Raw genomic sequence first — 57,671 nt, 5'->3', positions numbered from 1 at the left:
TTACTTTATTTATTTACGCTACTTCCTTTGCACAGAAAGGCGAAGTTAATGTAATTAAAGATCCCTTAATTGATAGTTTAATTGCAAAAAGGCTAGAGGTTTACAGAACCGGGGGCGATGTTGTAACGAAAACAAATAAGCCAATTGTTTCTGGATATGGTTACCGGGTTCAGGTTTTTTACGGTTCAGACAGGCGGGAAATGTTTAACCAACAATCTCGCTTTAAAAGCAGTTACCCAAAAATTAATACTTATATCATTTATAAAGAGCCAAACTATTATTTAAGGGTTGGTGATTTTAGAACAAAATTAGAAGCGCAGAGATTAATGAGCGAGCTTCGTCCAACTTTCCCAACACTATTTATTTTTAGGGAAAAAATTAATGCGCCTACTTTAGATACCATAACTGATGATCAAAGATAAAATCAAAAATTTAGCCGAAACCATTTTTAATGACGTTGTAGGTTATCGCCGCCATATTCACGCCAATCCCGAATTATCTTTTAAAGAATTTGAAACATCATTATATGTAAAGGATAAGCTTACAAAATGGGGCATTGAGTTTACAAGTTGTGCAAATACCGGTGTTGTTGGATTAATAAAAGGGAATCTACCGTCTGATAAAATTATTGCGCTCCGTGGAGATATGGATGCTTTGCCTATACATGAAGACAGCGATAAGCCTTACCGCTCAAAAAATCAGGGTATAATGCATGCTTGCGGTCATGATGTACACACTTCATCTCTTTTAGGTACGGCATACATTCTTAATCAGTTAAAAGATGAGTTTGGTGGTACTATAAAATTAATTTTTCAGCCTGCTGAAGAATTACTACCAGGCGGTGCGAGCATAATGATTAAAGAAGGCGTTTTGGAAAATCCGAAACCTCAATACATTGTCGGTCAACATGTAATGCCGCTTATTGAGTCTGGTAAAGTTGGTTTTCGTTCGGGAATTTACATGGCTTCAACGGATGAATTGTACGTTACCGTTACGGGAAAAGGTGGTCATGGTGCGCAACCGCATCAAAATATCGATCCGGTTTTAATTGCCTCACACATTATTATTGCCTTACAGCAAATTGTAAGTAGAAATGCCGACCCTCGTTTACCATCTGTTCTATCTTTCGGAAAGGTAACGGCGAACGGTGCAACCAATATCATTCCTAACGAAGTTAAAATTGAAGGCACCTTTAGAACTTTAGACGAAGATTGGCGTGCAGAGGCACATAAAAGAATGAAAAAAATGGCCGAGGGTATTGCCGAAAGTATGGGCGGAAGCTGTGACTTTGACATTCATAAAGGTTATCCTTTTTTAATTAACGAAGAAAAATTAACGGCCAATGCAAGAAGTTTCGCCGAAGATTTTCTTGGCAAAGAAAACGTTATTGATTTGGATATTTGGATGGCTGCCGAAGATTTTTCTTTTTACTCACAGGTAACTGATGCTTGTTTCTACCGCTTAGGTACTGGAAATGCAGCAAAGGACACTACGCATTCAGTGCATACACCAAAGTTTGATATCGATGAAGATGCCTTAAAAATATCAACGGGTTTAATGGCTTACATTGCGCTTAAGCAACTTGGAAACTAGCTTTTGATGTAAAATGTGATGATGTAAAATGGGTGAGAGGAAAACAATCTTCCATTATCCATCTAACATCTTCCATCCATAAAGAGGCATCATTTTTGACCACTCATCACCACATGAAAAAAATAATCTTATTAATATCCTTTACGCTCTTAATATCACAGGTTTATAGTCAAGTTATCGATAGGTTTAATCCTGATACTGTTAAAACGATAACATTGGATTCTGGTGCTGTAAATGTTAAGGCAGAGCGATTAAATATCGAAACTTTTATCAATGCCATTATCAACGATACCAGCTTTTACCAATCATTTCGTGATATGAAACGCTATAGTTTTATTGCCGAAAATCGCATATATAGCTATGACAAAAAGAACAAGGTTGATGGAAAAATTTATCGTAAGATAAAACATAACAACAGCGGACCTTATCGCATGGAATATTTGGTAAAGGAAGACGAAGGTAAAATGTATAAAAAGAATGGGAAGTATCAGCTTTATACTGTAGAGATGTTTGATTATATATTTATGAATGCTTACAATACCGATTTTGTGCCTAATGCACCTGCTGGTGATGGTAAAGGCGGTACAAACGAAAGTTATAAAAGCAAGCTGAAAACTTTAATTTTTAATCCAGGACGACCAGTAAAAGTACCATTCATTGGTAGCAAAACTGAAATTTTTACCGCCAACATGCGCCAGTATTATGATTATGGCTTTACCAGCGGAACTTATCTCGATTCTATCCCCGTTTACCGTTTTAAAGTTTCTGTAAAACCAGATTTAAGCAGTTGGACCAAGGATGGAATAATGATTAAAGAACTGGTAACCATTTTTGATAAAAGGAATTTCAATATTTTGGGCCGATATGTTGATATGAAATACAGCAATATGCTTTTCGATTTTGATGTGCAGATGAATATCGAAATGGGCTATTTTGGAGAAGATAAACTGCCTACAAAAATTACTTACCAGGGAAATTGGGATTATCCTTTTAAAAAGGAAGAAAGAGCTAGTTTCTTAATTCTGCATAAAGATTATAAGTTGGAAAAAGGTAAATAGCTTTTTCGAGTGTTGTCATTCTTAAGAATGTGGGAATCTCAATGCGTAATACGTTTTTTAAATTAGGTAAAAATATTAGGATGCCAGTTAAGCTGAGCGCTAGGGTGTGAGTTAGATCAATTTTCGATTATTATATCTATTTGAATTGGGCTTTGAAAACTTATATCAACGTCAAACCTCTGTTATACTTTGGTATATCGATTTTCAATTTATAAATTTACTTTCCAGTCTAATAATCAAACTAAATATTAAAAATAAAACGATGAGAGCCACATTAAAAGTCGCCCTATTTTTTTCTGTATGTATAATTACTTTAACATCTATGACAGTCAAGCCTAAAAGAATTGTTTTTTTTGGCGACTCTATTACACAACAAGGTGTATCTGCCAATGGTTACGTAACCTTAATCAAAAAGGCCTTGGATTCTACTAAATATACTGTAATGGGTGCCGGAATCGGGGGGAATAAGGTTTATGATTTGTATTTACGCCTTGAAGATGATGTTTTAAGTAAAAAACCAGATTTAGTTGTTATTTACGTAGGTATTAATGATGTTTGGCACAAACAATCGTCACATACAGGAACCGATTATGATAAATTTCTTAAATTTTATCAGGCTTTAATTAATAAAATTCAAGCTACAGGAAGTAAAGTTGTATTAGTAACACCATCCGTTGTTGGTGAGAAAAAAGATGGTACTAATGAACTTGATGCCGATTTGAACAAATATGCTGAAGGCATTAGACAATTAGCAGCTAAAAACAATCTTCCGCTTTGTGATTTAAGAAAAATCTTTACAGAATACGAAGCAAAAAATAATCCGGAGGATAAAGAAAAAGGAATTTTAACTGGTGATAGAGTGCATTTAAATGAAACAGGCAATAAGCTAGTTGCCGACCAGTTATTGCCTTTGGTTCGTTAAAGTTAAAGGTTATACGTTTTAAGTTGGTAGGTGTCATAGGTACTGCAAATTAAATCGGTAAACCCACAACGTATCACTTAAACCTAAAACCTAAGTATGCTTCAAGTCGGTACACGTACAACGTATCACTTAAAACCTAAAGCCTAAATGATAAACCGCGAAACGATAGATAAGATAATGGATACCGCCCGTATTGAGGAGGTTGTTGGGGATTTCGTACATTTAAAAAAACGCGGAACAAGCTTAATTGGTAATTGCCCTTTTCACGGAGAGAAAACACCTTCCTTCCATGTTTCGGTTACCAAAGGAATTTATAAGTGCTTTGGCTGTGGTAAAGGTGGCGATTCTGTTCGCTTTATCATGGACCATGAGAAATATTCTTATCCGGAAGCCCTTAAATTTTTAGCCAATAAATATAATATTGAGGTTGAGGAAACTGAACTTTCTGCCCAGGACACTGAGGCGCAAAATGCAAAGGAAAGTTTATATGTGGTTTCTCAATTTGCCTCTGCTTTCTTTGTAAACCAGCTGTGGAACACACAAGAAGGTAAAACCATAGGGCTTAGCTATTTTAAAGAGCGTGGTTTTAGAGAAGATATTTTAAAGAAGTTTGAAGTTGGTTACTCGCCCGATGTATGGGATGCAATGACACAGGCAGCAGTTGGCGCCGGGCATAAACTAGAGTTTCTGGAACAAACCGGTTTATCTATCAAAAATGATAATGGAAAAATCTACGACAGGTTTCGCGGCCGTGTAATGTTTCCCATTCATAATTTTACAGGCAGAGTTATTGGTTTTGGTGGTCGGACACTCAAAACTGATAAAAATGTTCCAAAATATGTAAACTCTCCAGAAAGTGAAATTTACCATAAATCGAATGTGCTTTATGGTTTGTTTCATGCTAAAAAAGCCATCCGCGATTTAGACAACTGTTACCTTGCCGAAGGTTATGCCGATGTGCTTTCCGTTCATCAGGCTGGTGTAGAAAACGTGGTGGCTTCATCGGGTACATCACTAACGGTAGAGCAGATTAAATTAATTGGTCGTTTTACGCAAAACGTAACTATTCTTTTTGATGGTGATGCCGCTGGTATTAAAGCCTCTTTGCGTGGCTTGGATATGATTTTGGAAGAAGGATTAAACGTAAAAATTGTTTCCTTCCCTGACGGACATGATCCTGATTCTTATATGCATCATGTAGGTGCAGGCGCATTTAAAATCTACATTGAAGAAAATCGAAAGGATTTCATTTTATATAAAGCAAATGTTTTATTAAAAGAAGCCGGAAACGATCCGATTAAAAGAGCAGGTATTATTCGGGATATTGTAGAAAGTATTGCTAAAATTCCCGACCCGATAAAGGCTTCTGTTTTTATTAGAGAAAGTAGCAGTTTATTACAGATTGAGGAAAGTATTCTAATGTCTGAGCTTAATAAAATGCGTGCCAGCAAGAGCAAAAAGGCATTCGAAAGTAATCAAAGAGCTAGTCATAACAATTACAATTCCGGACCTCCGGAGCCACTCGGACCACCAGATGATTTTTGGGATGATAATGCAGGGCCGGTTACAACTCAGGTAGCTGAAACAGATGAAAATCAGGAAAAGGAAATTATCCGTTTGTTGCTTGCTTACGGACACGAATTTGTTAATTGGGATAACATTGATGATATGTACATTGGTTCATTCATTGTACAGAATTTAGCTGATGTGGAGTTTGAAAATTCAGTGTGTAAACAGATTGCAGAGTTTTACAAAATTGAACTTGATAATGGCAGACTACCAACTGCTAATTATTTTATAAAACACGAGGACAGGGTAATTGCAGATTTGGCGATAACTTTATCTACCTCGCCTTACGCTTTAAGTGAAAATTGGTTAAACAAACATTTAATATATGTTAAAGATGAATCAATGAATTTAAAAGCGACTATATTAGGAGGGATATTTCATTTAAAAAAGAGAAAGGTTGATAGGATTTTAACTTCTTTACTGCAAGAAATTAAGGATGAAACAGATGGAGATAACCAGATGATATTAATGCAACGCTACGGCGTAATTAAAAATGTTGAGCGGGAGATATCAAAATTCTTGGGTTCTGTAATTGTAAAATAGGAATAGAATTTACTAGATTAAAGGATTTTTAAGGTTTTAACTGCTACATTCTATCATTCAAAATTCAATAATCCACTAATTCAAAATATGGCTGCGCATAACGATTTAGGAAGAAAGGGTGAAGAAATTGCCAAGGCTTATCTCGAGGAAAACCATTACGAAATTTTAGACGAAAATTGGGTTCATGGCAAAGCCGAAATAGATTTAATTGCTTATAAAGATGGAATTATGGTGTTTGTTGAAGTAAAAAGTCGAACATCGGTTTCCTTTGGGCAACCAGAAGATTTTGTAGAGAAAAGAAAACAAAAGCAAATGGAATTAGGCTCATTGGCTTATATAGAAATTATGAACCATCAAAATGAAATCCGTTTTGACATAATTGCCATCACTTTTAAAAAAGATAATACATTTACATTAAACCATATTGAAGATGCTTTTTGGCCAGAAGATTAACAGAATCAAAACCTTATTTTTTATTGCGGTTGCAATTAGCTTCGCAAGCTCGTGTAAAGAAGAAACATCGACTTACCGAAGCTTTACATCGCCATTAATTGGCTTAAACGTAAAATCTGGTAATGAAATAGAGGTAAAAGTGCTTTTTGGTAAAGAGAAAGCTGTAGATTCTGTTGTTTACTTAATCGATACCACTAAGGCTATTTCCAAAACTGATACTGCTGCGGTAAAGCTTAAAACCGAAGGTTTAAACTTAGGAAACCACATCATTACTGCTAAGATTTACAACGGCAGCGAATCGGATGATTTAACAACAAATGTTAATATTCTTTCGGATAAAGCACCAGATTTATATACTTACAAAATTGTTTCAAAATTTCCGCATGACACAACCGCTTATGTAGAAGGACTAGAGTATCACGATGGTTTTTTCTATGAAGGCACTGGCGAAAAGGGAAATTCCTTTTTAAAAAAAATAGACGTTAAAAGTGGCAAAACGCTTCAACAAGTGAAATTGGATACTGCTTATTTTGGAGAAGGTATAACAGTTGTTGATAACAAAATATTGCAAATTACCTGGCAAGAAAAAACGGCATTTGAATACGATAAAAACACTTTTAAACTCATTAAACAACTTCCGTTTTCAGTGGGTCAGGCAGGTTGGGGTTTAGCCTTTGACGGCGAAAAAATCCTTAATTCTGACGGAACCAATACCATCTACTATCTTGATAAGAATACCTACAAGCAAATTGGCTCAATAGATGTTTATGATGATAAAGGTGCTATTTCGCAATTAAATGAGCTTGAGGTTATCGATGGTAAAATCTACGCAAACGTTTATCTAACAAACGATATTGTAATCATTAACCCTAAAACGGGTGCAGTTGAAGGCAAAATTGACTTGAATGGTTTGTTTCCCGTTAAGGAATATTTTAAAACGGATGATGCAAGAGGCAATAATGTTTTAAATGGTATCGCTTATGATAAAGCATCTAAACGACTTTTTGTTGCAGGTAAAAAATGGCCTTACATTTTTGAAATTAAGATTAGCAAGAAGTAATATTCTTTGAAAAGCACCTGATAGAATTCCGTCATTTCAAAATGGCAATTCTTCCGTAGGTTTAAAAGACCTCTCCACTACGGTCGAGGTGACGGTTTGGTGATAACAACTATTACAGTATCGTCATCTCGAGCGCAGCCGAGAAATCTTTGTACCAAATTCTAAAACTTATATTCAAGAGCTTTCCTGTAAATTTAGAGACCTCTTCACTAAGAACGAAATCACGATTATGTACAATTTGTGTAGTCCATTAATCCTTTTTAGGCTCGGCTAATGTACCCTGAAAATTTATAGACTGCTTATTATTACTAAAAACAAAAAGATTGCCATAACCATTTTGCGAAACCATCAATGTAAGCTGGAAATTCTCCTGTTTTAAATCCTTCGTTCTAATGTTTACAGTATAAGAACCTTTTTTGTTTTTAGAAAGCTTGTAGCTAAAATCCTTAGATTTAAATTTAATACCGCCTTCTGTTGGATTATATGGTGCATTAAATGCCCTTCCATAATATGGTAAGTAGGCCACAACGCTGTCTTTTGTAACCTTTAAATCGTACTGTGAGCCAGTTAGGTTTATTGTTCCGCCGCCCATCGCTCCAGGCATACTCCTTAATATTTGATTGATATCGTTGTTCGCCATTGGCAAAGCCGTATTCGCATTAAAAGTATAATATTGTTCAGTTATTATCCTTGCGGTAGTTTCTTTGTCGGTTTGAGCCATTGCCTGCGTTAAAGTTGCAGCAAAAATTACACTCAAAAATATTTTTAGCTTTTTCATTTGTTTTTGTGTTTAATACAAAATATAGATGTATCAATTCAGTTAATTCCATAACGAAGAAATCATTTTATTGAACTCTTATATAAATATAACCAAATTCGAGCCAAAAAATTAGGATAAAAAAAGCCGCTCTTGAAAGGAGCGGCTTAAAAAAATATGTTTTAAATTTTAATTAAAATCAGCAGCTTGTAAAGCAGGATTAACTTTAACCTCTTTTATGGAGATGTTAAATTCTTGTCCGCCTCTTGCAGTTTGTACACTTTGCATCATTGCATGAGGAAATAAAACATCGCCTACTTTTTTGTAGTCTGAATATTCAGTGCTTTGCGTAATTTCGTTACCATCTTTAGTGGTTGTGCTTTCTTCTTTTAAAAGTAATCCAGAAGTAACATCGTAATATTCTGTTTTCTTTTTACCAGATGCAGAAGTTACAGTAAGTTTGTAAGCATCGGCTTTGCCAACTTTGGCAGTACCAGCAACTTCAACTTTGCTGCCATCCGTTCCGTAATAAAGTTGATTGAAAATGCCTTTATCAGCTTTAGCTTCTGCAATTTCTTCAGCCGTTAAATCTGCTTTTTTACCCATTTGCATTTGGTAACCAGATGTACCATTAAAGGTTTGTTTCATTGCAGTTTGGCCCATCATCGATATTTCCATGCTGCTCATATTAGGATTCATTTTTTTGAATGAAACCGCTAATTTATTGCCTTGCATATCCATTTCTCCAGTTTGTTGTAATGATGTTACTTTTTTCAAGGCAGCTTCGCCACCAATAGCTTTGATGTAATTCCCAATAACTTCCTGAGCAGATTTTGCTGGTGCTGCTGTTGCATTTGAAGTTGCCGTAACTGGTGCAGCATAGTTATCGAAAGTTTTAACAGTAAAGCCTGCTTTGGTTAAACCAGGTACAAAAGCATCGGTTTTACCAACAATAATTACACGCGTATTATCATGGTTAAAATATTTTTTAGCAACACGTAAAACATCATCAGTAGCTACAGCATTAATTTTTTGAAGATAAGTACGGTAAAAATCTTTCGGTAAACCATTAATTAAAATGCTACTTGCAAAACCAGCCGTACGTGCAGGGTTTTCTAAACCTAATGCAAATGAACCATTGTAAAGGTTTTTAGCATTCTGTAATTCTTCTGCAGTTACTTTTGTTGTGCGAATATTGTTAATCTCTCTTAAAAACTCTACAACAGCACTATCTACTTTTTCGTTTCTAACGGCTGCATTTGCAGAGAATTTAGATTGAAATCTACCAGAACCAGTTCCTGAATATGCGCCATAAGTAAAACCATGTTTCTCACGTAAGTTCATAAATAATCTTGATTCTGAACCACCACCTAAAATCTGGTTTGCTAATAAAACGGCGAAATAATCAGGACTGCTTAAAGGTAAATCGATAAGGTTGGCAACCGTAATTTCAGATTGAACTGCATTACTTACATTTACAACATCAACCTCTGTTTTAGCCGGATTGTTAACTTTTGCAACTGTTGGTAAAGTTAAAGCCGAACCTTTCCAATCACCAAATGCTTTTTCTGCAAGTGCTTTTGCAGCTTCTGGTTTAATATCGCCAACAAAGGTTAAATAACCTCTGGATGGTGTAATGTATTTTGAATACATCGCTTTAATATCATCCAGTGTAATGCCATTTATAGATTTTTCTGTGGTAAATTCTCCACTTGGGTGATTTATACCATAAGAAAGCGCATTTACAACTCTGGCTGAGATTGCTTTTGCACTTTTCTCGTTTGATTTTAATCCTGTTAAGGTTTGAGATTTTAATTTCTCAAATGATGCAGCCGGGAACGACGGCTTACGTAAACTTTCTGCCATAAGCATAAACGCCTGGTCGAAATAACGGGTTAAAGCAGAAACTGAACCTCCGGATGCACTTGTGTTAACATCTGCACCCAATTGGTCAACTGCTTCATCAAATTGTACCTTTGTTTTTGTAGTTGTGCCCTCATTTAGCATGCTGCCCATTAAACTTATAACGCCCGCTTTAGCGCCTTCAGTAATTGGACCAGCATCTATGCTATAACTTGCCGTAACTTTTGGAAGCTTATGGTTTTCCACAACCAAAACAGTAATGCCGTTTGCTAATTTATAAATAACCGGGTCGCCAATGGTAATAACCGGAGCTGGACCAGGTTTAGGTTTTTGGCTACGATCTATTGTTTGTGCTGAAATACCTTGAGCCAATAAGGAAACTGCAGCTATGATGAATAATTTTTTCATGTCTTAAATAATGTAATATGAAACTTAGCTTTAGTTATTTTTTTGGTAAATAGTATAATACAATACGTTGATCTTTATTCAGGTATTTTTTAGCAACATCTCTAATTTCTTCTCTGGTAATCGATTTAATTACATCAAGTTCTTTATTAATGTCGTTGGTATCTTTATTATGAAAAGTATAACCATTTGCTAAGTTTTCAGCAACACCAAGCATTCTGCTGTTTGCACTCACATAACTATTTTCGAATTGATTTTGAAGTTTTTTGTAATCGCTTTCGCTGATTAAATCCGTTTGTAAACGCAAAACTTCTTCATCAATATCCTTTAATAAATCGTTAAGTGAGGTATTTTTATTTGGTAAAGCTAAAGTAATGTATGCGCCATAATCTTCTAGTGTATAGTTAAAAGCGGCAACTTGTAGCGCCGTCTTTTTCTCGTCAACCATTTTAGTGCTTAATCTGGAGCTTCCGCCGCCCGATAAAATTGAGCTAATCATACCTAAAACCTTATTCTCTCTGCTTTTCATTCCCGGTACACGGTAAGCTGCAAAGATTGCCGGTATCTGAATGTTAGCATCATAAGCCGTATCAATAATCTGCTTTTTTATCTCAGGTAAAACCACTTCTTTCCTAACGATTGGAGCGCCTTTCGGAACTTCATTAAAATATTGTTTTACAAGCGTTTTAGTTTTTTCTACATCTAAATCGCCAGCAATGGTTAAAACTGCATTATTTGGCACATAGTACTTTTTAAAGAAAGCGATAAACTCGCTAAGCTTTGCAGCATCTAAATGCTCCATAGAGCCAATTGGTTGCCATCTGTAAGGGTGACCTTCAAATAAGTGAGTGAAGATTTTCTCCGTGAATTTACCGTATGGCGAATTATCAATACGCATACGCTTTTCTTCCTTTACAACCTCATTTTGTGTTTTAACGCCACCTTCATTAATAACCGGGTGCAACATGCGTTCGCTCTCTAACCACAAGCCTAATTCTAACTGGTTTGATGGGAAAACTTCGTAATAGAAAGTACGATCTTGTGAGGTATTGGCATTATTTTGTCCGCCGTTACTGCTAACGAGTTTCATAAAATCGCCCTTTTTAATGTTTTTTGAGCCTTCAAAAAGCAAGTGTTCAAAGAAGTGTGCAAAACCAGTACGTTCTGTTTCTTCATCTTTAGAACCAACATGGTACATTACCGATACGGCAACAACTGGGGCAGTTTTGTCTTGATGCAAGATAACATGCAATCCGTTGTCTAAATCAAATTCCGAAAATTGTACCTTTTGTGCCGAAGCGCTAAAGCACAAACCGGAAATGGCAAGAGCAAAAAGAAATCTTTTTTTCATTAGATAATTAGTTTGTTTTTGAAATCAGTTTAGTTTGATTTCTTGGATTTAAAAATATTAATAATCGTTTGGTTGTTGTAACTAAACAAATAGGAGATTTAGCTAAAGTATGTAATTATCACAAAAAAAGCGAGTGTTTAACTCGCTTTTTTATGTTATCCTGATATTATCTCCAGTTTTTATATTGATTTATCAATCCGTTTGTAGAACTATCATGGCTCGAAACTTTTTCATTTCCATCTAGTTCAGGAAGAATTTTCTTAGCGAGCTGTTTACCTAATTCTACACCCCATTGGTCGAAACTGAAAATGTTCCATATAATGCCTTGAACAAAAATTTTGTGCTCATACATGGCCACTAAACTGCCTAAAGTATATGGGGTAACTTTTTTCAATAAAATTGAGTTGGTTGGTCTGTTGCCCTCAAATACTTTAAATGGTGCTAGTTTTGCAATCTCTTCTGCATTTTTACCATCTTTTTTTAATTCTGATGAAACTTCTTCTTCCGTTTTACCATTCATTAAAGCCTCTGTTTGCGCAAAGAAATTTGATAGTAAAATCGGATGATGATCGCCAAGTGGATTTAAACTTTGAGCAGGCGCAATAAAATCTGCAGGGATAATTCTCGTTCCCTGGTGTATTAACTGGTAAAATGCATGCTGACCGTTGGTGCCAGGTTCTCCCCAAATAATTGGCCCGGTTTCATAATCAACTTCGTTGCCATTTCTATCAACATGCTTTCCATTACTTTCCATATCGCCTTGTTGGAAATATGCCGCAAAGCGATGCATGTATTGGTCGTAGGGTAAAATTACCTGCGTTTCTGCATTGTAAAAATTGATGTACCAAATGCCTAATAATCCCAAAATAACCGGAACGTTACTTTCAAATTCTGCAGTTTTAAAATGGTTATCAGCAGCATGTGCACCGGCAAGTAATTGCTTAAAATTATCGAAGCCTATACTTAGTGAGATGGATAAACCAATAGCGCTCCATAAAGAATAGCGACCACCAACCCAATCCCAGAATTCGAACATGTTTTCTGTATCTATTCCAAAAGCCGAAACATCTTTAGCATTGGTTGACAATGCAGCGAAATGTTTAGCAATATCATCTTCTTTACCGCCTTTTTCTAAAAACCACGAACGGGCCGAATGTGCATTGGTCATGGTTTCTTGTGTAGTAAAAGTTTTAGAAGCAACAAGGAATAAAGTTGTTTCTGCGTTTAAACCAGACAATGTTTCTGCGATATGTGTACCATCAATATTTGAAACAAAATGGATATTTAAATGATTTTTGTAATGTTTCAAAGCCTCAGTTACCATCACTGGCCCCAAATCAGAACCACCAATACCAATATTAACTACATCAGTTATCGCTTTGCCAGTGTAACCTTTCCACTCACCACTTATAATGCTGTTGCTGAATTTCTCCATTTTAGTAAGCACAACATTAACATCAGGCATTACATCTTTCCCATCAACTAAAATTGGTGTATTACTTAAATTTCGCAAAGCGATGTGAAGTACCGAGCGATCTTCTGTTTCATTAATTTTATCGCCATCAAACATTGATTTTATGGCTTCATCTAATTTACATTCTCGTGCTAGCTGAATAAGTAAGGCTAAAGTTTCTTCGGTTATTCTGTTTTTACTGTAGTCAAGTAAAATGTCTTCAAAAAATAAAGAGAACTTCGAAAAGCGGTCTGCATCTTCAGCAAATAAATCTTTAATGCTTTTCTCGTTGATGTCTATAAAGTGATCAGCCAAATATTTGTAGGCTTCCGTTTCGGTAAAATTTATTTTTGGTAACATAGTATTTTGTTTTTTGTAAAAGTAATAAAGCAAACTTTTAAAAGTGTCCTTTTTTTGTTCAAAAAATACATTTCATTATTTCTTTCAAAGGAGGTAACTTGCAGTTAACATCTCCTACAATAGCAGCATCCTATTTTATCAACATTAATTTAAAAATATATGTTAGAAAATTTGAGTGAATTGGTTCGAGAGAACGTACAGGAAAGTGTTGTAAACAATAGCGCAGTTCCAAACGAACAAAATGAGGCTGTTATTCAGGCGGCTTCAGGTTCTATTTTTGATGCTTTGAAAAACCAAATGTCAGCTGGCAATATTGGTGGTTTAGCAGAAATTTTTAATACAGGCAATGCAGAAGGTTCTCCGATTACTGCGCAAGCTGCCGGAAATTTTACTGATAAATTGGCTGGACTGGGCATCAATGCAGAAACGGCTAAAACTTTAGCGGCGACAGTGATACCTGTAATCTTAAGTAAACTCACTAAAAAAACCGCTGACCCAAATGATAGTTCTTTCAACATTCAGGATGTATTGGGCAATCTAGCTGGTGGTGCTGATGGTAAGTTTGATGTGAGTGATGTAATCGGTATGTTCAACGGCGGTGGACAGGCGCAAAACGGTTCTGCACAATCTGGTGGCATTATGGACAAATTAAAAGGTTTATTTAATTAAAATTTGTCATTAATTATATCAAAATGCTGAAAATAATTCAGCATTTTGATATAATTAATGACAAATTTTAAGAGGCTTATCTGTATAAACTGCCCCAAAAAGTTAGACACATTTTGGGGTCACTTTAGTAAGGCATAGCCTCTTTTTTGTTTTCTGGATTTCGGGCTAAAAAACACTAAAATAATGTGATTTCTTCGGAGCTTCTTCGAGACTTCTTCGGACCTTGTTCGAGAATTAAGTCATTTTCTCGAAGAAGCTCCGAAGAAATACCCTTCAAGGTGCGATAAAGAATATAGTTAATTTATTAATTTCATGATCTAAAATTATTAGATTAGGTCATCTTTAACCAACCTATTCCCTAAATGAAAAAATTATTACTGTTAAGCCTTTCTTCAATATGGTTGTGTGCTCAGGCGCAAAAATCAGATTTAAGACCAACTGTTGCGAAAAAAGCCGATGCCATTGAGCAGAAGGTAATCACCTGGCGCCGCGATTTTCATCAACATCCCGAACTCGGAAATTTCGAAACCAGAACTGCAGGGATAGTTGCAAAACATCTTGAATCTTTAGGTATTAAAGTTACCACAGGCGTTGCCAAAACAGGTGTAGTTGGTATTTTAAAAGGAGGAAAGCCTGGTCCGGTTGTTGCCTTGAGAGCCGATATGGATGGTTTGCCTGTTGCCGAAAGGGTAGATGTACCTTTTGCATCCAAGGTTAAAACTCAATATAACGGACAAGAAGTTGGCGTAATGCATGCCTGCGGACATGACAGTCACGTTGCCATTTTAATGGGGGTTGCCGAGGTGCTCGCTTCGATGCAAAAGGAAATTGCAGGCACGGTAAAATTTATCTTTCAACCAGCTGAAGAAGGTGTTTCTGCAGGCGAAGAAGGCGGAGCGGCTTTAATGATAAAGGAAGGCGTTTTGCAAAACCCTAAAGTAGACGTGATTTTTGGTCTGCACATTAATTCGCAAACCGAAGCAGGTGATGTAACTTACCGCCCAGGCGGAACGATGGCGGCAGTTAATGATATGAAAATTACGGTAACTGGCCGTCAGGCGCATGGTGCTTACCCTTGGAGTAGCATTGACCCGGTTGTAATTTCAGCCCAGATTGTAAATAACCTGCAAACCATTGTGAGCAGAAACCTAAACGTTACAGAAAACCCTGGTGTAGTAACTATTGGTGCAATTAATGGAGGCGTTCGTTCGAATATTATTCCCGAAAAAGTAGAAATGCTGGGTACGGTTCGTAATTTCAGCAAAGAAGATGAAGCCATGTTTATCGAAAGGATAAAAACAATTGCAACCAAAACAGCTGAGGCTGGAGGTGCAGAGGCTGAAGTTAAAATTCCTTACAGTAATCATTATCCGGTAACCTTTAATAATATTGCTTTAACTGAAAAAATGTTGCCAAGTATGCAGGCAACGGCAGGTGCTTCACATGTAAAACTTAAACCGCCAGTTACTGGAGCAGAAGACTTTTCTTTCTTCCAGGAGAAAGTACCAGGTTTATTTGTGTTTTTAGGTGGAATGCCAAAAGGTAAAGACCCGTTAAAAGCACCATCACACCATACACCAGATTTCTATTTGGATGAAAGTGGTTTTGTATTAGGCGTTAAGTTGCTGGCGAATCTGACCCTGGATTATATGGCGATGAAGAAGAATTAGGTAATTTTACTCATGCCGTCATTGCGAGGTACGAAGCAATCTCTAGTTAATAAGATTGCTTCGTGCCTCGCAATGTCGTTACAGCTCCTTACATTTCAAAGAGTATAAATAATGAATTCGCTTATTTTCACCTTAACTAATAAGCTAATTTATATATTTGCCAATATGACTAAAGAACAAATTCAGGATTTAAGAGACAGAATAACGTCTCTGAGGAGGCATCTTTGACGTTGATGAATTGCTCTACGCTATTCGCGAAGAAGAAAAATTAACAATGGCCCCCGATTTTTGGGATGAGCCAAAAAAGGCAGAAAAAATTCTTGCAGAAATCAGTTCAAAGAAAAAATGGACAGATGGTTTTGAAAATGCTAATAGTGCGGTTGAAGATGCAGCTGTTATGTTTGATTTTTTTCAATCCGGAGATGCTACAGAAGCCGAATTGGAAGAACTTTTCGAAAACAGCAAACAAATCGTTTCTGATTTGGAACTGAAAAACATGCTGCGCACTAAAGAAGATCAGCTATCGGCAGTAATGCAAATTACAGCTGGTGCGGGCGGTACAGAAAGTTGCGACTGGGCATACATGCTCATGCGTATGTACATGATGTGGGGTGAAAAAAATGGTTACAAGATAACTGAACAGGATAGTCAGGAGGGTGATGTAGCAGGAATAAAATCAGTCACGCTACAGTTCGATGGAGAATTTTCCTATGGTTATCTGAAAGGCGAAAATGGTGTTCATCGTTTAGTTAGAATTTCTCCATTTGACTCGAATGCCCGCAGACATACCTCATTTGCATCGGTTTATGTTTACCCATTAATTGATGAAACGATAGACATTAATATCAATCCTGCCGATGTTGAATTTGAAACTTTTAGAGCGGGTGGTGCTGGTGGTCAAAACGTGAACAAGGTTGAAACCGCAGTACGCTTATATCACAAACCTTCTGGTATTATTATTAAAAATCAGGAGTCAAGATCGCAATTACAGAATAAGGAAAATGCCTTGCGTTTATTAAAATCTCAACTTTACGAGATTGAGCAACGCAAACGTAATGAAGAAATTGCCGCGATAGAAGGTTCGAAAAAGAAGATTGAGTGGGGCTCGCAAATACGCAGTTATGTTCTGGATGATAGAAGGGTGAAAGACCATCGAACGAATTATCAAACTTCAAATCCCGATGCAGTATTAAATGGTGATATTGATGGCTTTTTGAAAGCCTATTTAATGGAATTTTAAATCTTTCCAAATGAAAAAAGTGTCCTTTTTATTTATTTTAAGTGTATTGTTGATGTTAAATTTAAATGCACAGGAAGTAATTCCGTTATATAATGGAAGCGTTCCAGGGTCAAAAGTTTCTGCAACATATAACGAAGTAATACAAAAGGGAACTGATGGTATATCCAGAATTGGCAAAGTTACGAAACCCACTTTAACAGTTTTTGAAGCCCCTGCTGAAAAGGCAACGGGTACTGCTGTAATTATATGTCCGGGTGGTGGATACGGTATTTTGGCAATAGATCATGAAGGTTATAATGTTGCTAAAAGATTTAACGAAATTGGGGTAACCGCATTTGTGCTAAAATATCGCCTTCCAAGTGATGAAATAATGGTTGATAAAACCTATGCACTTCTACAGGATGTTGAGCAGGCAATTTATCTAACCAGAAACAATGCGAAGAAGTATAATATAAAAAACAATAAAATTGGAATAATGGGCTTCTCAGCGGGCGGTCATTTGGCTTCTACATTGCTGGCTCATTATAACGATGTTAAAATTGAAAATAAAGAAAAAGTTACTCTTCGTCCTGATTTTGCAGTTTTGGTTTACCCTGTTATAAGTTTTGAAGAATCTGTACATACCGGAACCATGAAGAATTTATTAGGAAAGGAGCCAAAAGATGAACTAAAACATTATTTTTCTGCAAATCAGAACGTAAACAAAAAGACACCACCAACATTTCTTGTTCATGCGAAAGACGATAAATCAGTTCCTGTGGCGAATAGTATTTTATTAAATGAAGCTTTAAAAAAAAATGGTGTTAAAACAGATTTGTATTTATACGAACAAGGCGGCCATGGCTTTGGCTTAAAAAACAAAACTTCTGATGTAGATTGGTTTGTGCTAATGGGTGATTGGATGAGAAAAGAAAAGTTTTAAGTTTTAAAAGAGAATCAGAAAATTATGGGTTCTTCACATTTGGCAAGGTTTAGTCCCGCTAAACGCTGTAGCCCTCATTGCATTTCGGGGCTGCCGCTTATATCGGGTTTACCAATTTATGGTTCTGTAACCCAAAACTTAAAAGAAAAGCATTGCAATTGCAATTTAGCCCCGGTTGTAGCATTACCCTGCAGCGAGGAATGTAATGACGAAGCGAAGCGTAAAAGCGAAAAACGGGAAGAAACTTACGAAAATTGTACTGTTTTTGCGCTGCAGAAACTAAGGTTTTATCGCCTTATCAATTTCATCCAACAAGCCTTCGGAGTAAGAATCTTCGGTAAGTTCCCAAAACATAATGCCATTAAGTTTTTGCTTTATAACATATTCTGTTTTAAAAGCAATCGACTTAGCATCATCAAAAGTTACGAGTTGCTTACTTTGGGCATTGTAATAATATGGTGCTTTAGCAACATCATCCCAGTAATATTTATAACCTTTTGCTTCTGTAAATTCAGTTTTAAAAGATTTTGATGCAATACCTTTCAGGAATTTAGTTGGCTGATATAAGCCATTATTTTCGTCGGTTGTATTTTGAAATACACGAGCGTAAAATGCAGCACCTAAAGCAATTTTATTCGCTGGTACGCCATAAGCAAGCATTGCTTTAATACCAAAGTCTGCCGAAAGTTGCTGCTGTTGAGGCGTAGAATATAAAGGCGTATGGTGACCGCTTGTGGTTGAGTAACCGCTTACCAAATCGTAGCTCATTAAATTAACGCGGTTAACTAAAGGCATTACTTTATCCCATTCAAAGCAAGAATCAATACAATTTTTTGTTCCGCCTGCGGCGAAACTAATTTCTGCTTTTTTGCCAAGGCTTTTGCGTAATTCTCTAACCAGTTCAGTAAAATTTTGCTTATCTGCTTCTTGGTATTTGTGTCCTGGGTGACCAACAACTGCCGGATATTCCCAATCTAAGTCAATACCATCCGCTTTGAAAAAAGCCAATAATGACTTTGTAGTTTTAGCAAAGGTTTTCCTCCCATCAGCTCTGCTGAAAACTTCAGAACAAGGTGCACAACCGCCCCAACCGCCTAGAGCAATCATTATTTTCAAATCAGGATTTCGCTTTTTTAAGCCAACCATTTTCGAAATAAGCGCCGAATCTTTTGCAGAATGAATATTAATGCTGTCGCCTTTTAAGTGCGCAAAACTGTAGATTAGGTGGCTAATTTTCTCAATGGGAAAGCTATCTATGACGGTGCCGTTGCCTGTGTAATATGCAATAACATTTGGCTTAACTTTTTTTTGAGCATTAAGATTCGAAACAAAAAAAATGCAAATAATAATTGTTAGAACTGGTTTTATCTTATTTATCATTTGCATTGGAATTAAATTATTCTGGTTTATTTTCGTCTTTTATAATACTTTGTAGCTGGTTCAACTCTGCAACTTTTTCGGTTGCGCCTGCATTTTCATATGCTGATATTAAATTTCTAATTACCCTTCTAATAATATCTGCGTTACTACAAGGACGATAATATTCTGGCATCGATTCCAAATTTAACTGGCGTAAAAACTGCTCAACATCGTGTTTTCCAAAAATGTTACCACGATTAAAGGCATTTATATAAAATAGTACGCCGTATTCAGTGCTTTCCTGTTTGCTTTCATCAATATATCCTAAAATAAAATGCTGTGGAAGATTGATGCCGTATATCGGTAAATCTAGTTTTTGGGCTATTGTTGAATAAATTATAGCTAAAGAAATTTGATTACCTTTTTTACTTTCCAATACCTGATTAAGGTAAGAATTTTGAGGGTCATGGTGGTTTTTGGTGTTTCCGCCAAAGCCATATTGTTGATACAAAACATGATTTATTAGCTTCACTTTTTCTACAGAACTCATTTCGTACTGTAAGCCAAGCCAAATTTCTCGCTTAATTTCTTCTAGTTGGATAATTACTTTTTGCTCATCTAAATCAGGATATTGGTAACGGTTTATGATTAATGCGCCATGCAATAAATCAAATGCACCACTTAAATACCATAAATTTAAATCTTCTTTTACGGTATTAAATTGTATTTGATGAACGATGTTTTCAATTCTTTCTTGCATTAGGCCGTCGAAAGCCTGTTCCCATGCATTTTCCAGAAAATGAATAACTTCTCCACCGTACTCTAAAAGTTTCTTTTCTACATGATGATAGACTTCTTCATCCGGATCATCGAGTAATTTTACTAAAGCGCTTATCTCTGCGTTATTTTCCATAAAACATACATTGGTTTGCGGCGTTTAATTACTTTTGCAATATATGATAATTCAATTTATTTCAGATTATTTAAAGCACCGTTTGACGGCTAAAACCCGACACGGAACACATTCACCATTCGTTTATAAGTTAGCCGACGAGGTAATTTACGATTTTAGCAGCAAATCCGAATACAAAAATATAGAAGCACAGCGAAAAAAACTTTTTAATGACGATTCTGAAATAACGGTTACAGACCTCGGTGCAGGTTCTCATTTAAATAAAAATCGCACAAAAAAAGTTAGCCAGATTGCAAAAAATGCACTTAAAAGTCCGCGTTTAGCACAGTTAATTTACCGCCTTGCAAAAAATGCAAAACCTAAAACTGCGATAGAATTGGGAACTTGCTTAGGAATTACTTCGGCCTATTTGGCAAAGACTAATTCTGAAACTCAAATTATTACAATAGAAGGTTGCCCGGAAACAGCAGGAGTGGCCAATAAAAATTTTAAGGATTTAAGCATAAGCAATGTTGAATTACATGTTGGTAATTTCGATTTACTTTTGCCTGATATTATTGCAAAGCAGCCTACATTGGATTTTGTTTACATAGATGGCAACCATAGAAAAGAGGCCACGCTGAATTATTTTAAATGGTGTTTACCAAAGATTACAGAAGACTCGCTTCTTATTTTTGATGATATTTACTGGAGCAAAGGCATGAAAGAAGCTTGGAATGAAATTAAAAACCATCCTGATGTTACCGTCACTGTAGATTTATTTTGGATTGGCTTGGTTTATTTCAAGAAAGGACAAGCGAAAGAGCACTTCAAATTAAAATTTAACCAATAGCACAGATGGAAACTGAACCAAAGTTAACTGGTATCCAAAAAAGGTCAGCATTATATATTTTATTGCTGAGTTTGGTAGTTGGATTGGGGGCATATTTTGGTTCGCTTTTGATGCAAATGGATGGCCTAACACATATTATGTTGGGTTGGGATGTGTTTTGTGTGATTTTAATTTCGCTTCATTGGTATATGTTTTTTAATACCTCTGTTTCAGAAACACACTTGAAGGCGAAAAAACAAGATGAAACTCGTGGCGAAATCTTTGCAATTGTACTGGTTTCTACATTTGCCGGAATGTTGGCAGTTGTATTGTTGTTGTTAAATCAAAACATAAAAACACTGGATTTGGTGATTGCAATTTCGGGCATGTTTCTTTCCTGGGCATTGGTTCACACCACTTTTGCCATGCGCTATGCTCATTTATTTTATGGTGATAATAAAACCAAGAAAGGTGGCCTGGAATTTCCAAATGATGAAGCTCCAGATTTTATCGATTTTGCTTATTTCTCTTTCGTCATCGGTATGACCTTTCAGGTTTCTGATGTTGAGATTTCTTCGCGAAACATCCGCAGACTTGCTTTATTGCACAGTATTATTTCTTTTATTTTTAATACAGTGATTGTTGCGCTAACAATTAATGCACTTGCAGGCTTGAGTAAGTGAGGTTTAAGGTTATAAGTATTGTTGCTTTAATGCCGCTTGTACGTTTTTTAAATAAGTATTAGTCGTCATTTCTACCCTGGTTGCGAAATCTTTTAACATTGTTTTACTACTTTAAATGATTTCTCGGCTTCGCCCGAAATGACGGTTGCATTAATTATATAGCCTAACTATTTCTATAGTTTGCTATTCCTTCATATTTAGAAGGTGGTTAATTTCTATAATATCATTGCTTATAATCAAGATTTAGATAAACTTCTCCATTAAAACCACCCCAAACCCCTCCTTTAAACTAAGTAGGGGAGTTGTGCAGTGCTAGGTTAAATTTGCATGAGCTATTATTGAGTGTCCATTACCTCATGATTCTACTTCTCGCTAAACAGTCCGTTAACCCTAAACCCGACAACAGCGGCAGCCCCGAGTTTTTTCTACGAGGGCTACAGCGAATGGCGGGACTTCAGCCAACCAAGAATTACTAAACTTTCATTTTTAAATTAATTTATTTTATTGATATTTAGATACTTGTGCTTAAAAACTGAATTTTAAGTTAAATAACTTAATTTATAGTTGTATAACTGATAAATAAGTTATAAGTTTGAGTTATGGAAGAATTAACCAAAACGGAAGAACGTATTATGCAGGTTTTATGGAAACTGCAGAAAGGATTTGTTAAAGATATTATTGATGAATTGGATGATGAACCAAAGCCTCCTTACAACACAATTTCATCGATAGTTAGGTTATTGGAAAAGAAAGGCTATGTAAATTATAAGGCTTACGGAAAAACTTACGAATACTTCCCGGCGATTAGCAAAGACGAATATGCAAAAACATCGTTTTCTAAAATATTCTCAGGTTATTTCGATAATTCGCCTGCAAGTTTATTGTCGTTTATGGTTAAGGAAGAAAGGCTAAGTGAAAAGGATATAGAAGAAATTAAAAAGATTATTAACGAAAACAGTAAACCATGATTTTAATATATCTGTTAAAGGTTTCAGCCTGCATCGCTATTTTCTTTGCGGCCTACAAGTTATTGCTGAGCAAGCTTACGTTTTTTAAGCTGAACCGAATTTATCTGCTCACTACACTTTTCATAAGTTTCGTAATTCCTGTACTAACTATTGAGCATAAAAAAGAGGTTATTGTTCATCAAACTGCTTCTGAGCAAAAGATAGTCTACAGTAATGATAATGCATTTGAGAAAGATTTTGTCGGCGCTGAATCTGGTATCGATAACATAAATTGGTTGCAGGTTTTAGAGTATTCCTACTATTTCATTATAGCGGTTCTGCTAATTAGAAATATATTTTTGATGGGGTACATACAACGTATTCTGAAGAAGTTTACGGTTTCGAAAAAGGCATCAATCATTTTAGTTCAGCCAAATTCAAAGATTAAAAACTGCTCTTTTTTTAATAAGATAATTATCGATTCTTCTTTACCCGATGTTGAACGGGAATTGGTGATTAAGCATGAATCTGTACATGTAAATCAGGTGCATGTAATTGATAAACTGATTATTAATGCAGTTGCTTGCGTACTATGGCTTAATCCGATTATTTATTTCTGGCGAAACGAAATTTATACTAACCATGAGTTTTTGGCTGATGAAGAAACCGTTGAAATGACTGATAAAAGTAGTTATGCTAAGTTGCTTCTGCAATTAGCAATGCCATCGAACAATTTAATTAACAGTTTTAGTAAGCTTCCATTAAAGAAAAGAATTATGATGATGTACAAAAAACCAAACTCAAAGTTGCAAAGGCTTACTTATCTGATTGCCATTCCGGTGATATCGATTTGCTGTTTGGCTTTTGTAAATCAGAAAGAGATTATTACCACGAAAGTAATTACTAAACAAGCTGATATAAAAAAAGATAACGGTTTGGTTAACACAAAAACTTTGATTTTACCCAATACCAATGCCTTGATTAATTTGGATGCAAATATTATTAAGAATGATACTGCCGAATTAGCCAATCAAAATTTTCTTAGCCATGTTATGGATAACAATTTAGGTTTAGATGCAGCCAGAGAAAAGCTTGGTATTAACGCTGAGATTAAAAAACTTGCTTTGGGTAATGATTTGGTTTTGGTAATTGATGCTGGTCATGGTGGGCAGGATGGTGCTTCGAAAAGTGAATCGGGAATAAGAGAAAAAGACCTTAATTTAAAAGCTGCTCAAATTTTAAGAGAAGAAGCTGATAAAAGAAATATTAAAGTAGTTTTAACCAGGGATAGAGATAAATTTATTCCGTTGAGGGATAGATTACCGAAGGAAACTGCAACTGCTTTTATTTCAATTCATCATAACAGTATGCCAAAGGCAGGTATGAAAATACCTTTTGAAGGTATAGAGATCTTTGTTTCGAAATTAAATCCAAATATAAAATATGCTGAACGCTTTGGCTCCAATGTTCTGCAAAGTTTAAATAAACTTAGTGGCATTGAAGTACGCGATTCTTTAAAAAATGCAAACTTGCTGGTTTTAAGAGAATCGAAAGTTCCGGCGTTGGTTGTAGAACTTGGAAATATTAGCAGTGAAAAAAGTTTGGCATACGTTAGTGATGAAGCAAATTTAAGAAGAATAAGCAATTTGATATTAGACGGTTTTGTGAAATTTTCGAAATCTTAATTTAAAGTGTATGGAACTGTTAATCTACCTTATAAAAGTAAGTGCTTGCATAGCTTTGTTTTTCGCGTTCTATTTATTGGTTTTAAGAAAACTTACCTTTTTTAAATCGAATCGCTTTTATTTATTGGGCACTTTGGTTTTAAGTTTTATTATCCCTGCGTTGCAGTTTAATTTAGAAAAAGAGATTGAAGTTCAACAAGTAATACAGCCAACACCAATCGCTACAAATGTTTCAAACAAGATAAATAACGAAACAGTTGATATTCAATTTGTTCAGGCAAATCGACCAGAATCTAACTTGTTATCAGGCTTACCTTATGTTTATTGTATTATTGCTTTTGCGATACTATCCTTTGGCCTATTCCATCTTTATAAAATAATTCGACAAGCTGCAAGTGTATCGTTGGATAATAACGGACTGAAAGTTATTTACAAAACTGGTGGCTTCACTAACTGTTCTTTTTTTAAATATGTTTTTATTGATAACGAAAACCTGACAGAGTCAGAAATATGTGTTTTGCTTAAGCATGAAGCTGTTCATGCTAATCAATACCACTCTATAGATAAAATCCTGATGATAATCTGCAAGGCATTTTTATGGTTTAATCCTATAATTTATCTTTTTGATAAAGAACTGGAGCAAACTCATGAATACGAAGCAGACTTACTAACATCAGCACTTTGTGGTAGTGAGCGCTATGCATCACTATTATTAAAACTAGCAATATCTAAAAGTGAAATGCCGCTGGCTCATAATTTTGTTAAAAGCCCGGTAAAAGAGAGAATAAAAATGTTGTTTAATTCCAAATCTAAAGAAATGAAAAAATTAATTTATTTGTTGGCATTGCCAATCGTGTTCTGTTTAGTTTGGGTATTTGCGGTTCAAGTAGTTTATGCACAAACCAAACAAAATACCACAGTTGATATACAGCCAGCTGCTGAAATAGGAGAAATTATTAAAGGTAAAGTTGTTAAGGTTGAGAAAATTTCAGTAGGTGTTTTTTTTGAACTTTCTGCAAATGGGAAAACTTATCCTATTGAAGCGAATAGTTTTAGTAACAGAATTAAGATTGGCGATCAAGTAGTAGTCTACATATCTAGTACTATCAACAAATTAGTGGTAGCTGATAAAAAAGGAAGAGTCATTAGAAAATTAGATTATCCTGTCTACATGCTCTCAAAAATTACTGATTTTGATGGTAAAGTGATTTTCGAAAGTAAATCAGAGAAACATGCTTTTGGCTATGAGGTTAATAAGGCTCGCTTTGCTACATCGAAAATCAAATCAATTAAAAAAAACAGCAATGGTACATTAAATAAGATTGTATTAAATGATGGGACTTTTACAATCAACTTCGATTTGAATGGTCAAAACATGAAGCAGGATAAATTTAAAATAGGGGATGAAGTTGTGGTAAAATTTATTGGTGAAAAAACAATTGCAAAAAATGAATACTCGAGTAGTAAGCTAATTGTAATGTATGCTCAGTCAAAAAAATATGAACTAAAAAATGAGGCTTTATTTAATAGGTTTTACCAGAAGGATGGAAGACAGAAAGTTGCAGCTATTAAGTTGCAAAGTAAGAGTGAATCTTCTCGTGTAAATAATTTAAAACAAGAAGACTTGGAAATCGAAGGAATAAGGTATTCTGCAGAAGATTCTGTTCGTTTTAGTAAAGATAAATCTGTGATATTATTGTTTGGGCAAGCAAAATTAACTTTTAAAGACCTTGTTCTTGATGCTGATGAAATTACTTTTAACCAAAAAGATAATACGGGATTAGCGAAAAACCTTGTTTTAACAAATAAATCTGGCACAAAAATTAAAGGTTCAAATGCAAAATTTAATTTAAATGGGAATGTAGAAATTTGGCAAAATGTTGGCGAAAATGTTATTGTAGAACCATAAGCCTTTGATACAAATTAAGATTTCCTAATGCACAGAATTTTAGTTTTGTTATTACTTTTTGTTATTCCCTTAAAAGCTAATGCTCAATATAAAATTGTTGGTCAACTCAGTTTTGGAGACAGAAACTTAACTGAGTTTACGGTTAAACTGATTGGTACAAAAACAAATAGGCTAACGCAAAGCGATAGTACTGGTAAATATGTTTTCCAAAATTTAGCTTCAGGGCCATATACCCTCGAAATTTCCTCAATTCAATCAGAAAAACTAAAAATATCATTTCTTTTAAAGGCAGATACGCTTATTACATCTGCAATTATATCTGTTTCAAATAATCTGCAAGAAATTCAAATTGATGCTAAAAAAAGACTAATTGAGAAAAAAGTTGATCGTACAATTTATAATGCAGAAAATAGTATTGCATCCATTGGTACGGATGCTTTAGAATTATTAACAAAGGTGCCCGGTGTTAGGGTAATGAATGATAAAGTTTCTTTGGTTGGAAAGGGGGGTGTTAATGTAATGGTTAACGACAAGCTGATTCAACTTTCTGATGATGAACTTTCAAATTACCTAAAATCTATCTCATCAGATAATATTTCTAAAGTTGAGGTGATTACAAATCCTCCTGCAAGATATGATGCGCAAGGGAATAACGGGCTTATAAACATTGTTCTAAAGAAAAATAATGCCGAAGGTTTTAGAGGTTCAGGAAATATAAACTACATCCAGGCGAGTCATCCAACATTCGCTACAGGAGGAAACCTCAGTTTTAAAAAGGATAAGATTTTAATTTATACTAATTTCAATATTCGGGAAGGTTCTTTGGTTCCTTATGAGCAAAGCAATGTTTTTTATCCCGTTCAAACGTGGAATATTATAAATAAGGATAGAAATTTCAGAACTGTTCCAAGCGCACAACTTGGTGTAGATTATCAATTAACAAAAAAGACTGTAATTGGGTTTTCTTACAGCGGCGGTTCGACTAATTTTTACTCAATTGAAAACATAAAAACTACAATCTTCAACTCTATCGGAGATATCGATTCCATTCTTAATTCTGATGCAAATGCTAAAATCAAATCAAATTATAATACAGCTAGTTTTTACTTAAAACACAATTTAGATTCAAATGGTAAGCAATTTCTGGTCACAGCAGATTGGTTTAAATACATTGATGATAAAAACCGGTTTTTTAATAATACAAGTTACTCTGGCAACGGCCAGAACATTGCAAATTCTCTTGCCGAATATTTATCAGAGAGTAATCAAAACGTAAATCTATATACACTTAAGGCTGATGTAGATTTACCTTACAAAGCTTTTGTTCTGTCTTTAGGCGCAAAAATCAGCTTTATTAAAAATGAGAGTGGTTTGGCATTTTACAAAAAATTAGATAATATCTACCAGTCAGACTTAAATCAACTCAATCAATTCGAATACCAAGAAAGTACCCAGGCGCTTTACGTAAACTTCAGTAAAAAAACTAAAAAGTTCGACTTTCAATTTGGCCTAAGGGGAGAATATACACAACTAAACGGCATATCTTTTAACCAAAACAATCGTAACCAATATTTTCAGCTTTTCCCTACAGGCTTTATAACTTACAAGCTTAACGAAAACAGCGTGTTTTCAGCTAATTATGGTCGTCGCATTAACCGACCGGCATACAAAAAATTAAATCCATTTCGATGGTATAGCAATCAGTTTGTATATGCTGAAGGAAATCCTTTTCTCCAGCCATCCTACAGTAACAATGTAGAATTATCGCATACCTACAAAGGCGTGCTCATTTCAACTTTATCTTTAAATAAAATAACCGATGGCTACAACGACGTGAATTTTGTTGATGAAAACGCTACTTCGCAAGTTTTAAAACCTGTTAATTTTATTAAAGGTTACAATTATCAGCTTAGTAATTCAATAGTTATAAATGATTTGAAATGGTTGCAGAGTGTAAACCAAATTGATTTGTTTTACAATTTATCTAAATCGAATCTTCCTCAAACAATTAGTAATTTAAGTGGCTTTGGCGCTTATTTTTCTACATCAAATCAGTTTACCCTCAATAAGAAAAGAACTTTTTATGGAGATGTTAATTTCTGGTATCAGTTTCCAACTGTTGATGGATTGAACAAGAACAAAGCTCAATCCAATATGGATTTGGGTTCAAAAACTTTAATGTGGAATAGAAAATTGCAAATAGCAGTTAATTTTACTGATGTTTTGAAAACAAATAAATTCCGCTACAGTAGCGTAATTAATAATATTGTTCAAACTTATAATAACTATTACGATAATCGGCAGCTTCGCTTAAGTGTGCGCTACAATTTTGGGAATGAGAAAATTAAGCAAACTGAACGAAAGGCAGGAAATGAAGAGGAGCGGAGTAGAAGTAATTGATAGGAGATGGAAGAGGTGAGATGGTGATGGAAAATGGAAGATGGCAATTAGACGATTTGCCCATCATCCATCTTCCATAGAACATCATTCATCTCTAAAACGCTTCAGCAATGCTGATGTAAAATCCATTCTGGCGTTTTTCATTCATTCTTTTTTCGCCAATTCCATAATCTAGGCGAACGCTAATGCCTTTTTCTGGGTCGAAGAAATACCTGAAACCACCACCATAGTTTGGCTTAAATGATTTCGCAGAGAAATCATCAAATCCCCAAACCGTTCCTGTACCACCAAAAACTGTTGCACCAAAGCGGCTACTGTAACGATAACGCAACTCTGCCTGGAAAGCCAGCAAGTTTTTATCGCGATACCTTCCCCCGTAATATCCACGCATCATTTCATCGTTACCAATTTGCGGCAATAAGTAAATAGGTGTGTTATTGCCAATTACCGTGTTATATAAACCTTGAACGCCAACAGCAAAACTTTTGTTTAATCGCCAGAAGTTTCTTGCATCAATTTTTATCTGGCTTCCAGTGAAATTACCTGCTGAGAAAATATCAGGCGCATATTGGTAAGTTCCTCTGATAAAGAAACCTTTGGTTGTATAATTATTGTTATTTCTGGAGTCGTAGCTTTGCGAAACGCCTAAGTATAAAACACTCCCTGTTCTATTGCTGTAGTATGGATTTGAATTAAAAATGCCATCTGCAACCACATCTTTATACTCATAATTTTCAAAGCCTAATGAAATTCCGGTATATGCTTTTGGCAGCAGTTGTTTTTCAGCCTGTAATAAAACCTTTATTTGTTGTTGAATCAACTTGTCTTCGTTTAGCTCTTGAGTATTATTTCCAACGCCATAAAAGTTAAAAGGCATGCGTTTAAAACGTAACTCGCCGATGTAATGAAGTTTATTTCCCTTTCCCCAAATGTCTATCAATGAACTCATGTTGTATGCTTTCAAGGTAGAATAGTTTAAGTTAAGTGTTAATGATGATGGACGATTTGTGGTATCTAATCTATCTGCATAAAAACCTACAATAGCACCTACGCCAAACTGAAAACCAGTTTCCTGAGCGTAACCAAAAGATGGAATAGGTAAGAAACTGGCTTTACGTAAAGTGTCTTTTTCGTTAGAAAGCAATTTCTTAATCAACTTCATTTGAGCAAATGAACTTCCGGATAGGCATATAAATAACAGGAGGAAATAAATTTTTTTCATTGCCGCAAATTAACAGATTTTTTATTGAAGATTTATTTGACGATTGTTTTATGACGATTGTAAGGTTTTTGTTAATAGGAGCTGCAACCAAGCCATTTAAACCGGATTGGAGGGGAAAGCGCCCGATTTTTCTTTGGGCCTTGTACCAAAAAGCCGGACTGTTGTAAGCGATGAGAATTGACTTTGCTTTCCAAATCATCATCATGCATCTTAATTGTAACCAATACTTACATAAGTTTTATCGTTTCGGGCTAAATGCCTATTTTTGCCGCAACAAATAAAAAAAAAGATGAGCAATACAAGAGGACCAATATCTCAGTTCATGGAGCGCAATTACCTCCATTTTAATGCTGCAGCAATGATGGATGCTGCCAAAGGCTATGAAACGCATTTGGATGAAGGCGGTAAAATGATGATAACTTTAGCTGGTGCAATGAGTACAGCTGAGTTGGGTATTTCGCTTGCAGAAATGATTCGTCAGGATAAAGTGGCGATTATTTCTTGTACAGGTGCAAACCTAGAAGAGGATATTATGAATCTGGTTGCGCATTCACATTATAAACGCGTACCAAATTACAGAGATTTAAGTCCGCAGGATGAGTGGGATTTATTAGAAAACCATTACAATCGCGTTACCGATACTTGTATTCCAGAAGAGGAAGCTTTCCGCAGATTACAAAAGCATATTCAAAAAATTTGGATGGATGCTGAACAAGCAGGCGAAAGATATTTTCCGCATGAGTTTATGTACAAAATGCTTTTAAGCGGAGATTTGGAGCAGTATTATGAAATCGATCCAAAAAATTCTTGGATGTTAGCAGCTGCTGAAAAGAATTTGCCAATTGTTGTACCAGGATGGGAAGATTCTACGATGGGTAATATTTTTGCATCATATGTGATGAAAAACGAATTAACTGCTACAACTGTAAAAGGTGGTATTGAATATATGGGTTGGTTAGCCGATTGGTATATTGCAAACAGCGGAGGTAAAGGAATTGGTTTCTTCCAGATTGGCGGTGGTATTGCCGGCGATTTCCCGATTTGCGTTGTACCTATGCTTTATCAGGATATGGAAATGGAAAACATTCCGTTCTGGAGCTATTTCTGTCAGATATCAGATTCAACAACTTCTTACGGTTCATATTCTGGTGCTGTGCCGAACGAAAAAATTACATGGGGTAAATTAGATATTCATACGCCTAAATTTATTGTAGAGAGCGACGCAACAATAGTTGCGCCTTTAATGTTTGCCTGGATATTAAAACAATAACAATAAAACTTAATAAAACCAAACAGGTTTGCATATGCCCATTGGAGAAGAACTTCTAAAATGGGCATTTTTATTGATTGGTTGACTTGAAATGGCATTTGTTTAGAATGATTATAAATTGTATTTCAAGTCAGTATTATGTCATGGGATTTATTAATAAGTTATACTTTTGTTCAAGTTTTGATGGAGCTACTTCAGTTTAAACATCAATTTCACAACAAAAAATAAATTAAATAAGTATAAAGTGTTCATTATGAGAGATATCTCGATGATTTTAAAAGGCGTTTGGAAATCGTTATTCGTATTTTCAGCCATTTCCGTAATAGCGGTTTCTACCGTTAAAGCGCAAGATGCTGCAAATGGAAGAACGCTTTTCAAGGCTAAATGTACAGCATGTCACGCGTTAGATGCGAAAATGATTGGTCCTGCCTTAACTGGTGTAAGCGATCGTCACTCTGAAGAATTCCTATTAAAATGGATTCCAAATTCGCAAGGCATGATAGCTTCAGGAGATCCTGATGCTGTTAAGCTTTTCAACGAAAATGGTAAAATTGCAATGACTTCTTTCCCGGAATTAGATGAGGAAAAAGTAAAAGACATTTTAGCATACATTAAAGAAGGTGAGCCAAAAGCTAAAGGTGATGCTGCTGGTGCAGGAGCTGCTAATGCTGCGAAAGATGATACAACTTCAGGTTTATCAATCGCTGGTATTGTTGCCATTGTTGCAGTTGCTATTGTTATTTTAGTGATTTTAGGTCGTGCATCTAAGTTATTAGAGCGCTTAATTTTACAGAAACAAGGCATTGAGATTGAAGAGGATGTGCCATTAAAAGTTGGTGTTCGTAAAATGTTTAAGAACAAGAAATTTGTGATGTTCTTCATTTTATGTTTAATCATTGCTTTAGGTTCATGGGGTTGGATGGGTATGTGGAATACTGGTGTTCACACAGGTTACCAACCAGTACAGCCAATTAAATTCTCTCACGAATTACACGCAGGTATCAATCAAATCGATTGTCAATATTGCCACAACGGTGCATTCAAATCTAAAAATGCAACTATCCCATCATTAAACGTTTGTATGAACTGCCACAAAGCAGTACAGGCAAGAGATAATTATGATGGTGATATTTCTCCTGAGATTAAGAAAATTTACAATGCTTTAGGTTACGATCCTGAAACTCAGAAATACGATAAGAGTAAAGAAAAACCAATGGAGTGGGTGCGTGTGCACAACTTACCAGATTTTGCCTACTTCAACCACTCTCAGCACGTAGTTGTTGCTGAAGATGCGATTCGTAAAGCAAAAGGATTACAGCCAACTGAGCCAGTATGTTTTGCATGTCACGGTCCGGTTAATACTATGGAAGAACTTTATCAATATTCTCCATTAACCATGAAATGGTGTATTAACTGCCATAAAGAAACAGATATTTCTGGTCAGAAAAACAATGCTTTCTACGCAAAGGTTATCGAAGCGCATGAGAAAATTAAAAAAGGCGAGAAAGTTACACCAGCGTTATTGGGTGGTTTAGAGTGTGGTAAATGCCACTATTAATTGTAGAGTTTAGTAAGAACGTTCGAATAAACAGTAATATAGCTTAAATGGAAAGCAACAAAAAATACTGGAAAGGCTTAGAGGAGTATAAAAATACACCCGATTTTGTTAAGAATAACAAAAACGAATTTGCCGAGCCACTTCCAATAGAAGATGTTTTAAATGAAGCAGGGTTAAGTACCGTTACCCCACGCCGCGACTTTTTAAAGGCGTTAGGTTTTGGTTTAGGTGCAGTTACTTTAGCAGCATGTCAAACAGCCCCGATTCATAAATCTATTCCTTACTTGGTAAAACCAGAAGAGGTTACACCAGGTATTCCTAACTATTATACTTCGAGCTTTAACGGCCAGAGTATTTTAGTAAAAACAAGAGAAGGTCGTCCAATTAAAATTGAACCAAATCCAAATGCGGGTCAGTTTCACGTTGGTACAGATGCAAGAGCACAGGCTTCAGTTTTAGATTTATATGATGTATCTAAATTGAAAGCACCTGTTCTTAAAAACGAAGAAACTACATGGGCTAAATTGGATAGCTTTGTTAAAGGTGAGTTAGCGAAAGCACAAGCTGGTGGTAAGAAAATCCGCATTGTGGCTTCTACAGTTAACAGTCCTTCTACAAATGCGGTTTTAGCACAATTTATAACAAAATACCCTGCAGCTAAATTGGTTCAGTATGATGCTGTTTCTTATACAGGTATCATTCAGGCCAATCAAAATAGCTTTGGTAAAGCAGTTTTACCAAAATACAATTTCGATAAAGCAGATTTAATTGTAAGTTTTAGTGCCGATTTCTTAGGTACATGGATTAGCGGTGAAGAATTTACTGCTCAATATACAGCTAACCGTAACTATAAATCATTAGAAGGCAAAAAAATGAGCCGCCACATTCAATTTGAAAGTGGAATGAGCTTAACAGGTACAAATGCAGATACGCGTGTTCCTGTAAAATTATCAGAAGAAGGTCCGGCTTTAATTGCTTTATATAATGCAATCACTGGTCAATCTTTACCTGGTGGAACTTTAGGCAATAATGCAACTGCTGATAAAGTGATTAAGTTAGCAGCCAAAGAATTAGTTCAAAGTAAAGGTAAAGGACTTGTTGTTTGTGGTTCCAATGATGTTTCAACTCAAATATTAGTAAATGCTATTAACGCCGCAATCGGAAGTTATGGTACTACTATCGATTTAGATAATCCTTGTTTCTTATACGCAGGTAACGATGCTGAATTTAATGGCTTGGTTGCTGAAATGGGTCGTGGTGAAGTAGGTGCTGTATTATTCTTAAACAGTAACCCTGCTTACGATTACGTAGATGCTAAGAAATTTGAATCAGCTTTAAAAAGCGTTCCTGCTAAAATCTCTTTCGCAGATAGAGCAGATGAAACCGCTTCTTTATGTGATGCAATTGCAATTAACCATAACTATTTAGAATCATGGGGTGATGCAAATGCTTACGAAGGTTATTACTCTATCGTTCAACCTACAATTAACCCTGTTTTCAACAGTCGTCAGGCAGAAGAAAGCTTATTAACATGGGCTGATGCACCAGTTAAAGATTACTATCAGTTTGTTCGTAGTAACTGGGAAACTAAAATGCTACCTGCAATTGGTTTAAAATGGTCTGAAGTTTTAGAAAAAGGTGTAGTAACTGTAGCACCAAAACCTGCTTCAGCTTATTCATTTTCTCAATCTTTAGCTCAGGTTGCTACTTCAATTGTAAGCAGCAGCAAAAATTTAACTAAGGATGTTCAGCTACAGGTTTACGAAAACATTCCAATGAGGGATGGTAAAAATGCAAACAATGCATTCTTACAAGAATTACCTGATCCGGTTTCAAAAGTAACCTGGGATAACTACGTTGCCCTTGCGCCTAAATTTGCAGAATCGTTAAATGTTAAAGAATTTGATGTTGTAACCGTAAAAGGCAGCAATGGTTATTCAGTTGATTTGCCAGTTCTTATCCAGCCAGGACAAGCACAAGGTACAGCTTCAATCGCATTAGGTTATGGCCGTACTAAAGTTGGTAAAGCCGGTAACGATGTTGGTAAAAATGCATTTCCGTTTGTAACTTATGTAAATGGTACAATGCAATATGCTACAACAGTAACCATTACACCAACAGGCGGTTTTTATGAATTAGCACAAACACAAACGCACCACTCTTTCGAAGGTCGTGCAGTAATAAAAGAAGCTACGTTTAAAGAATACTTAAAAGATGCTTCTGCTGGTAACCATAAAGGCGACCACAAAAACTACGATCTTTGGGATGAATATGAAAAACCAGGGAACAACTGGGTTATGGCAATCGATTTGAATGCTTGTACAGGTTGCGGTTCTTGTGTAGTCGCTTGTAACGTAGAAAATAATATCCCTGTTGTAGGTCGTGATGAGGTTCGTCGTCGTCGTGAAATGCACTGGATTCGTATCGACCGTTATTACAGCTACGAAACACCAACTGGTGATGTTACTAAAGAAAAGGAAATTGCTAAGTTAGAAGACTTGGATCACGTTTCAGTTGTTCACCAACCAATGTTGTGTCAACACTGTGACCATGCTCCATGCGAGACTGTATGTCCGGTACTGGCAACGGTACACTCATCAGATGGTTTAAACCAAATGGCTTATAACCGTTGTGTAGGTACCCGTTATTGTGCAAACAACTGTCCGTATAAAGTACGTCGTTTCAACTGGTTCAACTACTGGAATGATTCACGTTTCGATAACTATTTAAATAACGAGTTTACTCAATTGGTTTTAAATCCTGATGTAACGACACGTTCTCGTGGTGTTATGGAAAAATGCTCGATGTGTGTTCAACGTATCCAAGCAGGTAAATTGCAAGCTAAAATTGAAAAACGTCCATTAAAAGATGGCGATATTAAAATGGCTTGTCAGGAAGCTTGTTCAGCAAATGCTATCATTTTTGGTGATGCGAACGATCCTAATTCAGAAGTTTCAAAAGCTTTACGTTCTGAGCGTATCTACTACGTATTAGAAGAAATCAACGTGAAACCTGGTATCGGATATATGACAAAAATTAGAAATACAGATACAACAGTACAAGCGTAAGCTTTAGTATAAAGAAAATACAAATTATGTCAGGACATAACGAATCAATACTTAGAGAACCATTAATTACCGGCGATAATATCACGTACGCAAAAATTACGGATGATATTTTAATGCCGGTAGAAAACAAGCCGAACAAAGCTTGGTGGATTGGTTTCATCGTTTCAGCATTGGGTGCATTACTTTGGGTAGTAGCTGTTAGTTACACTTTTTGGAATGGTATCGGTGCATGGGGCTTAAATAAAACAGTTGGATGGGCATGGGATATCACCGGTTTCGTATGGTGGGTAGGTATTGGTCACGCCGGAACACTTATTTCGGCAGTACTATTACTTTTCCGTCAAAACTGGCGTAACTCAATCAACCGTTCTGCAGAGGCGATGACAATCTTTGCCGTAATCTGCGCCGCTACTTATGTAGTATCACACATGGGCCGTCCATGGTTAGCTTATTGGGTTTTACCTTTACCAAATCAGTTTGGCTCACTTTGGGTGAACTTTAACTCACCTTTGGTATGGGATATGTTTGCAATCTCAACTTATTTCTCTGTATCATTATTATTCTGGTACACAGGTTTATTACCAGATATTGCAACTATTCGCGACCGTGCAGTAGGTACTCGTAAAAAAATCTATTCTATTTTCTCTTTCGGCTGGTCTGGAAGTGTTAAAACCTGGCAACGTTTTGAGGCTGTATCTTTAATCTTAGCAGGTATATCTACACCACTAGTACTTTCGGTACACACAATTGTATCAATGGACTTTGCAACTTCAGTAATTCCGGGATGGCACACCACTATTTTCCCTCCTTATTTCGTTGCTGGTGCGATTTTCTCAGGCTTCGCGATGGTATTAACCTTATTATTGGTTGCCCGTAAAGTTTTAGGTTTAGAGAACTACATCACTATGTTCCACATTGAGTCGATGAATAAAATCATCATCTTAACGGGTTCAATCGTGGGTGTTGCTTACTTAACTGAGTTCTTCATTGCATGGTATTCAGGTTCTGAATATGAGCAATATGCTTTCATCAACAGATCTACTGGTCCATACTGGTGGTCGTACTGGATGATGATGACTTGTAACGTAATCTCGCCACAGTTGTTATGGTTCAAAAAGATTCGTTTAAGCATTAAAGCAACCTGGATCTTATCAATCGTTGTAAACGTAGGTATGTGGTTTGAGCGTTTCGTAATTATCGTTACTTCATTACACCGCGATTATATACCATCGAGTTGGGCAATGTTCTATCCAACTTGGGTTGATATCAGTGTATTCGTAGGTTCAATCGGACTATTCTTTACTTTATTCTTATTATTCTTAAGAGTATTACCATCTATCGCTATTGCAGAGGTTAAATTATTATTGAAAACTGCAAGTGAGCAAGCTAAGATGAAACAGATTAAAGAAGGTCATGAGAATAAAGAATATGTAGCTGAATACATAGAATCTTTAGAGAAATTTGATAGTGTTAAACAAGAAGATTACGCAAAAATATAACAATGAGTGATATCAAATATATTTTAGGCAGCTTTGGCGACCCTGATGAGATGATGCATGGCATCGAGAAACTTCAGGAAAATAACATCAGCATTTATGATGTTTACACTCCAATGCCTATACACGGAATAGAAGCCAAATTAGGAATTCAAAGATCGAGAATCGATATCGCAGCATTTTGCTTTGGTATTACTGGAACTTGCGCAGCTTTTGCTTTAATTTATTTTTGTGCAGTTATCGATTGGAAAGTAAATATCGGTGGTAAACCATCATTTGCATTACCGGATTTTATTCCGATAATGTTCGAATTAACAGTATTGTTCTGTGCTTTCGGTATGGTTTTAACTTATTACGCATCAACCCACTTATTTCCTGGCCGTTCACCAAGAGTAATGGATTTACGTGCTACTGATGATCGTTTTGTGATTGCAATTGATGCTCACGAAAATGCATCGCACACTGTAATTGATGGTTTATTAAAAGATGCAGGTGCTTTAGAAGTAAAGTATAATGAAAGGAAGTACATTAGCTATGAATAAGAATAAATTTGTTTATGCCGCGTTTTTAGCTATCGCTTTTGCAGCTACTTTTTCGGCTTGTAAAGATAAACGCAGTACAGGGTTAGAATATGCCCGTAACATGTATGATCCGATTGCTTACAACCCGGATCAGCCAAATAAAAACTTTAAGGATGGTAAAACAGCACAATTGCCACCTGCAAATACTAAACCAGTTGGTTTTACAGAGTACGATGAGTTTCCTAATACTTTAGAAGGATATAACGAAGCCGGAGCTAAAATGGTTAACCCATTAGTTGCAGATAGTACAACCCTTGCAGAAGGTAAACATTCATTTGTTGTTTTCTGTGCTCCATGTCACGGTGAAAAGGGGGATGGACAAGGTCACTTAGTTAAAATTGAAAAATTCAACGGTGTTCCTGCTTATCAAACTGGTGCTTCATCAAGAGGTGGTAACATGGCAGATTTAACTGCTGGTAAAATCTACCACACTATCACCTATGGTGTAAATAACATGGGCTCGCATGCTTCACAAATCACACCAACAGATCGTTGGAAGGTTGTGTTGTATGTTCAACAATTACAAAAAGGACAATAAGTAAAGCAGATATAAATGGGAACTCACAATATTAATTTTAGTGAACAATTTGAGTTTACAGGAAAAGTAAAAACTTTAAGTATGGTTGGTATAGCCTTAGGTGTACTTGCTATTGCTTACGGTTTCTTAGCTGGTGATAAAGTTATGCACGAGCGTACTTTTGCCAACCTGTTACTTATGGGATATTACTTTGCATGCGTTTGTATGTCGGGTATGTTTTTCCTTGCTGTTCAATTTGTTGCTCAGGCAGGATGGTCTGCTTCAATTTTACGTGTACCACAAGCGATGGCTAAAACGTTGCCTATCGCTGCAGTAATTCTTATTGTAATTATTTCTGCAGGTTTATACACACATAATTTATACCACCACTGGAATGCAGACGGTTTAACTGATCCAAATAGCCCTAATTACGATGCGCTAATTGCTGGTAAATCAGTATTCTTAAATGTACCCTTCTTCTTGGGTCGTCAGGTAGTGTTTTTGGGAGTTTATAGCATCTTCGCAATGATGTTTGTTAAATATTCTTACAATGAAGATTTGGCAGGTGGTTTAAATTCTTACAGAAAGAGTTTTAAAAATGCTTGTATCTTTTTAGTAATTTATGGTTTTACAACGCCAATTTTTGCTTTCGATACAATCATGTCATTAGAGGCACACTGGTTCTCAACAATGTTTGGTTGGTATAACTTCGCAGCAATGTGGGTAAGCAGTTTAGCAACTATCGCAATTATCTTAATCTTATTAAGAAGAGCTGGTTATATGCAGTGGGTTAATAACAGCCACTTACATAACTTAGGCCAGTTTATTTTCGGTTTCTCTATCTTCTGGACTTATGTATGGTTCGCACAGTTTTTATTAATTTACTATGCAAACATGCCTGAGGAAACTGTTTATTTCTACAAAAGATTTGAATATTACAAGTTCTGGTTTTTCCTTAACCTTGCAATGAACTTCCTTGCTCCGGTTTTATTATTAATGGACAGAGACAATAAGAGAACAGATGTTAAGTTATTATTTGTTTCAATCGTAGTATTACTTGGTCACTGGGTAGATTATTACCAAATGATTATGCCAGGTGCTGTGGAAGATGGACACAACGGATTTGGTATTGTTGAAATCGGTACTGCAATTGGTTTCGTTGGATTATTTACCTTTACGGTTTTAAGTAACTTAAGCAAGAAACCATTAATTGCAAAGAATCACCCTTTATTACAAGAAAGCTTACATCATCAGCTTTAGTTGATGTTTATAATAGCGAATATTTAATTATTATATAGAAGTACAGCGTACTACTTTTAAGAAAATGAGTTTAAGAAAGTTTATCACGAATAAAACGACCGCAGCTTTAGCAGTATTACTTACTGTTTTTGCTAACACGAGCGTATTTGCGCAAGATGCAGCAGCAGGTGCTGCCGCGGCACCGAAAGTTGATATGGGAGAAGTTTATAAATCAGTAATTTTTTATGTACTGGTATTTCTTGCTATATGTTTATTCATTGCAATTGTGGGTAAAGCCATCAGAGTTTATGAATTAAGCCGCGAAGCACAAGGTAAACCTGTAGGTATTAACTGGAACAGAGTACACGCAAGCTTATTTGCATTGTTCTTAGTTTTAGGATTGTATGGTGTATATTGGGAATATACAGTTCATGGAGCGATGTTATTACCAGATGCAGCTTCAGTGCACGGAAAACGTATTGATGAAATGTTTAATTTAACATTAATCATTACCACGATTGTATTCGTTGTTACGCATATCTTATTGTTTGGATTTTCTTATTTATACAAATACTCTGCAAAAAGAAAAGCTTATTATTACCCACACAATAATACAATTGAAAAAATCTGGACAATTGTTCCGGCGTTAGTTTTAACTGTTTTAGTGTTAATGGGTTTCTTAACATGGAGATCAATTTTCTACAAAGTTGAAGATCCTAATAACAAGCCACTGCAAATCGAAGTAACTTCTGAACAGTTTAAATGGTCTATCCGTTACCCAGGAGCTGATGGTGTAGTAGGTTCTAAAAATTATAAGTTAACTACAGCTTCGAATACTTTAGGTATTGATTTTAAGGATTTAAAATCACGTGATGATTTAATGGCAGACGAAATGGTTATCCCTGTAGGAAAATCTGTTAAGTTACTATTAATGAGTAAAGATGTAATCCACAGTTTTTACATGCCACACTTTAGAGTACAATTAAACACTGTACCAGGTATGCAAACCATCTTTGAATTTACACCTACCATCACAACTGCAGAGATGCAGCAGAAAACTAACGATCCAAATTTCAAATATTTATTCTATTGCGCAAAAATTTGCGGTTCTGGTCACTACAACATGCAGAAAGTTGTACGTGTAGTATCTCAGAAGGAATATGATGAGTGGATTGCAGAGCAAAAACCTTACTTAAACGATGATTTAAGAAAACAATTTAATTTGCCTGTGGCACCTGCACCTGTTGAATCGGGTTCAGACTCAACAACTACAGATTCTGCAGCTGTTGCAACTAACCAAATGGCTTTAAATAAATAATATACCGAAGAGCGAAAAGAATTATGTCAACAATAGCATTACACGACGAACACAATCACGATCACGCTGATCACGGGCACCATAAGGAGACTTTGATATCAAAGTACATCTTCAGTATGGACCACAAAATGATTGCGAAGCAATTTTTGGTAACCGGTATTATTATGGCGGTTATTGCAATGGGTTTATCAATCTTATTCCGTATTCAATTAGCATGGCCTGATAAAAACTTCCCATTTTTAGAAACATTTTTAGGTAAATGGGCAGAAGGTGGTCGTATTAAATCTGATTTTTACTTAGCCTTAGTGACCATTCACGGTACCATCATGGTATTCTTCGTATTAACGGCAGGTTTAAGTGGTACCTTTAGTAACTTATTAATTCCATTACAAATTGGAGCAAGGGACATGGCATCGCCATTCTTAAACATGCTTTCATACTGGTTCTTCTTTACTGCCTGTGTGATTATGATGGCTTCATTCTTTATCCAAACAGGGCCAGCATCGGGTGGTTGGACGGTTTATCCGCCGCTATCAGCATTGCCAACTGCAATTCCGGGTTCTGGTATGGGTATGACAATGTGGTTAATCAGTATGGTACTTTTCGTAGCATCATCATTAATGGGTGGTATTAACTATGTTAGTACAATCTTAAACATGCGTACTAAAGGTATGGACCTATGGAAAATGCCTTTAACTATCTGGGCATTCTTCTTAACCGCTATCTTGGGTATTTTATCATTCCCTGTATTAGTTGCAGGTGTGGTATTATTAGTTTTCGATAGAAGTTTTGGAACAAGTTTCTACCTTTCTGATATCGTAATGGGAACTAATGTATTGCCAAACGAAGGCGGTTCACCAATTTTATGGCAACACTTATTCTGGTTCTTAGGTCACCCTGAGGTTTACATCGTAATTATGCCAGCTTTAGGTATTTCATCAGAAGTTATCTCAGTAAATTCACGTAAACCAATTTTCGGTTACCATGCGATGGTTTACTCTTTAATCGGTATTACTGTACTTTCGTTCATCGTTTGGGGTCACCATATGTTTGTAACAGGCATGAATCCATTGTTGGGTGGCGTATTCATGATTACAACCTTAATTATTGCGGTTCCTTCAGCAGTAAAAACTTTTAACTACTTGGCAACACTATGGAGAGGTAATATTCGTTTCACTCCTGCAATGTTGTTTGCAATTGGTTTAGTTTCATTCTTTATCTCAGGTGGTTTAACTGGATTATTCTTAGGAAACGCATCATTGGATATTAACTTACACGATACTTACTTCGTAGTTGCCCACTTCCACTTAGTAATGGGTTCTGCGGCTATTTTTGGTATGCTTGCAGGTGTTTACCACTGGTATCCAAAAATGTTTGGTAGAATGATGAATGCCAAATTAGGTTATTTACACTTTTGGTTAACATTCATTGCAGCTTATTTAGTATTCTTCCCTTTACACTTTTTAGGTTTAGATGGTGTTCCACGTCGTTACTATGCTTTCACCGAATTCGAATTCATGAAAAAATGGTTAACGGTTAACGTGTTCGTTACATGGGCGGCTATTATGGCTGCATTGGCTCAGGTAGCTTTCTTATGGAACTTCTTCTATTCAATCTATAAAGGTAAGGTTGCACCTCAAAATCCTTGGGAATCAAATACCTTAGAGTGGACAGCACCAGTAGAGCATATCCACGGTAACTGGCCAGGAGAAATTCCTACAGTTTACAGATGGCCATACGATTACAGTAAACCTGGTCATGAAGAAGATTTCATTCCTCAAACTGTTCCTTTCTCTCAAACAATGAGGTCGAATTTACCTCACGATTTTGAAGGAAATACCGAAGCAGAAAAAATTCAACAAGATTGGGAAACTGCCAATCCTGTGACAGAAAATAAGGGCTAGTTAGATAGCTTTAACAAAATTTTAAAGGGTATCTGATTAAGTTTCTGCTTATCCGGATACCCTTTTATCTTAATATAGATATGATCAATAGATCAGAACAACGTTTTATCAGAATAAACTTAATAACCATTATCGTTACGTTATTGGTTATACTTGCCGGTGGTATTGTTCGCAGTACAGGTTCAGGCATGGGTTGTCCTGATTGGCCGAAATGTTTTGACAGGTATATTCCACCTACTGATGTATCTCAATTGCCAGCTAATTACAAAGAGAAATATGTAGCCGGCAGAATTAAGAAGAATGAGAAGTTTGCCAAATACCTGGAAAGTATGGGCAAAAAAGAATTGGCAGATAGCATCAGGCATGATAAAAATATTACTGTGCCAGAAGAGTTTAATCCTGCCAAAACCTGGACGGAATATATAAATAGACTAGCTGGCGCTTTGGCTGGTATATTCCTATTGCTTACCGTAATTTGTTCATTGGTATATAAGAAAACAGCAAAGCGAATTATTGTACTTAGCATTGTAAACATATTGGTTGTTGGCTACCAGGCGTGGTTAGGTTCTATTGTTGTATCAACTAATTTAGCTCAGTGGGTAGTAACCGTTCACATGCTTTTGGCTTTGGTTATTTTAGCAATCTCGATTTATACATATAGCTATGCTAAACAGCTACATAAAGAGCCTTCGGTTATCATGTATCGCATTGCGTGGTTAAAAGGATTTTTATTTTTTACTCTTGCGGTAAGTATTGCACAGATTATTTTAGGTACTGAGGTTAGAGAAGCGATAGATGTTATTGCGAAATCCCTTGCAGCTAGAAACACTTGGGTTTCTAAAGTAAATGGCATCTTTTCATATCATCGGGATTTTGCCATACTTGTAGTTATTGCAAATGGTGTTATTTACAAAATGGTAATCGATAGGTTTAGTGGAAAAGCTGCGCCATTATTAACAGCAAGATTTATCTTACTAACTTTGGCGATACAGATGCTTAGCGGATTTGCATTGGCATATCTATCTTTACCACCAGTTGCGCAAGCATTGCATATTTTGTTTTCTACATTGCTATTTAGTTTACAATTCTATTTGTATTTGTTGGTTTATCGAACAAAAACATATAAACAATAATAATAAAGAAAATTGAAGCAGTTTTTCTCAGATTTTTCAAAACTTGTTAAGTTCAGGCTATCGTTTACGGTAGTGTTTTCTGCATCAATTTCATTTCTAATTGGTCAGAAAATGCAGGTTGGCAGAGGGCATATTCCTTCTATTGACTGGCAGAACTGGCTAATTTTAATTGCGGGTGGATTTTTGGTTACTGCTGCTGCAAATTGCTTTAACGAAATTATTGAAGTTGACTTGGATAAGTTAATGACCAGAACGAAAGATAGACCAATGCCTGCCGGAAGAATGACTACTGGGCAAGGTTTGGTTTTAGGAGTATTTATGGCTTTTTTAGGAACATGGCTTTTGGGGCACCTTAACTTAGAAACCGGCTTACTATCCGTTTTTTCTATCTTACTTTACGCTTTTGCTTATACGCCTTTAAAACGTAAGTCTCCAATAGCAGTTTTTGTTGGTGCAATACCAGGCGCTTTACCGCCACTAATCGGATATTTGGCAGCCTTCGGAAGTTTAAAGTCCGATTTGTTTTTAGATATTGATTATAAGATAGCACTAATATTATTCTTGATCCAATTTGTTTGGCAGTTTCCACATTTCTGGGCTATAGCATGGGTTTTGGATGATGATTATAAAAAAGCTGGTTTTAGATTATTACCGACTAAGAAAAGAGATAAAATATCAGCATTGTTAACTTTCATTAGTACAATTATTTTAATTCCGATTAGTTTACTGCCAACATTTTACGGTTTCGGAGGTTATTTTATAGCAGGAATTTCAATTATTGCAGGTTTAATTTTTAGCTATTTAGCTTTTAAATTATTAACCAACAGAGAACTTGTTGATGCAAAGAAAGTTATGTTCTGTTCCTTTTTTTATATTCCGGCTGTACAGTTGGTTTTATTATTTGATTTTATTGCAAAATAATTATTTATGATTTTAACAATGGAAAATACACAAGATATATTCGACCCAAGGCCAAAGAAATTTATTGTCTGGCTTTTCGTCGTTTCATCTACCATTATGTTCGGGGGCTTTACCAGTTATTATTTGGTTTTTGCTGCCTCCAAAGGTAAAGGGCATGGTTTAGTTTTACCAGATGCTTTTATCTACAGCACACTAATAATCATTGCCAGTAGCATCACCTTAACGTTAGCATCAAGAGCTTTAAGAAAATTAAATTTTCAGCTGCAACGCAAAATGTTATGGTTCACCATGATTTTAGCTTTCGGTTTTGGCTTTATGCAATTTGTAGCATGGGGTAGCATGGTCAAAACTGGTGCAACCCTGGTTGGAAATAACGCCGCTATATCATTTATTTATGTTGTACCATTAATGCACTTATTTCACATTCTTGCGGGTTTAGGTTTTATAATCAGCAGTTTAGTTGGTAGCTACAAGAATATTCCTTTAGCCAAAAATAAGTTCCGTATGGAAATAACCTCTATTTTTTGGCATTTTATAGATATATTATGGATATATCTGTATGTTTTTTTACTTTTGAACCGTTAAATTTGTTAACAAACTATTATACTATTTCCAAATGAATTCAGTATCACAATTAGATCACGTTAAAACAGGACCATGGAGTGGTGGTCGTTCGCCTTGGTCGGTGGAATATGGTAAAATCATGATGTGGTTTTTCCTCTTATCAGATGCTTTTACATTTTCTTCGCTGTTGATATACTACGGTGCTCAGCGTTTTTCCAAATTAACATGGCCTGATCCTGATTTGGTATTTCAATCAATTCCTGGTGTTGTTGATGAAGGTGCGCCATTAGTATTCGTGGGTATCATGACATTCATTTTGATTATGAGTTCGGTAACTATGGTATTGGCAGTAGAAGCTGGTCACAGAAATTCTAAAAAAGAAGTTATTGGCTGGATGATTGCTACGATTATCGGCGGTTTCATGTTCCTGGGCTGTCAAGCTTTAGAATGGACACACCTATTCCATGAAGGTTTTGGATGGGGTAAAATTCCTCCAATGGAAACTTTAAAACATTTATTTTCTGGTGATGTTTCTTTAGTTTCAGCTCAACAGTTTTCAAACTTGTTCTTTACCATTACTGGTTTCCACGGTTTTCACGTATTTAGTGGTGTTGTAATTAACATCATCATCTTAATCATGACAATAAACGGAACTTTTGAGAAAAGAGGCCATTATCTAATGGTAGAAAAAGTTGGTCTATACTGGCACTTCGTAGATTTAGTATGGGTGTTTGTATTTACATTCTTCTATTTGGTTTAATTAAATTATAAGATATTATTATGTCAGAAAATCACGCACATACAGAAGGTCATGATGAACATGGTGGCCTAACCAAAGGAAAAATCTGGAAGGTTTTTGGAATATTATTGTTAATTACTGTAATTGAATTTATTATAGCACTTTGGGTTTTACCAAAAGGTTATATGTCTCACGGGGTAGGTAACTTTGTTTATATTGCATTAACCTTATTAAAGGCGTTTTACATTGTTGCATATTTTATGCACCTTAAATACGAAAAACTCGGATTGCAGCTTTCGCTAACGGTAACATTTATCTTTATTATTTACTTTTTAGTTTTAATGCTGATTGAAGGTGGTTTCTTATTCCACCATACTCCAAATTTTTAATGAAAAAATTTTCAATAAAGAAAACATTAATCCTGGTAAGCATACTAGCTATACCGGGATTTTTGTTTTTTTACTTGTTGCCTCAGTTTGCGAAAAACAGATATAAGACCTTACCAATATTTGGAGATAAAGTAATTGCTTCTACATTTCATTCAGTAAAAGGTAAAAAAGTACCCGATACAATTTATCACACTGTTCAGAATTTCAGTTTAGTAAACCAAGAGAACGAAACAATAAATTGGGTTCCTTTAAAGGATAAAATCATTGTTTTAAATCTCTTTTATAAGTCCAGTCCTGTTAAGGAAATTAATGCCAACATACAAAAGATTGAAGAAGGATATCAGAGAAATCCTTTAATCCGTTTTTTAAGCCTTTCTGTTGATCCATTTGACAATCCGGCTAATCTTAAGCCCTTGGCTGAGTCCTTAAAAGCTAAACCAGGCAAATGGGATTTTTTGAGTGGCGATACACTTCAAACTTATCCTTTCATACGTCAAAGTTTGTTGTTGGATATGATTTATCATAAGCAAGATGGAAAGTCTAAATTTATTTATGGAAACCAAATTCTTCTCATAGATAACCACAGAAGAATTCGTGGGTATTACGAGGCCACAAATGCTGAAGCTTTATCTAAACTGGATGATGAAATTAAAGTTTTAGTAGCTGAGGATTTGAGAAATATTAAAGACGGAAGATAATAGAAATTAATTTTTTGATAAAACCAATGAATGATAATTCAATAGAAAAAAAATACAATAAGTGGATTATTGTTTTATCTATCGCGATACCGCTTGTAGTTGCACTTTTGTTTGGTGTAAATTTAAGGAAGTTGGGTTATGATGTAAAACCACTTAGTTTTTTACCACCAATATATGCGGCAGTAAATGGCTTAACCGCAATAGTTTTAGTGATGGCCGTTTCAGCAATAAAAAATGGCAAGCGTAAGCGTCACGAAAATCTGATGAAGTTTGCGATTTGCTTGTCAGTTGCTTTCCTCGCGATGTACGTAGCCTACCACATGACGGCTGATAGTACAAAATTCGGAGGAACCGGTGCAATTAGATATATATATTATTTTATTCTGATAACACATATTTGTCTGTCTGTTATAATAATACCTTTCGTTTTATTTACGTACGTAAGAGCCCTTGCAGAGAAATTTGATAAACACAGGAAGCTGGCAAGAATTACCTACCCAATGTGGTTATATGTTGCTGTAACTGGTGTTATTGTTTACCTTATGATATCACCTTACTATCAGCATTAAAATTAAAGTATTAATAAGATTGTAAGAGCCTCTGAATATTCAGAGGCTTTTTTGGTTGTTGAAAAAATCCTATCTTCTACTTTAAAAGAATGTATTTATGCCAACTCAAAAATTTAAATCTAAATATTTAGAGGTATATGGAATAAAATTATATTTTTGAAAAAAAATTGTCCCCTTATAATTTTATTAACTAACTATTTATTTTTTAGTCGCTCTTAATTCGCTTACCCTTTTATTGGGCTGGCCATCCTGTTTTATTTAGCTTCTGCTTAAACAAAAATTAACCAATTTCTATGCAGAAAATCTACAACCAGTTTGTAGTAAGATTGCGGTATGGTCTACTCGGGTTGCTTTACTTATTCACTCTTACTACTACAAATGCTTATGCATCAACTAAGTACAACAATTATGCGGATTTCAGAATTAAACAAGAAATTTTAGTCAAAGGGCAGGTAACTGATAAGAAGGATGGAAATCCCATGCCCGGTGTCAGCATTAGAGAAAAGGGTGCGAAAAATGCAGTTTCTACGAATGGTGACGGTGAATATCAAATTAAGGTGAAAGATGATGCTATTTTAGTTGTTTCTTCAGTTGGCTATAAAAGCATCGAAATATCTGTTAATGGTAGATCGACAATTAATATCTCGCTTCAGGATGATGCCAATCAATTAAATGAAATTGTAATAACCGGTATGGGTACAAAGGTGGATAAAAGAACATTTACAGGAGCTACCTCAAACCTAAAAGTTACTGATGCTGAAATTGGCGGCTTGCCTGATCCAAGTAGGATGTTAGATGGTAGAGTAGCTGGAGTTGTTGTACAAAACACAACGGGAACCTTTGGTACTGCGCCTAAGATTAGAGTTCGTGGAGCAACCTCAATTTTTGGAAGTTCAAAACCACTTTGGGTTGTTGATGGTGTAATTTTAGAAGATGTGGCAGATGTAAGTTCTGATGCACTTTCATCTGGAGATGCATTAACATTAATCAGTTCTGCTGTTGGTGGTTTAAACTCAAATGATATTGAATCTTTCCAAGTTTTAAAAGATGGTGCAGCAACCTCAATATACGGTGCCAAAGGTATGGGAGGCGTTATCGTAATCACAACAAAGAGAGGCAAAAATGGAGTTAGTTCGTTAAATTATGTTTCTGAATTAACAACTCGTGCTACTCCATCGTACAATAACTACAACATCATGAACTCGCAAGAGCAAATGGGGGTTTATCAAATGTTGGAACAGAGAGGATGGTTAAACAATTCTAGTGTATCAAACGCAGCGAGTAGTGGTGTTTATGGCAAAATGTTTCAATTAATTAATTCTGGTCAGCTGTTAAATACTGAAGCGGCAAAAAATGCCTATTTAAGAGAGGCTGAATACAGAAATACAGATTGGTTTAATGAGTTATTTAGTACAAATATTGCTCAGAACCATTCTGTGAGTATAACTTCAGGTTCGGAGAAGGCTCAATATTATGCCTCCTTAAGTGCTATTACTGATCCAGGATGGTCAAAGCAAAGCAAATTTAAACGATATACTGCAAATTTTAATGCTACATATAATCTTCGAAACAATTTAAAGCTAACACTTTTATCAAATGGTTCTTACAGAGATCAAAGAGCTCCAGGTACATTAGGACAATCAACTGATGTTGTTTTTGGTACAGTTGGTCGTGATTTTGATATTAACCCTTTCTCTTACGCATTAAATTCATCAAGAACATTAGATCCCAAAGAAACATATACAAGAAATTATGCTCCATTCAACATTTTGAAAGAGATGGAAAATAATTACATGGATGTAAATGTTGCAGATGTTAAATTTCAAGGCGAATTAAAATGGAAGGCATTAAAAACCCTGGATTTCGGATTTTTAGCTTCTACTAGATATCAGCAAACATCTCAACAGCACTACATTAAAGACGAGTCTAACCAAGCAATGGCTTACAGAGCAATGGGCACAACTATTATAAGAGATGCTAATCCATATTTATACACAGATCCGAGTATTTTATATGCAGTACCAGTAACTATTCTACCAGCTGGTGGTATATATAATCGTACAGACTACAAAATGACGAGTGATGATTTCCGCTTTACCGCTCAATATAACGAAACTTTCGCCGAAAAACATACAGTTGATTTTGTAACTGGTTCTACATTAAGCTCTATTACCAGAAACAATAATTGGAATAGGGGTTGGGGTTTGCAATATGGATTAGGAGAAATTCCATTTACCGATTACCGTATATTCAAAAGAGCTTCAGAAGAAAATACTGAATATTTTAGAGTTGGCAATACCCGAAGTAAAGAGGTTGCATTCTTCGGTGAAGGTGCTTATACTTTTGATAATAAATATACCATCAAAGCTACTGGTAGATATGAAGGAAGCAATCGTTTAGGTAAATCTAGAACAGCTAGATGGTTACCTACATGGAGTGTATCCGGTCTTTGGAATGTAATGCAGGAAGACTTTTTCCAAAAGCTGAATACACCATTCTCCAGTTTAACATTTAAAGGATCCTATGGTTTATCGGCAAATAGAGGACCAAGTTATGTAACAAATTCTCAGGCAATTTATTCGAGTTATAACCCATGGAGACCAACAGCTGCAGATAGAGAAACAGGTTTAGAACTAGATGATTTAGAGAATTCGGAGTTAACCTACGAGAAAAAACATGAATTAAATTTAGGTACTAGCTTTAGCTTATTCAAAAATAGATTAGCTGTTGATGTCGATTATTACAAGAGAAATAATTTTGATTTAATTGGGATAGTAAATACGCAGGGATTAGGTGGGGAAATTACTAAATATGGTAATGTGGCTGATATGAAATCTAGCGGTATCGAAGTAAGTATTGCCGGAACACTTCTAAAAAAAGGTAATTTCTCATGGACATCTAACTTTATCTACACCCACGCTACAAATAAAATAACTCAATCTGAAAATAATGCTAGAGTAATTGATTTAATTACCGGCAGGGGCTATGGTTTGGAAGGTTATGCTGCACGCTCTTTATTCTCTATTCCATTTGTAGGCTTGCAAAGTGATGGATTGCCACGTTTCACTAATAGCGATGGTTCTACAACTGTTTCTGGAGTTTATCTTCAAAATAGAGACAAAGTAGATTTCTTAAAATATGAAGGAACCTTGGAACCTACCCATTTAGGAAGCTTTGGGAATATTTTCGCTTACAAAGCATTTAAATTAAATGTTTTTGTAACCTACTCATATGGCAACGTTGTTCGTTTAGATCCAGCATTTAAAACAGGATATACAGATTTGGATGCCAATACAAGAGAATTTTTTGATGCCTGGACGGTACCTGGTGATGAGTTGAAAACTAACATACCAGTAATTTTAGATTCCAGGTATTTAAGAAACGATGCTAATTATAGAATCGCATACAATTCTTATAATTATTCTACAGCAAATGTGGCTAAAGGTGATTTTGTAAGATTAAAAGATATATCACTATCCTATGATTTTCCAAAAAATGGGCTTGCAAAAATTGGAATTTCGGCAGCAAGCTTACGTTTAAATGCCACAAATTTATGGCTTATATATGCTGATAGGCAATTAAACGGTCAGGATCCGGAATTTGTAAATGCCGGCGGTGTGGCTCTGCCAATTCCAAAACAATACACATTGACTTTAAGAGTTGGATTTTAATTATTGAATTGAAAATGAAAAACAAATATTTATTTATAGCCATTAGTGCAATTACAATCTTAAGTATTTCTTCATGTAAAAAATACCTTGATGAATTGCCAGATAATAGAGCAGAGCTAGATAATACGGAAAAAATTTCCAAAATGTTAGTGTCTGCCTATCCTCAAAATTCTTACGTTTTAGCAACTGAATTATCATCCGATAACGTGGATGATTACGGAGAATCAAATCCTTACAGCGATAGAATTAGTCAGCAGTTATTTAAATGGGAAGATGTAACTGAAACTTCTAATGATGGAATAGACAGATTGTGGGGTTCTTGCTATGGCGCTATAGCTAGCGCTAATGCCGCGTTATCTGCTATAGAAGCGCAAGGAAATCCAACTTCGCTTTCGGCACAAAGAGGTGAAGCATTGGTAGCAAGAGCTTACGGCCACTTTATTTTGGTAAATGTATTTGCTCAACATTATTCTCCAAATAAATCTGCAACTGATTTAGGCGTAACCTATATGACCAAATCTGAAACAACTCTTAATCCAAAATATCAACGAAACACTGTGGCAGAAGTTTACGGTTTTATGATTAAGGATATTGAAGAAGGTTTACCATTAATTAATGATGCATCATATTCAAATGCAAATGCGGCAAAATATCATTTTAACAAATCTGCGGCAAATGCATTTGCCGCAAGATTATTTCTTTACAAAGGAGATTGGGCAAAAGCGGTAAATTATTCTTCTGCTGCATTTAATAATTCGCCATCAGCCTATTTAAGAGATTGGACAACACTTTCAAGTTTTAGTGCAGTTTTTGCCAATATGACCAGAGAATACAATTCTAGTAATATCAAGGCAAATTTCTTAATTAGTACACCAGCATCGGCCATAGGTACTATTTTTGGAAACTATTTTACAGGTAGTAGATATTCTCACGGTGCATACATCGCAGGAAGAGAAACACTTCTATCAGCTACCCCGCATGGTATTACAAATGCTGGATATAGAATTCGTACATACACATATTCTGGAGCTAATTTGGATAAAGTGCTCTTGCCACATGCCTCCTATCAGTTTGAATATACAGATCCTGTTGCGGGCATAGGCTATGCTCATGGCGTGTTTACACCATTCACCGCCGAAGAAGCTCTTTTAACGCGGGCTGAAGCAAACATTCATTTGAAAAATTACTCAGCCGCTATCGCCGATATGCAACTTTTCGTTAATAATACCTACAATACAAATCCTGTTTTAACTGAGGTAATGATTAACACCTGGGCCAATGGACGAGCATATTCAACTGCAGCAGTATCTACAGGTAAAAAGAAATTTAACTCTGAATATGCAATAGAAGCCGGAACACAAGAAAATATGCTCCATGCAGTTCTGTTTTATAGAAGAGTAGAAACACTACATACCGGTTTACGCTGGTTCGATGTGAAACGTTATGGTATAGAAATAACCAGAAGAACAATCGTTTCAAATACGGTTGGGCCTATTAGTACTAACACTTTAAGTGTAAGAGACAATAGACGTGCCTTGCAATTACCACAGGATGTTATAAGTTCAGGTTTAACTGCTAATCCAAGATAATTATGAAATACAATAAAATTTATTTACTTATTATTTCAAGCGTATTGATTACAAGCGCTTGTAAAAAGGAAAAATTAGATTCAAACAGCGTTTTTGTTGATTCATCAACGGAGAAAAATCCATTAGATAATTACATTTATAACAATTATATACTGAACTATAATGTAGATATTTTATATAAATACGTAGATAAGGAATCTAATTTGAATTATAATTTGGTGCCGGCAAGTTATAATAGTTCTATTCGTTTAACCAAATTATTTAAGTATTTAGGTTTCGAGCCTTATGATGATGTAACAGGAAGCAAGGCTTTCATAAAACGCTATTTTCCCAAATTAATCAATTTCATCGGCGAGGCAGCTTATAATAATAACGGTACCCGGATTGTAGGAACTGCAGAAGGTGCAAAGAAAATAACGCTTTATGAAGTAAATGCACTCAATGCTACAACAGGTATTAATGCCGAATTTTTAACGGATAGCTATTTTCATACTATTCATCATGAGTTTCAGCATATTTTAAATCAAACTACTGATTTTCCTTCCAGTTTTCAAACAATATCAGGAACAGCTTATGTAGATGATGTTTGGAATACCGTTTATCCGAATACTGCAGCAGGGATTGGAGCGGCGATAGCTGCAGGCTTCATTTCTCCTTACGCAAGTAATTCTGCAAAAGAGGATTTTGCTGAATTATTTTCTTTTTATATAACATTATCCGCTACGCAGTTTAATGCAATGCTGAATGTGTCTGGTAGCACTGCTGCAGGTAGAACCATTATCAATAACAAATTAATGCTGGTGAAAAACTATATGCAAACGGTTTGGAATATCGATATGGATGTATTAAGAGCCAATATTGTAAACAGAAAAGCCAATTTAGCCACATTTGATCAGACAACATTATAAGAAATTATACAATGAAAAGAAATTATTTTTTAGTTTTAATATCTGTTGTGCTCTTGTTCGCAGCCTGCGATAAGAAGAAAGACAGAATATTTGAAGATAGCCCAACTATACGTTTAAACGCAGCGGTTAGCCATGCACAAACCATATTAAGAAGTAAACCTAATGGTTGGGTTTTTCAATACTTTCCAGGTGCAGATGCACCCTATGGGGGCGTTAATTTATTTATGAATTTCACAACCCCTACCGATATAAATATGCAGGCTGATTATACAACTGGAAATGTTACCAGCACCTATAAAGTTTATCCTGGCGCTGGACCAATATTAACTTTTGATACCTACAACTCTGTTTTAGATTACTTTGCTTTGCCAGGGAGACTTAGCAATTGGGGAGCTTCTGATATAGGATTGGGAGGAGATATAGAATTTTTAGTAGTAAAGGCTACAGCTGATTCAGTAATTTTAAAAGGAAGAAAAAGAAACAGTACATTAATAATGTTACCTGTTCCTGGTGATGCCGCAGGAGTACCTGCTCTAATTGCCAGGTACCGAACCTCTTTCAACCGTTTTTACAATGCAAACTCTTTCCGCTTTGTAACAGCAACTAAAAGTACATCTTTATCATGGGGCGTTTACAATGGCTTGTTAGCAGGTAGCAGTAACTATTCTTTCAGGCCAACCGATACCGGAATTGCAGGTTTCAAAGAATATAATGTTGATGGGATTACTTTTAAAGAATTGACCTTCAAAGCAGCAAATGCTACCTATCCAAATGGATATTATGCCAATGCTGATGAAAGTTTAAAATTAGTTATTTTATAATAAATGAGAAGGCATAATTAAGCTTCCGGAATATTCGGAAGCCTAAATTTACTTAATTTATGAAAATAATTATTCGCCAAGTATTAGGTATGCTTATGTTTATTTCTAATCATGTATGTTTTCTTTTGATAAGAGAAACACCCATTTATCAATTGCTAAAAGTAACTAGTACTTTAATGGGAACTGTAATTGTGGTATTATGCTTTTGTGATTATCAGTTCAATTATAAAAAATATAGACAGTTCAAGATTTCGCCAAGCTTATTGATTTTATTGAATCTTATTTCTTGGGTTTATGAAGGTTCGTATTTGTTTATAATAATTAATGTGTTTCTATTAATTTTTTTCATTATGTGGAAGAGAAAATTAAGCGGAGAAAAGCTAACACCAGAATATTAGATATTTCTAATAACCCCGCCTTATCAGCGGGGTTTTTTTATGACATAATTTTTGCTACCCCTCACACGTTAAATCTTATATTTGCAAAGATGAAAAAGACATTCACTTTTATCTTATTTTCAATTGCCTGCGTTTTATTTTTTGCAGCAAATGTACAAGCCCAATGCGCTATGTGTACTATTAATGCCGAGCAGGGCGTTAAAAATGGAAATACGCAAGCAGCAGGTTTAAATACTGGTGTTATTTATCTCTTAGTTATCCCTTATTTACTTGCAACTGTTGTTGGTATTATTTGGTATAAGAAATACCGCAAAAAAAATGTACAGCTAAATATGAAGTCAGAACCGCTAAATTTAAATTAGCATGTCTGAAAAAACTTCAAAGCTTTCTGCAATTGTAAAGGCAAAATGTCCTCATTGCCGAAGAGGCAATATTTTTACAGGAAGTATGTATGGTTTCAATATTCAGCATACAAAAGAAGTTTGCTCACATTGTGGTCAACGTGTAGAAATTGAACCTGGTTACTTTTACGCGGCAATGTATGTAAGTTACGCCATGAATGTAATCGAAATGCTTTCAGTTAGCTTTCTAACTTACCTTGCTGTTGGAACGCTTAAAGACGAAAACTTCTGGACTTATTTAATCGCAATATTTAGTGGGTGCTTTATATTTTATCCATTCAATTATAGGTATTCCCGAATCTTATTACTACACATTTTATCACCAAATATAAAGTACAAGCCATATTACGATAATCCGTAATTTTATTATTTATATTTTCTTTTAAGGATTGATTATGCTAAAAAAAGACACACTCATTTTTATTCAAAACGTTGCTGATAACAATAATAGAGAGTGGTTTGCTGAAAATAAACATCGATATGAAGAAGCTAAAGCTGATGCTTTAAATTTAGTTGCTCAAATTATACCAGAACTTTCTAAAATTGATCCGCTTATTTCTCCTGATACTGATCCTAAAAAATCATTAATGAGAATTTATCGCGATGTGCGCTTTAGTAAAAACAAAGATCCGTATAAAAATAATTTTGGAATTTGGTTCTCTGCAAAGAGTAAGGGTGGTAACGAACCTGGCTATTATATACACATTCAACCTGGGAAAAGCTTTTTGGCTGGTGGTTATTGGATGCCAGACGCGGCTCATTTAAAGCTCATCAGACAAGAAATAGATTATAATTTCGGTGATTTTGAAAAAATTATTACGGATAAAGATTTTAAGGACCGATTTAAGCTAGGTTTTAGTAATGCTTTAAAAAATGCACCAAAGGGATACGATCCTTCTGATGCGAATATTGAATTTTTAAAGCTGAAAAGCTTTGAAGCGATAACCCAAATTGCAGACGAAGAATTTTTAAAGCCAACAATCGTTAATAAGTTAATAAGTTCTTTTAAAACGGTTAATCCTTTAGTTGCATTTTTGCGAAATGCATTAGAACAATAATTAATTAAGAAATAAAAAGTTTAATTAATTATCATACTTCTAAATATAAACCAACACACAACAATGAAAAATATTTTTTTAGCTTTTACCACCGTTCTCTTTGCTGCATCACTTACTTCGTGTGTAGTTCTTTCTCCAAAAAAATATAAAGCCTTACTTGGAACTAAAGATTCTCTTTACACAGCTTTTAACGAAGGTTTAATAAAAATTGAAAACCTAGAAAAAGAAGTTGGTAAATTAAAGAAAGATACTGCAATGTTAGGCGATGACTTGCGGGATTTACAGAGCCGTTTTACAGAAACCAATGCTAATTTCAATAAGCTCAAGAATAATAGTTCATCAGAAATAAGCAAGCTCTCAGGTGATTTGGCTGCACGAGAAAAGCGTTTAAAAGAAGTTGAAGAAGTTTTGCGTAAACGAGATGAGGCCACTAATCAACTTAAAGAAAAACTACAACAAGCACTTTTAGGCTTTACAAAAAGTGGGTTAACTGTCGAGATTAAAAATGGAAAGGTTTACGTTTCATTAACGGATAAACTTCTATTTCCATCGGGAAGTATAATTATTGATGAAAAAGGTAAACAAGCCTTAACAGAACTTGCAAAAGTACTGAAGCAACAGCCAGAAATTAATATTTCTGTAGAAGGGCATACCGATAATCAAAAAGTTAATAATTTAGGTCAGATTAAAGATAATTGGGATTTAAGTGTTTTACGCTCAACATCAGTTGTTCGTTTTTTAACTGATAATGAAAAGATAGAAAGTGTGAGAATGACTGCTACTGGTAAAGGAGAATTTCAACCTTTAGGCGCAAATTCATCTGCAGAAGCCAGAAGTAAAAACAGAAGAATAGAAATTGTACTCTCACCTAAGTTGGATGAATTATACAACCTAATAAAATAGATTTCACTTTCTAATGATTAAGCCTTGCAAGTATTGTGAGGCTTTTATTTTTACTGAGAATTTTAAAAAGGTCATTATATTGTTGTTATGCAAAATATATTGACTGTTCGTGTGAGGCCATTTGAGGCTAGGTAAACATTG

At 35.4% G+C, this 57,671-nt stretch carries 48 protein-coding genes (1 of these 48 running past the window's edge); 41 read left to right on the top strand and 7 right to left on the bottom strand.

Features of this window, described 5'->3' with window-relative positions; translation table 11 throughout:
- From QWY86_RS02365 to QWY86_RS02335, 7 genes are all read left to right on the top strand, one after another.
- Positions 1-422, top strand: the 3' portion of a protein-coding gene (locus QWY86_RS02365; protein WP_290238290.1) for an SPOR domain-containing protein. 25 nt of this gene lie to the left of the window's left edge; 422 of the gene's 447 nt are visible here — the last part of the coding sequence; its start codon lies off the left edge, out of view; it ends in the stop codon at positions 420-422.
- Complete coding sequence (locus QWY86_RS02360; RefSeq protein WP_290238288.1) at positions 409-1,593, top strand: M20 metallopeptidase family protein; 1,185 nt, start codon at positions 409-411, stop codon at positions 1,591-1,593. Before QWY86_RS02365 ends, QWY86_RS02360 begins: the two co-directional genes overlap by 14 nt.
- A gap of 113 nt (positions 1,594-1,706) precedes the next feature.
- Positions 1,707-2,651, top strand: coding sequence for a hypothetical protein (locus QWY86_RS02355; protein ID WP_290238286.1), 945 nt, complete (start codon positions 1,707-1,709; stop codon positions 2,649-2,651).
- Between the two features lie 145 nt (positions 2,652-2,796).
- Positions 2,797-3,573, top strand: coding sequence for an SGNH/GDSL hydrolase family protein (locus QWY86_RS02350; protein WP_290238284.1), 777 nt, complete (start codon positions 2,797-2,799; stop codon positions 3,571-3,573).
- A 147-nt stretch (positions 3,574-3,720) separates the two neighbouring features.
- Positions 3,721-5,685 (top strand): DNA primase, encoded by a 1,965-nt coding sequence (dnaG, locus tag QWY86_RS02345; protein WP_290238282.1) that lies wholly within the window; start codon positions 3,721-3,723, stop codon positions 5,683-5,685.
- Between the two features lie 87 nt (positions 5,686-5,772).
- Positions 5,773-6,138, top strand: a complete 366-nt coding sequence (locus tag QWY86_RS02340) for a YraN family protein (protein ID WP_290238280.1) — start codon at positions 5,773-5,775, stop codon at positions 6,136-6,138.
- Positions 6,116-7,198, top strand: a complete 1,083-nt coding sequence (locus QWY86_RS02335; RefSeq protein ID WP_290238279.1) for a glutaminyl-peptide cyclotransferase — start codon at positions 6,116-6,118, stop codon at positions 7,196-7,198. The genes QWY86_RS02340 and QWY86_RS02335 overlap by 23 nt, the downstream gene beginning before the upstream one ends.
- A 250-nt stretch (positions 7,199-7,448) precedes the next feature.
- Here QWY86_RS02335 and QWY86_RS02330 read toward each other — a convergent pair whose 3' ends face one another.
- From QWY86_RS02330 to pgi, 4 genes are all read right to left on the bottom strand, one after another.
- Positions 7,449-7,976 (bottom strand): DUF4251 domain-containing protein, encoded by a 528-nt coding sequence (locus QWY86_RS02330; protein ID WP_290238277.1) that lies wholly within the window; start codon positions 7,974-7,976, stop codon positions 7,449-7,451.
- Positions 7,977-8,144: 168 nt separating this feature from the next.
- Positions 8,145-10,226: an insulinase family protein gene (locus QWY86_RS02325; RefSeq protein ID WP_290238275.1), complete on the bottom strand. Its 2,082-nt coding sequence runs from the start codon at positions 10,224-10,226 to the stop codon at positions 8,145-8,147.
- 34 nt (positions 10,227-10,260) lie between these two features.
- Entirely contained in the window at positions 10,261-11,574 is a 1,314-nt protein-coding gene (locus QWY86_RS02320; RefSeq protein ID WP_290238274.1) for a M16 family metallopeptidase, read from the bottom strand.
- A 166-nt stretch (positions 11,575-11,740) separates the two neighbouring features.
- Positions 11,741-13,387, bottom strand: coding sequence for a glucose-6-phosphate isomerase (pgi, locus tag QWY86_RS02315; protein ID WP_290238272.1), 1,647 nt, complete (start codon positions 13,385-13,387; stop codon positions 11,741-11,743).
- Positions 13,388-13,546: 159 nt separating this feature from the next.
- Here pgi and QWY86_RS02310 point away from each other — a divergent pair, with 159 nt between their 5' ends.
- The 4 genes from QWY86_RS02310 (at position 13,547) to QWY86_RS02295 (ending at position 17,888) form a co-directional block, all read left to right on the top strand.
- Entirely contained in the window at positions 13,547-14,056 is a 510-nt protein-coding gene (locus tag QWY86_RS02310) for a hypothetical protein (protein WP_290238270.1), read from the top strand.
- 362 nt (positions 14,057-14,418) lie between these two features.
- Positions 14,419-15,726 carry an amidohydrolase gene (locus QWY86_RS02305; protein ID WP_290238268.1) on the top strand — a complete coding sequence of 436 codons (1,308 nt, stop codon included), beginning with the start codon at positions 14,419-14,421 and terminating at the stop codon, positions 15,724-15,726.
- Between the two features lie 165 nt (positions 15,727-15,891).
- A protein-coding gene (prfB, locus tag QWY86_RS02300) for a peptide chain release factor 2 (protein ID WP_290238267.1) occupies positions 15,892-16,966 on the top strand; the annotation gives its coding sequence in 2 pieces (ribosomal slippage) (positions 15,892-15,951 and positions 15,953-16,966; 1,074 coding nt in all).
- 10 nt (positions 16,967-16,976) lie between these two features.
- The gene (locus QWY86_RS02295; RefSeq protein WP_290238264.1) at positions 16,977-17,888 is read left to right on the top strand and encodes an alpha/beta hydrolase; all 912 of its coding nucleotides are present in this window, start codon (positions 16,977-16,979) and stop codon (positions 17,886-17,888) included.
- A 279-nt stretch (positions 17,889-18,167) separates the two neighbouring features.
- Here QWY86_RS02295 and QWY86_RS02290 read toward each other — a convergent pair whose 3' ends face one another.
- Together QWY86_RS02290 and QWY86_RS02285 are read right to left on the bottom strand one after the other, a co-directional pair.
- The gene (locus QWY86_RS02290; protein WP_290238262.1) at positions 18,168-19,268 is read right to left on the bottom strand and encodes a glycoside hydrolase family 18 protein; all 1,101 of its coding nucleotides are present in this window, start codon (positions 19,266-19,268) and stop codon (positions 18,168-18,170) included.
- Between the two features lie 16 nt (positions 19,269-19,284).
- The gene (locus tag QWY86_RS02285; protein ID WP_290238260.1) at positions 19,285-20,160 is read right to left on the bottom strand and encodes a transglutaminase-like domain-containing protein; all 876 of its coding nucleotides are present in this window, start codon (positions 20,158-20,160) and stop codon (positions 19,285-19,287) included.
- Positions 20,161-20,203: 43 nt separating this feature from the next.
- On the opposite strand from QWY86_RS02285, the gene QWY86_RS02280 reads away from it, so the two are divergent.
- The 6 genes from QWY86_RS02280 (at position 20,204) to QWY86_RS02255 (ending at position 28,595) form a co-directional block, all read left to right on the top strand.
- Complete coding sequence (locus QWY86_RS02280) at positions 20,204-20,992, top strand: O-methyltransferase (protein WP_290238258.1); 789 nt, start codon at positions 20,204-20,206, stop codon at positions 20,990-20,992.
- Positions 20,993-20,997: 5 nt separating this feature from the next.
- Entirely contained in the window at positions 20,998-21,654 is a 657-nt protein-coding gene (locus QWY86_RS02275) for a DUF1345 domain-containing protein (RefSeq protein ID WP_290238256.1), read from the top strand.
- A gap of 599 nt (positions 21,655-22,253) precedes the next feature.
- The gene (locus QWY86_RS02270) at positions 22,254-22,622 is read left to right on the top strand and encodes a BlaI/MecI/CopY family transcriptional regulator (RefSeq protein WP_290238248.1); all 369 of its coding nucleotides are present in this window, start codon (positions 22,254-22,256) and stop codon (positions 22,620-22,622) included.
- Entirely contained in the window at positions 22,619-24,286 is a 1,668-nt protein-coding gene (locus tag QWY86_RS02265) for an N-acetylmuramoyl-L-alanine amidase (RefSeq protein ID WP_290238246.1), read from the top strand. The genes QWY86_RS02270 and QWY86_RS02265 overlap by 4 nt, the downstream gene beginning before the upstream one ends.
- Positions 24,287-24,410: 124 nt before the next feature.
- Positions 24,411-26,195, top strand: a complete 1,785-nt coding sequence (locus QWY86_RS02260; RefSeq protein WP_290238244.1) for a M56 family metallopeptidase — start codon at positions 24,411-24,413, stop codon at positions 26,193-26,195.
- Between the two features lie 27 nt (positions 26,196-26,222).
- Positions 26,223-28,595, top strand: a complete 2,373-nt coding sequence (locus QWY86_RS02255; RefSeq protein ID WP_290238242.1) for a TonB-dependent receptor domain-containing protein — start codon at positions 26,223-26,225, stop codon at positions 28,593-28,595.
- A gap of 94 nt (positions 28,596-28,689) precedes the next feature.
- Here QWY86_RS02255 and QWY86_RS02250 read toward each other — a convergent pair whose 3' ends face one another.
- Entirely contained in the window at positions 28,690-29,817 is a 1,128-nt protein-coding gene (locus tag QWY86_RS02250) for a BamA/TamA family outer membrane protein (protein ID WP_290238240.1), read from the bottom strand.
- Positions 29,818-30,106: 289 nt separating this feature from the next.
- Here QWY86_RS02250 and QWY86_RS02245 point away from each other — a divergent pair, with 289 nt between their 5' ends.
- The 24 genes from QWY86_RS02245 to QWY86_RS02130 all read left to right on the top strand — a co-directional run bounded on the left by QWY86_RS02245 (position 30,107) and on the right by QWY86_RS02130 (position 57,530).
- Positions 30,107-31,087, top strand: coding sequence for a deoxyhypusine synthase family protein (locus QWY86_RS02245; RefSeq protein ID WP_290238237.1), 981 nt, complete (start codon positions 30,107-30,109; stop codon positions 31,085-31,087).
- 253 nt (positions 31,088-31,340) lie between these two features.
- On the top strand, positions 31,341-32,645 hold the full coding sequence (locus QWY86_RS02240) for a c-type cytochrome (protein WP_290238234.1): 1,305 nt from the start codon (positions 31,341-31,343) through the stop codon (positions 32,643-32,645).
- Between the two features lie 47 nt (positions 32,646-32,692).
- Entirely contained in the window at positions 32,693-35,713 is a 3,021-nt protein-coding gene (locus tag QWY86_RS02235) for a TAT-variant-translocated molybdopterin oxidoreductase (protein ID WP_290238232.1), read from the top strand.
- A 26-nt stretch (positions 35,714-35,739) separates the two neighbouring features.
- On the top strand, positions 35,740-37,212 hold the full coding sequence (gene nrfD, locus QWY86_RS02230) for an NrfD/PsrC family molybdoenzyme membrane anchor subunit (protein ID WP_290238230.1): 1,473 nt from the start codon (positions 35,740-35,742) through the stop codon (positions 37,210-37,212).
- A 2-nt stretch (positions 37,213-37,214) separates the two neighbouring features.
- Entirely contained in the window at positions 37,215-37,751 is a 537-nt protein-coding gene (locus QWY86_RS02225) for a DUF3341 domain-containing protein (RefSeq protein ID WP_231465771.1), read from the top strand.
- Positions 37,744-38,328: a c-type cytochrome gene (locus QWY86_RS02220; protein WP_353958887.1), complete on the top strand. Its 585-nt coding sequence runs from the start codon at positions 37,744-37,746 to the stop codon at positions 38,326-38,328. Before QWY86_RS02225 ends, QWY86_RS02220 begins: the two co-directional genes overlap by 8 nt.
- A 15-nt stretch (positions 38,329-38,343) precedes the next feature.
- Positions 38,344-39,567, top strand: a complete 1,224-nt coding sequence (locus tag QWY86_RS02215; protein WP_290238224.1) for a quinol:cytochrome C oxidoreductase — start codon at positions 38,344-38,346, stop codon at positions 39,565-39,567.
- Positions 39,568-39,631: 64 nt separating this feature from the next.
- Positions 39,632-40,864: a cytochrome c oxidase subunit II transmembrane domain-containing protein gene (locus QWY86_RS02210; protein WP_290238222.1), complete on the top strand. Its 1,233-nt coding sequence runs from the start codon at positions 39,632-39,634 to the stop codon at positions 40,862-40,864.
- A 23-nt stretch (positions 40,865-40,887) separates the two neighbouring features.
- Entirely contained in the window at positions 40,888-42,768 is a 1,881-nt protein-coding gene (locus QWY86_RS02205) for a cytochrome c oxidase subunit I (RefSeq protein ID WP_290238219.1), read from the top strand.
- Positions 42,769-42,848: 80 nt separating this feature from the next.
- Positions 42,849-43,901 (top strand): COX15/CtaA family protein, encoded by a 1,053-nt coding sequence (locus tag QWY86_RS02200; RefSeq protein WP_290238217.1) that lies wholly within the window; start codon positions 42,849-42,851, stop codon positions 43,899-43,901.
- 12 nt (positions 43,902-43,913) lie between these two features.
- The gene (cyoE, locus tag QWY86_RS02195; RefSeq protein WP_290238215.1) at positions 43,914-44,822 is read left to right on the top strand and encodes a heme o synthase; all 909 of its coding nucleotides are present in this window, start codon (positions 43,914-43,916) and stop codon (positions 44,820-44,822) included.
- A gap of 18 nt (positions 44,823-44,840) precedes the next feature.
- Positions 44,841-45,407 (top strand): cytochrome c oxidase subunit 3, encoded by a 567-nt coding sequence (locus QWY86_RS02190; RefSeq protein ID WP_290238212.1) that lies wholly within the window; start codon positions 44,841-44,843, stop codon positions 45,405-45,407.
- 31 nt (positions 45,408-45,438) lie between these two features.
- Positions 45,439-46,146, top strand: a complete 708-nt coding sequence (locus tag QWY86_RS02185; RefSeq protein ID WP_290238210.1) for a cytochrome c oxidase subunit 3 — start codon at positions 45,439-45,441, stop codon at positions 46,144-46,146.
- 20 nt (positions 46,147-46,166) lie between these two features.
- Positions 46,167-46,514, top strand: coding sequence for a cytochrome C oxidase subunit IV family protein (locus QWY86_RS02180; RefSeq protein WP_290238208.1), 348 nt, complete (start codon positions 46,167-46,169; stop codon positions 46,512-46,514).
- The gene (locus QWY86_RS02175) at positions 46,514-47,212 is read left to right on the top strand and encodes an SCO family protein (RefSeq protein WP_290238206.1); all 699 of its coding nucleotides are present in this window, start codon (positions 46,514-46,516) and stop codon (positions 47,210-47,212) included. Before QWY86_RS02180 ends, QWY86_RS02175 begins: the two co-directional genes overlap by 1 nt.
- 26 nt (positions 47,213-47,238) lie before the next feature.
- Positions 47,239-47,781, top strand: a complete 543-nt coding sequence (locus QWY86_RS02170) for a DUF420 domain-containing protein (protein WP_290238204.1) — start codon at positions 47,239-47,241, stop codon at positions 47,779-47,781.
- Positions 47,782-48,074: 293 nt separating this feature from the next.
- Positions 48,075-51,452, top strand: coding sequence for a SusC/RagA family TonB-linked outer membrane protein (locus tag QWY86_RS02165; protein WP_290238202.1), 3,378 nt, complete (start codon positions 48,075-48,077; stop codon positions 51,450-51,452).
- 14 nt (positions 51,453-51,466) lie between these two features.
- The gene (locus QWY86_RS02160) at positions 51,467-53,041 is read left to right on the top strand and encodes a RagB/SusD family nutrient uptake outer membrane protein (protein ID WP_290238200.1); all 1,575 of its coding nucleotides are present in this window, start codon (positions 51,467-51,469) and stop codon (positions 53,039-53,041) included.
- 2 nt (positions 53,042-53,043) lie between these two features.
- A complete protein-coding gene (locus QWY86_RS02155) occupies positions 53,044-53,949 on the top strand; it encodes a zinc-binding metallopeptidase (RefSeq protein ID WP_290238199.1) in 906 nt (301 codons plus the stop codon).
- 11 nt (positions 53,950-53,960) lie between these two features.
- The gene (locus QWY86_RS02150) at positions 53,961-54,770 is read left to right on the top strand and encodes a DUF4302 domain-containing protein (RefSeq protein WP_290238198.1); all 810 of its coding nucleotides are present in this window, start codon (positions 53,961-53,963) and stop codon (positions 54,768-54,770) included.
- A gap of 352 nt (positions 54,771-55,122) precedes the next feature.
- Positions 55,123-55,530, top strand: a complete 408-nt coding sequence (locus QWY86_RS02145; protein ID WP_290238197.1) for a hypothetical protein — start codon at positions 55,123-55,125, stop codon at positions 55,528-55,530.
- Position 55,531: 1 nt separating this feature from the next.
- Entirely contained in the window at positions 55,532-55,930 is a 399-nt protein-coding gene (locus QWY86_RS02140; RefSeq protein ID WP_290238196.1) for a DUF983 domain-containing protein, read from the top strand.
- A gap of 34 nt (positions 55,931-55,964) precedes the next feature.
- Positions 55,965-56,627 carry a DUF2461 domain-containing protein gene (locus QWY86_RS02135; protein WP_290238195.1) on the top strand — a complete coding sequence of 221 codons (663 nt, stop codon included), beginning with the start codon at positions 55,965-55,967 and terminating at the stop codon, positions 56,625-56,627.
- A gap of 63 nt (positions 56,628-56,690) precedes the next feature.
- Entirely contained in the window at positions 56,691-57,530 is an 840-nt protein-coding gene (locus QWY86_RS02130; protein WP_290238194.1) for an OmpA/MotB family protein, read from the top strand.
- The last annotated feature ends 141 nt before the right edge of the window (positions 57,531-57,671 follow it).

The organism is Pedobacter aquatilis, assembly GCF_030409415.1.
In the GTDB taxonomy this organism is placed as follows: domain Bacteria; phylum Bacteroidota; class Bacteroidia; order Sphingobacteriales; family Sphingobacteriaceae; genus Pedobacter; species Pedobacter aquatilis.
This window is presented reverse-complemented; position numbering and strand designations above follow the sequence as displayed.

Coding starts and splice junctions, on each gene's coding strand:
- QWY86_RS02355 (WP_290238286.1), top strand. CDS start 1,707: ATGAAAAAAATAATCTTATTAATATCCTTTACGCTCTTAATATCACAG.
- QWY86_RS02215 (WP_290238224.1), top strand. CDS start 38,344: ATGGGAACTCACAATATTAATTTTAGTGAACAATTTGAGTTTACAGGA.
- QWY86_RS02280 (WP_290238258.1), top strand. CDS start 20,204: ATGATAATTCAATTTATTTCAGATTATTTAAAGCACCGTTTGACGGCT.
- QWY86_RS02165 (WP_290238202.1), top strand. CDS start 48,075: ATGCAGAAAATCTACAACCAGTTTGTAGTAAGATTGCGGTATGGTCTA.
- QWY86_RS02265 (WP_290238246.1), top strand. CDS start 22,619: ATGATTTTAATATATCTGTTAAAGGTTTCAGCCTGCATCGCTATTTTC.
- QWY86_RS02285 (WP_290238260.1), bottom strand. CDS start 20,160: ATGGAAAATAACGCAGAGATAAGCGCTTTAGTAAAATTACTCGATGAT.
- QWY86_RS02235 (WP_290238232.1), top strand. CDS start 32,693: ATGGAAAGCAACAAAAAATACTGGAAAGGCTTAGAGGAGTATAAAAAT.
- QWY86_RS02170 (WP_290238204.1), top strand. CDS start 47,239: ATGAATGATAATTCAATAGAAAAAAAATACAATAAGTGGATTATTGTT.
- QWY86_RS02340 (WP_290238280.1), top strand. CDS start 5,773: ATGGCTGCGCATAACGATTTAGGAAGAAAGGGTGAAGAAATTGCCAAG.
- QWY86_RS02175 (WP_290238206.1), top strand. CDS start 46,514: ATGAAAAAATTTTCAATAAAGAAAACATTAATCCTGGTAAGCATACTA.
- QWY86_RS02325 (WP_290238275.1), bottom strand. CDS start 10,226: ATGAAAAAATTATTCATCATAGCTGCAGTTTCCTTATTGGCTCAAGGT.
- QWY86_RS02320 (WP_290238274.1), bottom strand. CDS start 11,574: ATGAAAAAAAGATTTCTTTTTGCTCTTGCCATTTCCGGTTTGTGCTTT.
- QWY86_RS02255 (WP_290238242.1), top strand. CDS start 26,223: ATGCACAGAATTTTAGTTTTGTTATTACTTTTTGTTATTCCCTTAAAA.
- QWY86_RS02270 (WP_290238248.1), top strand. CDS start 22,254: ATGGAAGAATTAACCAAAACGGAAGAACGTATTATGCAGGTTTTATGG.
- dnaG (WP_290238282.1), top strand. CDS start 3,721: ATGATAAACCGCGAAACGATAGATAAGATAATGGATACCGCCCGTATT.
- QWY86_RS02185 (WP_290238210.1), top strand. CDS start 45,439: ATGAATTCAGTATCACAATTAGATCACGTTAAAACAGGACCATGGAGT.
- QWY86_RS02240 (WP_290238234.1), top strand. CDS start 31,341: ATGAGAGATATCTCGATGATTTTAAAAGGCGTTTGGAAATCGTTATTC.
- QWY86_RS02180 (WP_290238208.1), top strand. CDS start 46,167: ATGTCAGAAAATCACGCACATACAGAAGGTCATGATGAACATGGTGGC.
- QWY86_RS02250 (WP_290238240.1), bottom strand. CDS start 29,817: ATGAAAAAAATTTATTTCCTCCTGTTATTTATATGCCTATCCGGAAGT.
- QWY86_RS02130 (WP_290238194.1), top strand. CDS start 56,691: ATGAAAAATATTTTTTTAGCTTTTACCACCGTTCTCTTTGCTGCATCA.
- QWY86_RS02140 (WP_290238196.1), top strand. CDS start 55,532: ATGTCTGAAAAAACTTCAAAGCTTTCTGCAATTGTAAAGGCAAAATGT.
- QWY86_RS02360 (WP_290238288.1), top strand. CDS start 409: ATGATCAAAGATAAAATCAAAAATTTAGCCGAAACCATTTTTAATGAC.
- QWY86_RS02330 (WP_290238277.1), bottom strand. CDS start 7,976: ATGAAAAAGCTAAAAATATTTTTGAGTGTAATTTTTGCTGCAACTTTA.
- nrfD (WP_290238230.1), top strand. CDS start 35,740: ATGTCAGGACATAACGAATCAATACTTAGAGAACCATTAATTACCGGC.
- QWY86_RS02205 (WP_290238219.1), top strand. CDS start 40,888: ATGTCAACAATAGCATTACACGACGAACACAATCACGATCACGCTGAT.
- QWY86_RS02200 (WP_290238217.1), top strand. CDS start 42,849: ATGATCAATAGATCAGAACAACGTTTTATCAGAATAAACTTAATAACC.
- QWY86_RS02310 (WP_290238270.1), top strand. CDS start 13,547: ATGTTAGAAAATTTGAGTGAATTGGTTCGAGAGAACGTACAGGAAAGT.
- pgi (WP_290238272.1), bottom strand. CDS start 13,387: ATGTTACCAAAAATAAATTTTACCGAAACGGAAGCCTACAAATATTTG.
- QWY86_RS02210 (WP_290238222.1), top strand. CDS start 39,632: ATGAGTTTAAGAAAGTTTATCACGAATAAAACGACCGCAGCTTTAGCA.
- QWY86_RS02135 (WP_290238195.1), top strand. CDS start 55,965: ATGCTAAAAAAAGACACACTCATTTTTATTCAAAACGTTGCTGATAAC.
- QWY86_RS02275 (WP_290238256.1), top strand. CDS start 20,998: ATGGAAACTGAACCAAAGTTAACTGGTATCCAAAAAAGGTCAGCATTA.
- QWY86_RS02295 (WP_290238264.1), top strand. CDS start 16,977: ATGAAAAAAGTGTCCTTTTTATTTATTTTAAGTGTATTGTTGATGTTA.
- QWY86_RS02335 (WP_290238279.1), top strand. CDS start 6,116: ATGCTTTTTGGCCAGAAGATTAACAGAATCAAAACCTTATTTTTTATT.
- QWY86_RS02290 (WP_290238262.1), bottom strand. CDS start 19,268: ATGATAAATAAGATAAAACCAGTTCTAACAATTATTATTTGCATTTTT.
- QWY86_RS02220 (WP_353958887.1), top strand. CDS start 37,744: ATGAATAAGAATAAATTTGTTTATGCCGCGTTTTTAGCTATCGCTTTT.
- QWY86_RS02160 (WP_290238200.1), top strand. CDS start 51,467: ATGAAAAACAAATATTTATTTATAGCCATTAGTGCAATTACAATCTTA.
- QWY86_RS02225 (WP_231465771.1), top strand. CDS start 37,215: ATGAGTGATATCAAATATATTTTAGGCAGCTTTGGCGACCCTGATGAG.
- QWY86_RS02245 (WP_290238237.1), top strand. CDS start 30,107: ATGAGCAATACAAGAGGACCAATATCTCAGTTCATGGAGCGCAATTAC.
- QWY86_RS02150 (WP_290238198.1), top strand. CDS start 53,961: ATGAAAAGAAATTATTTTTTAGTTTTAATATCTGTTGTGCTCTTGTTC.
- QWY86_RS02155 (WP_290238199.1), top strand. CDS start 53,044: ATGAAATACAATAAAATTTATTTACTTATTATTTCAAGCGTATTGATT.
- QWY86_RS02190 (WP_290238212.1), top strand. CDS start 44,841: ATGGAAAATACACAAGATATATTCGACCCAAGGCCAAAGAAATTTATT.
- QWY86_RS02305 (WP_290238268.1), top strand. CDS start 14,419: ATGAAAAAATTATTACTGTTAAGCCTTTCTTCAATATGGTTGTGTGCT.